The sequence below is a fragment of the Streptomyces sp. NPDC051636 genome, assembly GCF_044453765.1.
In the GTDB taxonomy this organism is placed as follows: Bacteria; Actinomycetota; Actinomycetes; order Streptomycetales; family Streptomycetaceae; genus Streptomyces.
Genome location: NZ_JBITDA010000004.1, coordinates 132,118 through 187,843, shown reverse-complemented (window position 1 = coordinate 187,843; position 55,726 = coordinate 132,118). Strand labels below are relative to the sequence as shown.

Here is a 55,726-nt window from a genome sequence, read left to right as displayed (position 1 = left end):
GCGAGAGCGCCTGGTTGAGGGTGGCCGCCGTGACGCCGGGCCTGGCCACGTAGAACCGCGACAGGGGCAGGGACGTGCCGCGGGGTGTGCCGTTACCCCAGGTGACGCCGCGGGCGTTCGTCCGCTTCGCCGGCAGGAACACGTGGAACTCGCCGCCGTTGAGGTGGAGGAAGGGTTTCTCGCGGGAGACGGGGGTGGTGTCGAGTGTGGTGTACGGCGGGTTCGGGAAGCTCTGCGCGGGGGCGCCCTCCACGCCGGAGAACACCATGTTCCACACGCCGTTGAGCCAGCTGCCGATCACGCTGTCCCGCGTGTACCACTGCTGCTGCGAGTACGGGCCGACCTGGCCGTCGATGCGGCTGTCGGCGATGTAGCCGCCGCTGGCCCAACCGTAGCCCGAGGGAGCGAGGTTGAGGCCGCCGCGTACGTGCATCCGGCGGAACGGGGCCGCCTGGGCGACGGCCCAGCGGTTGGTGCCGTTCGCGGGAACGAGGGCGAGGTTCTCCGCCGAACGCCAGAAATTCTGCGTGGCGTTGCCGTTGAACCAGCCGGCGTCGACCGTGACGTCGCCGTTGATCGTGGTGTGGTCGGGGGAGAGGCCGAGGCCGGCGATGGAGGTGTAGAAGCCGAGCTGGGCGTTGAGGCCGTGGTACGTACCCGGCTTGAACAGCAGCGCGTAGCGGCCGGTGCCGAACTGGGCCGACTCCTGCTGCCGGAACACGTCGTCCAGCCTGGCCTGGATGTCCGGCGTCGACGGATCGAACACGAGGACGTTCGGGCCGAGGTCGCCGCCGCCGGGCAGGGCGCGGGGGCGCCTTCCCGACGGGGCGGCGGAGGCGGGCGATGACGACAGCCCGGCCAGGGCGGGGGCCGCCGCGGCGACGCCGAGCACCGTCCTGCGGCTCGGGGCGGGCCTTCTCGGCGCGGGGGAATCCGGGGAGACAGCGGGCATGGGGCGGCTCTCCTTGTTCAGGAAGTGAACGGTGGGGAGGATGGGAGCGCTCTCCTGCCGGGGAATGCTTCAGGTGCCCGAACGCATGCGTCAAGAGGCGTGCCGGAGTTCGACGAGTGGTGTCCAAAGTCTTGACGTGTTCATCGCGCGAGGTTAACTCACGACCTAAATTAAGTCGTGAGTGCATTAGCTTGAAGGGATATCAGCCAGCCATGCGCAGCATCCGAGCCGCGGCCGTAGGCGCCGTCACCCTGTCTCTCGCCCTCGCCGTCTCAGCCTGCGGAGGCGGTTCGTCGACCGGCGGCGGGTCCGGCGACTCACCGAAGACGCTCACGTACTGGGCCTCCAACCAGGGCGCGAGCATCGCCGTCGACAAGAAGGTCCTCCAGCCCGAGCTCGACAAGTTCGAGAAGCAGACGGGCATCAAGGTGAAGCTGGAGGTCGTGCCCTGGTCGGACCTGCTGAACCGGATCCTCACGGTGGTCACCTCCGGCCAGGGCCCCGACGTCCTCAACATCGGCAACACCTGGAGCGCCTCCCTACAGGCCACCGGTGCGCTGCTGCCCTGGGACGCAAAGAACTTCGCCAAGATCGGCGGCAGGGACGGCTTCGTCGGCTCGGCGCTCGGCTCGACGGGTGCCGAGGGCAAGGACCCGGCCGCCGTACCGCTGTACTCGATGGCCTACGCGCTCTACTACAACAAGGAGATCTTCGCCGACGCCGGCATCACCGAGCCCCCGGCCACCTGGGACGAACTGGCCGCCGGCAGGAAGATATCCGGGAAGGGCAAGTCGCCCCTCGGCGCCGAGGGTTCGAACGTGTCGGAGAACATCCACCACGTCTTCGTCTTCGCCAAGCAGCACGGCGCCGACTTCTTCACCGCCGACGGCAAGCCCGACTTCACCAGTGACGGCGTGGTCGCCGCGGTGAAGCAGTACGTGGACCTGATGGCCAAGGACAAGGTCATCCCGACCGGCGACGCCGAATACGCGCAGAACCAGTCCGTGAGCGACTTCGCCAAGGGCAGGCAGGCGATGCTGCTGTGGCAGTCCGCGGCCGCCAACCTCAAGTCGCAGGGCATGAGCGAGGACGAGTACGGCATCGCCCCCGTGCCCGTGCAGTCCGGCACCCCCGGCACCGGCACCCGGACCAACTCGATGGTCGCGGGCATCAACCTGGCCGTCTTCAAGAACAGCCACAACCTCGACGGCGCCACGGAGTTCGTGAAGTTCCTGACCAGCGACGCGGAACAGAAGATCCTCAACACGGCGTACAGCACTGTCCCGCCCGTGAAGTCCGCCCAGGCCGCCCCCGCGTTCAACTCCCCGTCGAACGCCGTCCTGAAGGACACCCTCGCCGAGAGCGCCGCCGCGCTGCCGCAGGTCGTACTGCTGAGGGCCGTCCACCGGGCCAGGGTTGTCGGCTGCCCCGCGACGACCTGGTCCGGCTGATCGACGCGACGGGCATCGAGTAGAGGATTACTGAACAGGGCATCGCCGGCACACGTATCCCCGCTGCGTGGCAGGATCCCTCACCATGACCCCGTCCCCGGCCGTACGCACCCTGCGTGCCGCGGTGTTCGCCGCGGTGTGCGTGCTGCTGGCTGCCGCCGGGCACGGGCTGGCCATGGGCGACATGCCGCCGGTGCGGGCCGACGCCGCCGCGTTCCTCGGCGTGTTCACGCTCGGCTGGCTGCTCGGCGGGCGGGAGCGGGCCCTGCCCGGGATCGGCGCGGCCATGCTCGCCACCCAGGCGGGCCTGCACGTCGCCTTCGACGCGGCCCACCGCGCGATGCCTGAGTCCGGGACAGCCCTGGCCGCCATGCACGGCCACGCCATGGCCGACACGACCCGCCCGCACGCGGTGACCGCGCACGCCACGGCCGCCCATGTCCTCGCCGCCCTGGTCGCCTCCTGGTGGCTCAGGCGCGGCGAGGCCGCCCTGTTCTCCCTGCTGCGCCGGGCGGTCGCGCTGGTGCCCGGCCTCGCGGCCTGGTGGCGGGACGGCCCTCTGCCCGCACCCCTTGACGGCCCCCTGCGCGCCCCGGCCGACCCGGAAACGCCCCGCCTGCTCCCGCTGCGGCACGCGGTGAGCCGGCGCGGACCCCCGGCCCGGATCCCGTACCCGATCTGACCCCCATACACCTTCAGTACGTACGGAGATCCACTCACCCATGCCCACAAGCCTGTCCAGGAGCGCGCGCCGCTCCGGTCTCGTCACCGCCCTCGCCGCAGCCGGTGTCCTCACCGCCGCGGGCGCCGCCTCCGCACACGTCACCGTTCACCCCGAGAGCTACGCCACGGGGGCCACCGACGGCGTGCTCACCTTCCGCGTGCCCAACGAGGAGGACAGCGCCGCCACCACCAAGGTGCAGGTGTTCCTGCCCACCGACCACCCCGTCCTCGGTGTCCTCGTCTCCCCGCGGGACGGCTGGAGCGCCAAGGTGACCACCACCAAGCTCAAGACGCCGGTCAAGACCGACGACGGCACCATCACCGAGGCCGTCTCCGAGGTCACCTTCACCGGCGGCAAGATCACCGCCGGTCACTACGAGGACTTCGACATCGCCTTCGGTCAACTGCCCGACGACACGGACCAGCTGACCTTCAAGACCCTCCAGACGTACTCCGACGGCAGGACGGCCCGCTGGATCGAGCAGCCCCAGAAGGGCGCGGACGAGCCGGAGAACCCGGCGCCCGTGCTCAAGCTCACCGCCAAGGGTGCCGAGGAAGGCGACAGCACCGCCGAGACGACCGCGGCCACGAGCACGGAGAGCTCCGGCAGCACCAAGCCGGCCGCGTCCGGCAGCGACTCCACGGCGCGCGGCCTGGGCATCGCGGGTCTGGTCGTCGGTGTGCTGGGCCTCGCGGCGGCGGCCTTCGCCCTCGTACGCGGCCGGTCCGCACGCTCGTAGCACCGCAAGGAGACACCGCACAGGCGAAGGGCCCCCGACCAGTCGATGGTCCGGGGCCCTTCCGCCCGCATGCCGGGCAGGTTCACCGCAGCGCGGGCTCCAGCAGTTCCTCGACGGGCAGCACCGGGCTGGTCCTGGACGTCCGGTACAGCCACCGCACGTCCCGCCCGAACGACCACAGCAGTGAGCCCAACGCCAGCAGTGCGACAGCCAGGTTGGCCGTGTGCGGCAGCAGTTCGGCGCCGGCCAGCAGCAGGCAGATGCCCTGCAGCGCGGCGACCGTCTTGCGGGCGAAGGACGGCGGCAGGGGCGCGTTCAGCCAGGGCAGGACGCGGGCGGCGGCGACGAACGCATACCGCATACTGCCGATCAGCAGCACCCACGGGCCGAGTTGCGTGGCCACGTACACGCTCAGCACCAGGATCAGGAACGCGTCGACCTCCATGTCGAAGCGGGCACCCAGCGCCGTCGACGTGCCCGTGCGGCGGGCGACCTTGCCGTCGACGCCGTCCAGGATCAGGGCGACGGCGGTCAGGCCGACCAGCAGGGTGACCGGCGGGGAGCTCTCGAAGGAGTCGGCGACCAGTGCGGTCACCCCGCCGACCAGGGTGGCCCGGCCGAGGGTGACGCGGTTGGCGGGGCCGAAGGAGCTCAGCCGGGAGCGGTGCAGTGCCCGGGAGAGCACCGCCCAGGTGGCGATCGCGAACACCAGGCCCGTCAGCCAGCCGGCCGGCCCCATGCCGATCGCCGAGCCCAGCAGGGCCAGCAGCAGGATCTGAACGCCCGCTCCCACAGCGGTCTCCTGCTGGACCAGCCTCGCGTCGTACGTGTTGTTCAGGGCCACCGCACATCCTCCGGCCGAGTGACAGAGTCGATCAACGCCGCGTACTGTGCGCGGCCTGTGCACATCTCCCTGTGCACACCTCGGTACGTGAACAACTTCCCGATCGTTCAGGAGGACGCGGATGAACCACTCGGCCCGCGCGTTTTGGCTTCGCTCACCGGGGTACGGCGAGATCCGCGACGTGACCCTCGCGGAGCCGTCCGAGGGAGAGGTGCTGGTACGGGCGCTGTACTCCGCAGTGAGCCGGGGCACCGAGACGCTCGTCTTCCGCGGCGGTGTCCCCGAGAGCCAGTACGGCGCGATGCGGGCGCCGTTCCAGGAGGGCGACTTCCCCGGGCCGGTGAAGTACGGCTACCTCAGCGTCGGCGTCGTCGAGGAGGGACCCCGGGCGCTGGTCGGCCGTACGGTCTTCTGCCTGTATCCGCACCAGACCCGGTACGTCGTCCCGGCGAGCGCCGTGACCGTGGTGCCCGAGCACGTGCCCGCCGAACGGGCCGTGCTCGCCGGGACCGTGGAGACGGCCGTGAACGCCCTGTGGGACGCGGCCCCCCTGGTCGGTGACCGGATCGCCGTGGTCGGCGGCGGCATGGTCGGCTGCTCGGTCGCCGCCCTGCTGGCCCGCTTCCCCGGCGTCCGGCTGCAACTCGTCGACGCCGACCCCACGCGCGCGAAGACCGCAGAGGCCCTGGGCGTGGGCTTCGCCTCGCCCGAGGACGCCCACGGCGACTGCGACCTGGTCGTCCATGCCAGCGCCACCGAAGCGGGCCTGACCCGGTCGCTGGAACTCCTCGCCGCCGAAGGCACCGTCGTCGAACTGAGCTGGTACGGCGACCGGCGCATCGCCCTCCCGCTCGGCGAGGCCTTCCACTCCCGGCGGCTGACCGTGCGCAGCAGCCAGGTCGGCACCGTCTCCCCGGCCCGCCCCGGCCGCACTTACGCCGACCGGCTCGCCCTCGCCCTCGACCTGCTCGCCGACCCCGCCCTGGACGCGCTCATCACCGGCGAGTCCGCCTTCGACGAACTCCCCGACGTACTGCCCGAACTCGCCTCCGGACGGATCCCGGCGCTGTGCCACCGGGTGCGGTACGCCGGCAACGCCTGACGGACCCGTTCAATCCCGGACGACCGGGCGGCAGGCAAGAGCGCCTGACCTGAGAAAAGAGTGAGGAACGACTGAACACGGGGAAGCGAAGAGCCGTACTACACGGCATCCCCCGGCAGGGAACCGTGGGGGAGCCAGACGCGCCGCACCTGGAGGGTCGTCCGTTGTTCAGCATCACCGTCCGCGATCACATCATGATCGCCCACAGCTTCCGCGGCGAGGTGTTCGGGCCCGCCCAGCGGCTGCACGGCGCCACCTTCCTGGTGGACGCCACGTTCCGGCGCGAGCAGCTGGACGACGACAACATCGTCGTCGACATCGGACTGGCCACCCAGGAACTCGGGGCCGTGGTGAGCGAGCTGAACTACCGCAACCTCGACAACGAGCCCGACTTCGCCGGCATCAACACCTCCACCGAGTTCCTCGCCAGGGTCATCGCCGACCGGCTCGCCGAACGCGTCCACAAGGGCGCCCTCGGCGAGGGCGCCAGGGGACTCGCGGGCATCACGGTCACCCTGCACGAGTCGCACGTCGCCTGGGCGAGTTACGAGCGTGCCCTGTGACCGACACGACCATCGAGCGGGCGCCCGTCGACGGCCCGTCGTCTCTCGCCTACGTGCCCGTCCAGCGCGAGGCCCTGAACCAGGTCGGGATCATCCCCATGTCCCTGCGCACCGTGCACTTCGTCCTGCCGGGCGGCGTCGACGACCCGGCCACCCCCAGCGGCGGCAACGCCTACGACCGGCGCGTCTGCCTGGACCTGCCCGGCTTCGGCTGGCAGGTCACCAAGCACCCCGTGGACGGCGGCTGGCCCCGCCCGGGCGCCGCCGCCCGCGAGGCGCTCGCCCGCACCCTGCGGGAACTGCCCGACGGCGCGGTGGTCCTGCTGGACGGGCTGGTCGCCTGCGGCGTCCCCGAGATCGTCGTCCCCGAGGCCGAGCGGCTGCGCCTGGCCGTCCTCGTCCACCTGCCGCTCGGTGACGAGACCGGCCTCGAGCCGTCCGTCGCCGCCGACCTGGACGCCCGCGAACGGGCGGTGCTGCGCGCGGTGCCCGCGGTGATCGCCACCAGCGACTGGGCGGTGCGCCGCCTCGTCTCCCACCACGGCCTCGCCCCCGACCGGGTGCACGTCGCCGCCCCCGGCGCGGACATCGCCCCCCTCGCCCCCGGCACCGACGGCGTCTCCCGCCTGCTGTGCGTGGCCGCGGTGACCCCCCGCAAGGGCCAGCACCGGCTGGTGGAAGCCCTGGCGGCGGTACGGGACCTGCCGTGGACCTGCGAGTGCGTGGGCGGCCTGAACCAGGACCCCGAGTACGTCGCCCATCTGCGGGACCTGATCCAGCAGCACGGTCTGACCGGCCGGCTGCACCTGGCGGGCCCGCGCTCCGGCGCCGACCTCGACGCCAGCTACGCCGCCGCCGACCTGATGGTCCTCACCTCCTACGCCGAGACCTACGGCATGGCGGTCACCGAGGCCCTCGCGCGCGGCATCCCGGTGCTGGCCACCGATGTCGGCGGGCTGCCCGAGGCGGTCGGCCGCGCCCCCGACGGCGGCGTGCCCGGCATCCTCGTCCCGCCGGAGGACCCCGCCGCCCTCGCCGCCGAACTGCGCGGCTGGTTCGGCGAGGCCGACGTCCGCCGCCGCCTGAAGGCCGCCGCGCGCAGCCGCCGCGCCGCCCTCGACGGATGGGCGGCCACCGCCCGCAGCCTGGCCGGAGTCCTGCTGCGGCTCCCCGACGAACCCCGGAGGGCGGCATGAGCCGTACGACCACGACGACCAACGGGTTTCCCGCGCAGCCCGGCCCCAGTGCCGTGCCGGACGCGGCAGCGAAGGCGGCGACGACCATGACACACCCCGCACCGCAAGGCGCCTCCGCGGCCGGCGAGCCCGGTCCCTCCGGCGCGATCGCCGGGGCCGGCCCCGTCGTCCGGCCGGGCGAGCGGGCCACCGTACGGCTGAGGGACGCCGGGACGGACGAAGCGCCCCGCTACGCGCCCGAGTGGCTGCAGTTGCGGGAAGGGGCCGACGGGGCCGCCCGGGCGCTCGACCTGCTCGACCCGCTGCGGATCCGGCTGGCCGACCTGCCGGGCCGGGCCGGCGGTCTGGTCGTGCACGACCTGGGCTGCGGCACCGGCTCGATGGGCCGCTGGCTCGCGCCGCGCCTGGACGGCGCCCAGCACTGGATCCTGCACGACCGCGACCCCTACCTGCTGCACTTCGCCGCCGCCGCCTCGCCGCATGCCGCCGCCGACGGCAGCCGGGTCACCGTGGAGACCCGGCGCGCCGACGTCGCCCGGCTCACCCCGGACGCCCTGGCCGGCGCCTCCCTGGTGACCGCCTCCGCGCTGCTCGACGTCCTCACCCGCGAGGAGGTCGAGGCGCTCGCCGACGCCTGCGCGGGCGCCGGGTGCCCGGCGCTGCTCACCCTGTCCGTCGTCGGACGCGTCGAACTCGCCCCCGCCGACCCGCTGGACGCCGAGATCGCGGAGGCGTTCAACGCCCACCAGCGGCGCACCGGCATGCTCGGCCCCGACGCGGTCACCGTCGCCTGCGAGGTCTTCGGCGAACGCGGCGCGACCGTACGGGTCACCCCGAGCCCCTGGCGGCTCGGCCCGGACGACGCCGAGCTGACTGCCCAGTGGCTGCGCGGCTGGGTCGGCGCCGCCGTCGAACAGCGCCCCGGCCTGCGCGAGCGCGCCGACCGCTACCTCGAAGGCCGCCTGGCCGCCTGCGCCTCCGGCGACCTGCGGGTCACCGTCCACCACAGCGACCTGCTGGCGCTGCCCCGGCCGACGGGCGGCTCCTCGTGAGCGCCGGGACCCGGCACACGGGGGGCGCCGGGACCGTGCGCCCGGCGAGCGCCAGGACGACCCGCGTGGCCGGCGCCCGCAGCACGCGGCCGGGCGCCGTCATGACCGTGCGCCCCGGCGCTGCCAGGACCGCGCAGGCGCCCGGTGCCACGAAGCCGCGTAACGCCCGTGCGGCCACGCACGCGCGCGTGAAGCCCACGACGACCGCACGCGCACGCGTGCGCAGGACCACGGGCACGCCCGCGGGTACACCGGAGGCGGTGGCGATGCGCGTGCAGGTGCCGGCCTCCGCGGCCACCCCCCTCACCACCCCCCGCTCCCTCCTCGCCAGCCTCAACACCCCCGCCGTGCGCACGCACTTCGGCACGGTCGCCGGAGTGGTCATCCTCGCCCTGCTGCTGTGGCGGCTGGGTACGGGCGTGTTCCTGGACGGGCTGCGGCGCATCGACGCGGCGACGCTGCTCGCGGCGCTGGGGATCGGCGTCGTCACCACCGTGTTCAGCGCCTGGCGGTGGCAACTGGTGGCCCGCGGCCTCGGGATCCGGCTGCCGCTGGGGGCAGCCGTGGCCGACTACTACCGGGCGCTGTTCCTGAACGCGGCCCTGCCCGGCGGCGTCCTCGGCGACGTGCACCGGGCGGTGCGGCACGGGCGGAGCGCCGGTGACATGGGGCGCGGCGTACGGGCGGTCGTACTGGAGCGGGTCGCGGGGCAGGTCGCGCTGGCCGTGGCCGGCGGAGCGGTGCTGCTGACGCTGCCCTCGCCGGTCCGGGACGAGGCCCGCAGCTTCGCGCCGCCGGCGGCGCTCGCCGCGGCGGGCGCGCTTGCCGTCGCCCTCGCCGTCCGCATGAACCGCTCCCGCCGAGGCGCCCTGCGCACCGGCCTCGGTCAGGCCCGCCAGGCGCTGCTGTCGCGCCGCGACGGGCCCGGCATCGCCCTGTCCTCCGCCGTCGTCCTGGCCGGACACCTGGCCATGTTCGTCGTCGCGGCCCGCGTCGCCGGCTCCGGCGCCTCCGTACCGGTGCTGCTCCCGCTCGCGGTGCTCGCCCTGCTCGCCATGGGCCTGCCGCTGAACGTCGGCGGCTTCGGCCCCCGGGAAGGCGCCACCGCCTGGGCCTTCGGCGCCGCCGGGCTGGGCGCGAGCAGCGGACTGGCCGTCGCCGTGGTGTACGGCGTGCTCAGCTTCGTGGCCGCCCTGCCCGGCGCGCTCGTCCTCGTCGCCCGCTGGTACACCGGACTCCGCGGAAGCTACCCGCGCGCGCTCGCGGAATCCCCGTCCCGCGAGGTGAGCAACTCCACGTACGCGCCGAAGGATTCGACGAGGCTCGCCAGCAGTTCCTTCCCCTTTTCCGCCGATCCCAGGGAAGGACGGCCGATGACGCCCGATTCGGTATAGGTGGACATTCCCACGGTGAGCAGATGACGGCGGTCGTCAGCGGTGAAATCGGCGGACTCGTAACCAGGACGGACGTATTCGGGATGAGCGTGCAGCAGAATGGAGGTCTCGATTTCTCCGGCGTGCATGTCGGTGAGCAGCGAGGTGAGCACCCCGGCCCGCTCCCGCGCCGTCTCCCAGTCCTCCGCGGCCGGGAACAGCGCCATCCGCTCCCCGCGCGCGGAAGCCTCCTGAACGACGTTGCCCAGCACGTAGTTTCCCCCGTGCCCGTTAACCACGACGAGCGCCTCGACGCCCGAGCGGCGCAGCGACGCCGCGATGTCCCGCACCACCGCATGGAGGGTCACCGAGGAGATACTGACGGTCCCCGGCCAGGCCGCGTGCTCGTGCGAGCAGGAGATGGTCACCGGGGGCAGGAGGTGCACCGGGTACGCCGCGGCGATCTCCCGGGCGATGGCACAGGCGACCAGTGTGTCCGTCGCCAGCGGAAGAAAGGGGCCGTGCTGCTCGAAACTGCCGACGGGAAGGACGGCGACCTGTGCTGAGACGTCCGCCGCCCGCGCCCGTACTTCTTCCGTGGTGTCCGCCGGCACCAGGCCCCATGTACCGAACGTCGCCCCACCCGCGCCCGAACCACTCATTTCTTCACGGCCTTTCGTCTCTGTTTTAGGAATCAGATCATGACAGAAAAAATCGGCGTACTCGGCAAGAAGTCCCCGCAGCGCACGGGTGTGGAACGCGTCGTGAATGCGCCACTGCCCACGGTGTACGGGAATTTCCAGGCGGTCGGCTACCTGGACCACGACCGCGGCGACGAGCAAGTGGCCCTGGTCTACGGCGACATCGGCTCCGACGACGTGCTCACCCGGCTGCACTCGGAGTGCCTGACCGGCGACGCGTTCGGCTCCCAGCACTGCGAGTGCGGCGACCAGCTGGCCTCGGCGCTGCGCGCGGTCGTCGCCGAAGGCAGCGGCATCGTCGTCTACTTGAGAGGGCACGAGGGCCGCGGCATCGGCCTGCTCGCCAAGCTGCGCGCGATGGCCCTGCAGGCGGAGGGCCTGGACACCGTGGAGGCGAACCTCGCCCTCGGGCTGCCCGTCGACGCCCGCGACTACGGCGTCGCCGCCGGGATACTGCAGGACCTCGGTGTGAACTCGGTACGCCTGATGTCCAACAACCCGCGCAAGCGGGAGGCGTTGCTCCGCCACGGCATCCAGGTCGCCGAGCAGGTGCCGCTGCTGATTCCGCCGTGCGAGAACAACATCACCTATCTGCGGACCAAGCGGGAGCGGCTGGACCACCACCTGCCCCATCTGGACGCCGTCGCGCACCTGTCCTGAACACGGGCCCGAAAGACCCGGACAGGAAGAGGCAACGACCGAGGCCGTCCTCTTCCTCTCCGGGACCGGGCGCCGCACCGCCGGTACTCTCGGGTTCGCTCGAGCGGGGGCCCCGACGGCGAGGTCGTCCGCGACCCGTACCCGGGCCGCGTACCCTTCCTGGACGTCCGTCCCCTGCGCGCCGGCCGTTTCGCGGCCGACGCCCCGCGCCCGGAGGCCAACCCGGTATGACCGAGCTCCACCTGTGGCTGCGCCACGAGGACCGTACGACGGAACGCCGCACCCCGGTCGTCCCCTCCGATGCCCGGCGCCTGGTCGAGGCCGGGGTGACACTGACCGTCGAGAGCTCCGAGCAGCGGATCTTCCCGGCCGAGGAGTACGAGGCGGTGGGCGCCCGCGTCGTCCCGGCCGGCTCGTGGGTGTCGGCGCCCCCGGATGCCGTGATCCTGGGACTGAAGGAACTTCCCGACCGGCCCGGGGAGTTGGTCCACCGTCACATCTTCTTCGGGCACGCCTACAAACGGCAGCCCGGGGCGGCCGCCCTGCTGCGCCGCTTCGCGGCCGGGGGAGGGGCGCTCCTCGACCTGGAGTACCTGGTGGACGAGGGCGGGCGTCGCCTGGCCGCCTTCGGCTACTGGGCGGGATACCTCGGCGCGGCCCTGGCCGTGCTCCAGCAGCGGGGCAGACTGGCGGCACCGCTGACGCCCACCTCCAAGGAGGAACTGGACGAGGTCCTGCGGCCGGCCGCCGGGGACGCGGAGTTCACGGCGCTGGTGATCGGCGCCCTGGGCCGCAGCGGCCGTGGGGCGCGGGCCGCCTTCGCCGCCGCCGGGACCGAGCCGACCGGCTGGGACCTGGCCGAGACCCGCGACCTGGACCGCCGCGCGTTGCTGGCCCACGACGTGATGGTCAACGCGGTGCTCGCCACCAGCCCCGTCCCACCGTTCCTGCGGGAGGCGGACCTCGACGCCCCGGACCGCCGCCTGCGCACTCTGTGCGACGTCACGTGCGACGTCGGCTCGCCCCTGAACGTCCTGCCGGTGTACGACCGTACGACGGACTGGGCGGAGCCCGCGCGCCGCCTGCGCAAGGAACCGCCGCTGGACCTGATCGCCATCGACAACCTGCCGTCCCTGCTGCCCCGGGAGTCCAGCACCGACTTCTCCGCCGCACTGCTGCCCCACCTGCTGGACTTCACCACCGCATCCGGCCCGTGGCGGCGCTGTCTCGACACGTTCGACCGGGCCTGCCGCGAACTCGGTACCGGATGACGTACGGCTGTGGCACCGCGCCGAGGAGCGGCGACCGGGGCCCTCGCCGCGTGCCGTAGACCGTGGCCGTACAGACCGTGGACCAGAACCGGATTCAGTGCCCAGGAAGCGGAATTCAGCAGACAGACATCGGATTCAGCCGACGACCGCCTCATGGACCAACCGCTTCAGCTCCGGGAAGATCTTCAGCGTCTTCGGCCGCACCTGGGTCATGAACTGCACGGTCACATCGCGGCCCGGATCGATCCAGAAGGTGGTGGTCGCCACACCGCTCCAGCCGTACGTGCCCGGGCCCGCGGGGGCCACCGTGCGGGTGGGGTCGATGACCACGGAGACGTTGAAGCCGAAGCCGACGCCCGCGTTGCCGGGCTCCTGGTGGGCGGGGGCGCCGAAGGCGCGCAGGTCGGCGCCGCCGGGGAGATGGTTGCTGGTCATCAGGGCCACCGACTCGGGGGAGAGCAGACGGGTGCCGTCCAGTTCGCCGCCCCGGCGGAGCATCTCCATGAAGCGGTGATAGTCGTGGGCCGATGCGACCATGCCACCGCTGCCGGACAGGAAGCGGGGGCGGCCGTGCACCGGCAGTCCGGGGATCGGCTCGATGCCGCCGGTGTCGGTCTCGCCGTACAACTCGGCGAGCCTGCCGGACTGTTCGGGCGTGACCTCGAAGCCCGCGTCCGTCATGCCGAGCGGCCGGAAGATCCGGTCGGCGAAGAACCGGTCGAGCGGCTGCCCGGAGACCACCTCGATCACCCGGCCGAGCACGTTGGAGGCGACCGAGTAGTTCCACTGCGTGCCCGGCTCGAACTGCAGGGGCAGCCGCGCGTACACGTCCGTCGTCTCGGCCAGGTCCGCGCCGGGAGGCACGGACGACTCCAGGCCGGCCTCGCGGTAGAGGGCGTCGACGGGGTGGGAGTAGTAGAAGCCGAAGGTGAGGCCCGCTGTGTGGGTCAGCAGGTGGCGCAGGAGGATGGGGCCCTCGGCCGGGCGGGTCTCCACGTCGGCGCCCGAGCCGCCGACGTACACCCGGGGATCGGCGAAGGCGGGGAGGTGGGTTTCGAGCCGGTCGTCCAGCGACAGCCTGCCCTCCTCCGCCAGCAGCAGCACGGCGACCGCGGTGACCGGCTTGGTCATGGAGTAGATCCGCCACAGCGTGTCCGGCTCGACCGGCAGTCCCACCGCCCGGTCGCGGTGGCCGTGCACGGTGAGGTGGGCGACGCGGCCGCCGCGCGAGACGGCCACCAGGAAGCCGGGCAGACGTCCCTCGTCGACATAGTGGGCGACGTACTGGTCGAGGCGGTCCAGCGCCTTCGCGTCCAGCCCGGCCTCGGCCGGGTCGACTTCCTGTCGCAACTGTGCCATCGCTCTCCTCCGGTCGTGTCCGACCCGGTGCGGTTTGTCATACCCCGCCGGGACGCCCTCAGACCTCATCGGACGTCGTCGGACCTCATCGTCGCAGGAACGCGGGCACGCTCCCGGGCATCCGCGCGGCGTGTGATCGACACGACGCGGCGCCCGGGCAGCGCCCGGGAGGCCACCGCGCCGAGCGCGGCCACGGCCGCCAGGACCGTCAGCGCGGGCGCCGTCCCCGCACCCGTCAGCGAGGTCGCCGCGGCCACGCCGAGCGCCGGCCCGACGTTCAGCGCGGTCTGCTGCAACCCGCCCGCCACCCCTGCGGAGCCCGCGTCCGCCCGCCGTACGACCACGTGCGTGGCCGCCACCATCACCGTGCCGAACCCGGCGCCCAGCAGCGCGAACCCGGCACCCAGCGCGAACGAGCCCGAGGCCCGGGACAGCACCAGGACACCGGCCGCGAGCACGGCCGTCGCCGCCCCGGTCGTACGGCGGGCGCCCACCCGGCGCAGCAGCACCGCGCATCCCGGCGCGGACAGCACCATCAGCACGGCCAGCGGCAGGCTGCGCAGGGCACTGTCGAAGGGATCGAGGCCCAGCGCGCCCTGAAGGACATAGGTGACGGTGAACAGCGTGCCGAACAACGACGCCGACGCGGCCACCAGGATGCCCAGCGCCGCCCCGGCCGCCGGCGAGCCGATCACCTCCGGCGGCAGCAGCGGGCTCGCGGCCCGCCGCTCGTGCCGGACGAAGGCGGCGCCGGTCAGCACGGCCACGGCCAGTCCGGCCACCGTCTGCGCGGACACCGGCCGCGCGACCAGGGCGTGCACCAGACAGCCGAGCGTCACCGCGAGGAGCAGGGCGCCGGACACGTCCAGCCGGGCCCCGGTGGGCCGAGGCCGCCCCGTGTCGCGCGCGACGAGCGCGAGCACGCCGAAGCCGCAGGCGGGCAGCACGTTGAGGAAGAACACGGCCCGCCAGCCCAGCTCCGTCACCAGCGCCCCGCCCACCACCGGCCCGGCCGCCGCCGCCAGCCCGATCGCGGCGGTGCGCACCGCCAGCGGCATCGCGAGCCGCTCCGGCGGGAAAGCGGTGCGCAGCATGCCGAGCGTGGCCGGCTGCAGCAGCGCGCCGCACACGCCCTGTGCGACCCGCAGCGCGATCACCCAGCCCACGCCGGGCGCCAGGCCGATGCCCGCCGACGCCGCCCCGAACCCGAGCATCCCGCAGGCGAACACCTGCCGCTGCCCGTACCGGTCACCCAGCCGTCCGGCGAACACCAGCAGGCTCGCCACCGCGATCAGGTAGGCAGTACTGGTCCACTGCACCTCGGCGAAGGAGGCGTGCAACTCCCTTTGCAAGGTGGGCTGGGCGACGGTGAGGACCGTACCGTCCAGGGCGACGACCACGGCGCCGACCACGCTGCTCGCCAGCGTCAGGACACGGTTCACCGCCCGCCCTCCGGCCCGAGGTGGGCGTCCAGCGTCGCATGCAGCAGCGGTACGAAGTCGCCGCCGCCAGCGGTGAGTTGGAGGCTGCCCCAGCCCCAGAGCTGGGCGATGCCGTGCAAGTTCGCCCACAACGCGCCCGCGACCAGGCGGGCGTCGGCCTCCGGACGCACCCGGCCCACCAGATCCACCAGCAGCCCGAACAGCGGCAGGCTGGTCTCGCGCAGACCCAAGTGCCCGCTTGCCAGCAGGTCATGGCGGAACATCAGCTCGTACATGCCGCGGTTGCCCAGCGCGAACTCCAGGTAGACCCGGCCCAGGACCGTCAGCCGCGTGCGCGGGTCCGGCGCGGCGTCCGCCAGCGCCGTCTCCGCCCGGCCGGCCAGGTCGGTGAAGCCGCGGCGCGCGATGGCGGACAGCAGTTCCAGGTGGGTGGGGAAGTAGCGGCGCGGCGCACCGTGCGAGACGCCGGCCCGGCGGGCGATCTCCCGCAGGGTCAGCGCCCCTGCGCCCTCGGCGGCCACCAGTTCCGCACCGACGTCGACCAGCCGGGTGCGCAGGCCCGGCTCCGATTCACTCAGGGACATAGACACTGTCTACCAGTGCCCGGTAGACAGTGTCTACCAAAGGTGAGCGCCCGGGAATGTGCGGGCCGCCCGGCGGAGTTGATCCAGACATGACCCAGGACGCCACGCAGGACGCATTGCTCAAGCTGCTCTCCGACGGCGACAGCGGGGTGCTGGTCACTCTGAAGCGCGACGGCCGGCCCCAGTTGTCGAACGTGAACCACGCCTACTACCCCGACGAGCGGATCATCCGCGTCTCCCTCACGGACGACCGCGCGAAGACGCGCAACCTGCGCCGGGACCCGAGAGCCTCGTACCACGTGACCACCGCCGACCGGTGGGCGTACACGGTCGCCGAGGGGACGGCCGACCTCTCACCCGTCGCCCGGGACCCGCACGACGAGACGGTCGAGGAACTGATCCGCCTCTACCGGGACGTCCAGGGCGAGCACCCGGACTGGGACGACTACCGGGCCGCCATGGTCCGCGACCGCCGGCTGGTGTTGCGGCTGCGCGTGGAGCGGGCATACGGCATTCCGAAGCGGTAGCCGTCTGCGGGCGATTGTCTACAGTCTCTGCCTACGATCTTGTCTATGGTCGCCCGCCTGCGTCTGCAGTCGTCTGCCTGCAGTCACGTGCCTACAGCCGCCTGCCTACAGCCACTCGTCGCTCCGCGCCTCGATCGCCCGCAGCACCGTCACCATGTCCTGACCGCCGTACCCCCGCTCCACCGTCTCCTCGAAGAGGGCATGGCAGACGTCGAGCAACGGCGAGGCCAGGCGGGACCTGCGGGCGGCCTCGGCGATCAGCCGGTTGTTCTTCAGCACATCCAGGGCCGCCGCCTGTACCGCGAAGTCACGGGCGTCCAGCTTGGGCGCCTTCATGCGGGAGACGCCGCTGGCCATGGGTCCCGCGTCGAGGACGTCCAGGAACTGCCGCCGGTCCAGGCCCTGCCGCTCGGCGAAGTGGAACGCCTCCGTCAGCCCGGTCACCAGTGTGATCAGGAACAGGTTCACCGCCAGCTTCATCAGCAGGGCGGCGGGCGCGGGACCGCACACGAAAGTCTCCCGGCACAGGGGGGAGAGCAGCGGCCGTACGGTCTCCACGGCCGCATCCTCCCCGGCCAGCATGGCCACCAGCTCACCCCGCTCCGCCGGAACCCGTGACCCGGACACGGGTGCCTCGACGTAGCGCCCGCCCGCCGCGCGGACATCGGCCTCCAGCACGCGCGAGTACTCCGGCGAGGTGGTCCCCATGTGGACGACGATCCGGCCGGCGACCCGTGTCGCGAAGTCCGGGGTGCCGCGGTCCAGGGCGGCGTCGATCGCGAGGTCGTCGGCCAGCATCAGGAGTACCACGCCGGCGCGCGCGAACACGCCCGCGGCGTCCGCCGCCACCTCGGCGCCGGCCGCGCGCAGCGGCTCGGCGCGGGCGGCGGTGCGGTTGAAGACCACCAGCGGGGTGCCCGAGGCGGCCAGCCGTAGGGCCATGGGCTGCCCCATCACTCCCAGACCGATGAAACCGACCCGCATGGGACCACCCTCCGCTCGAGCGGGCGAGTATGACAGTGGTCATAGTAGCGGCCGTTATGACGTCGGTCATAGGCTGGTGTCCGAAAGTGAGGGTCGGCGCGGGGAGCGGGGAGGTCGACGATGGCTGAGTCCCGGCGGGGACCGCGCGAGCGGATGGTGTTCAGCGCGGCCCAGCTGATCCGGCGCGAGGGGGTCACGGCGACCGGCATGCGGGACGTCGCCGCACACGCCGAGGCGCCCCGCGGCTCGCTTCAGCACTACTTCCCCGGCGGCAAGGAACAGCTCGTCAACGAGGCCGTCAACTGGGCGGGCCGTTACGCGGGCAAGCGGATTGCGCGCTTCCTGGCCGGGCTGGACCGGCCGACGCCGAGCGGCCTGTTCGCGGCGATGGTGCGGCAGTGGACCGACGAGTACGAGACGGCCGGCTTCGCCGCCGGCTGCCCGGTCGCGGCGGCCACCGTGGACTGCGCCTCGGCCGGGACGTCCACCTGGGATGCGGCCGCCGCCGCGTTCGCGACCTGGCGGCGCCCGCTCGCCGACGCCCTCACGGAGACGGGTGTGCCCCGCGACCGGGCCGACGCGCTCGCCACCCTCATGATCAGTGCCCTCGAGGGCGCCATCCTGATGGCCCGCGCCGAACAGGACGTACGGCCCCTGAAGACCGTGGCCCGGGAACTCGGGCCGCTGCTCGATTCCGCCGTACGCCCGTCATGAGCCCGGTCGTCGTCGCGGGCGAGGCGCCGAAGCCGGCTTCACGTCCCGGCCGGTCCGCCGGGCGCTGTCAGGCCGACACGTCTCCGCCCGCGGGGCCTCCCAGCCCCGCCATCGGTCGCGCAGCAGCGCCAGCAGGGGAGCCGCTCGCTGGTGCGGGTGCGGGCGACGATCTCGCCGCGTCCTTCTCGCGCGGTCTGCCGGACGGCCGCGGGAGCCGGTGGCGCAGCCGGCGTGGGCGGCGCGGGCGCGGCCGTCGCGCACGCCGCGCTCTTCCTCTACGCGGGTCCGGTCACCGTCGTCGACGTGCTGCCCGAGAGGACGCCGCCCTCGCCGCGTCCCTGAACCGGCACTTCGGCGCGGGCCGGGCCGCCCACACCGTCCCCGGCGACCTGGCCGGGCTGCTGGCGCGGGCCGAGGGCATCGTGCACGCCACCACTACCGGCATGGCCGCCCACCCCGGCCTGCCCCTCCCGGCGCACCTGCCACACCCCGCCGACTGCAGCGTCCGTATCGCCCTCACCGTCGGCGCCACGCCCACCGAGGACGGCGCGCACGCCCAGCGCATCGCGCCGGCCACCGGCGACTGGGTGACGGCCGCCCGCCGCTTCCGCGCGGCCGGCGGCCGGCTGCTGCCCATCCCCGCCGACTACTACGACGACCTGGCCGCCCGGTCCGAGTTCGCCGACGGGGAGGTGGAGACGTAACCACGACCTCGGCAGCCTCTACGACCGGCCTCTACGAGCGGGACGCGAGCGGCGCCTTCCGGCACTGCTGCACGTCCACCGGCGGCCGGGTCTGCTTCGAACTGGTCCGGCGCGATCCCGGCTACCGGGGATACGGCGCCCGGAACGCGCCCGTACACCTGGCGGCGCAGCACGCCCAGCACTGGGTCCTGTCCGGCGGATCACGCCGCCGACGCGGGGTTTGGCACGCCCACCAGCACTGATCAGGCACCGTCGGTTCCCTGCGCCGTGATCCGCCGGACAGGCCCTGGGGCGTGCCGCGCCGGTTCACGGTCTGGTGTTCCACTCCGCGATCACCGGGCGCCCGTGCTCCGTCGACAGGCGGCTCAGCGTGCCGGTGGCCAGTTGGAAGAGGCGGCCGTCGGAGGGCGGAAGGCCCAGCCGCCGGGCGGTGAGGACCCGCAGGAAGTGAGCGTGGGCGACGAGGATCACGTCGCCCTCGCCCTGGGCGAGGGCCGTCTCCACGCGGGTCAGCACCCGGTCGGCGCGCAGGCCCACTTCGGCCGGTGACTCACCGGGGTGTCCCGCCGGGCCGGGTGGCACGCCGTCCGTCCACAGATCCCAGTCGGGGCGGGTGCGGTGGATGTCGGCGGTGGTGACGCCCTCGTAGCCGCCGTAGTCCCACTCGTGCAGGCCGGGTTCCGGGACGGCCCCCGTCAGGCCCGCGAGTTCGGCGGTGCGTATCGCGCGGCCGAGCGGGCTGGTGAGCGCGAGTGCGTAGGTCCGGCCGGAGAGGAACGCGGCGAGGGACTTGGCCTGTTCCTCGCCGCGCTGGGTGAGGGGCAGGTCGGTGAAGCTGGTGTGCTGGCCCGACACGCTCCACTCCGTCTCTCCGTGGCGGACCAGCAGGAGGTCGCCCACGGCCGGTTACTCCTTCGCCGTCTCGACGGCGTGGCCGCCGAACTGGTTGCGCAGCGCCGCGATCATCTTCATCTGCGGGGAGTCGTCCTGACGGGAGGCGAACCGGGCGAAGAGGGCCGCGGTGATCGCCGGGAGCGGCACGGCGCTGTCGATGGCCGCCTCGACGGTCCAGCGGCCCTCGCCGGAGTCCTCCGCGTAGCCGCGCAGTTTGTCCAGGTGCTCGTCGTCGTCGAGGGCGTTGACGGCGAGGTCGAGCAGCCAGGAGCGGATGACGGTGCCCTCCTGCCAGGAGCGGAACACCTCGCGGACGTTGTCCACCGAGCGGATCTTCTCCAGGAGCTCCCAGCCCTCGGCGTAGGCCTGCATCATGGCGTACTCGATGCCGTTGTGGACCATCTTCGAGAAGTGCCCGGCACCGACCCGGCCCGCATGGACGTAGCCGTACGGGCCCTCGGGCTTGAGTGCCTCGAAGACCGGCTCCAGCCGCTGTACGTGCTGCTTGTCGCCGCCGACCATCAGGGCGTAGCCGTTCTGCAGGCCCCACACGCCGCCGGAGACGCCCGCGTCGACGAAGCCGATGCCCTTGACGCCGAGTTCCGCGGCGTGCTTCTCGTCGTCCGTCCAGCGGGAGTTGCCGCCGTCGACGACCGTGTCGCCCTCCGACAGCAGGTCCTTGAGCTCGTCGATGACGGACTGGGTGGCGCGGCCGGCCGGGACCATCACCCAGACGGTGCGCGGGGCGTCGAGCTTCTCGACGAGTTCGGCGAGGTCCTTGACGTCGGAGAGTTCGGGGTTGCGGTCGTAACCGATGACGGTATGGCCCGCGCGGCGGATCCGCTCGCGCATGTTGCCGCCCATCTTGCCGAGACCGATGAGGCCCAACTGCATGGCTGTCATGATCAGCTTCACTTCTCTCTAAGCGTTCTTGAGCGTGCGGTACGCGGCCACGAGGGCGGTGGTGGACGGGTCGAGACCGGGCACGTCCGCGCCCTCGGTCAGGGCGGGTTCGACGCGCCGCGCGAGGACCTTGCCGAGCTCCACGCCCCACTGGTCGAAGGAGTCGATGTTCCACACGGCGCCCTGCACGAACACCTTGTGTTCGTAGAGGGCGACGAGCTGGCCGAGGACCGAGGGGGTCGGTTCGGTGGCGAGGATCGTCGTGGTGGGGTGGTTGCCCCTGAAGGTGCGGTGCGGCACCTGCTCCTCGGGCACGCCCTCGGCGCGCACCTCGTCGGCGGTCCTGCCGAAGGCGAGGGCCTGGGTCTGGGCGAAGAAGTTCGCCATCAACAGGTCGTGCTGGGCCGCCAGTTCCTCGCTGAGCTCGGCCAGGGGCCGGGCGAAACCGATGAAGTCGGCCGGGACGAGCTTCGTGCCCTGGTGGATCAACTGGTAGTAGGCGTGCTGCCCGTTGGTGCCGGGAGTGCCCCACACCACCGGACCGGTCTGCCACCCGACGCGGTGGCCGTCGCGGTCCACCGACTTGCCGTTGGACTCCATGTCCAGCTGCTGCAGGTAGGCCGTGAACTTCGACAGGTAGTGGCTGTAGGGCAGCACCGCGTGCGACTGGGCGTCGAAGAAGTTGTTGTACCAGATGCCCAACAGACCCAGGATCAGCGGTGCGTTGGCCTCGGCGGGCGCGTTCCGGAAGTGCTCGTCGACGATCCGGAAACCGTCGAGCATCTCCCGGAACCGCTCCGGTCCGATGGCGATCATCAGCGACAGCCCGATCGCCGAGTCGTACGAGTACCGGCCGCCGACCCAGTCCCAGAACGCGAACATGTTGTCCGGGTCGATGCCGAACTCGGCGACCTTCCCGGCGTTCGTCGACAGGGCGACGAAGTGCTTCGCGACCGCCTTTTCGTCCCCGTCCAGCCCCTTCAGCAGCCAGGAGCGGGCCGAGGTCGCGTTCGTGATCGTCTCGATGGTGGTGAAGGTCTTCGACGCGACGATGAACAGGGTCTCCGCCGGGTCCAGGTCGCGGGTGGCCTCGTGCAGGTCGGCGCCGTCCACGTTCGACACGAAACGGAACGTCAACTCCCGTGCCGTGCAGGGGCGCAGTGCCTCGTAGGCCATCGCCGGACCCAGGTCGGAGCCGCCGATGCCGATGTTGACGACGTTGCGGATCCGCCTGCCGGTGTGGCCGGTCCACGCTCCGGAGCGGACCCGCTCGGCGAAGCCGGCCATCTTGTCCAGGACCGCGTGGACCTCGGGGACGACGTTCTCCCCGTCGACCTCGATCACCGCGTCCCGCGGCGCGCGCAGCGCGGTGTGCAGGACGGCCCGGTTCTCGGTGACGTTGATCCGCTCGCCGCGGAACATGGCGTCGCGCAGCCCGGACACGTCGGTGGCGGTGGCCAGTTCCTGCAGCAGGGCGAGGGTCTCGTCCGTGATGAGGTGCTTGGAGTAGTCGATGCGCAGGTCGCCCACGGTGACGACGTACCGCTCGGCGCGAGCGGGGTCGGCCGCGAACAGCTCCCGCAGGCTCGTGTGCGGCAGCGCGTCCGCGCGGTGGTCCTCCAGGGCGGTCCACTCGGGCCGCCGGGTGAGCTTCGGGGCGTCAGGCATGGGCGGGGGCCTCCTTGGCGCCGTCGCCGCGCAGGGCCACGGCGTACATCTCGTCCGCGTCGAGCCGACGGAGCTCCTCGGCGATGAGCTCGGACATGGACCGCACCTTCAGCGCGAGGGTGCGCGGCGGCTGGCCCGGGAGGGTCAGCGTGGCCAGCGGGCCCTCGGGGCGGTCGATGACGATCTCGCCGTTGTCGGTGCCCAGCCGGACCGCCGTGACGACCGGACCGGCGGTGACGACACGGTCGACGCCGACCTTCAGCCGCGCCTCCAGCCAGCGGGCCAGCAGCTCGGCGGCCGGGTTGTCGGCCTCGCTCTCCACGGCCGCCGAGATCACCTTGGTCCGGGCCTGGTCCAGGGCCGCGGCCAGCATCGAGCGCCACGGGGTGAGCCGGGTCCAGGCGAGGTCGGTGTCGCCGGGCGCGTAGGACCGGACCCGGGACTGAAGGACCTCCAGCGGGTTCTCGACGGCGTACAGGTCGGTGATCCGGCGCTGCGCGAGCGCGCCCAGCGGATCCTTCGCGGGGTTCTCCGGCGCGTCCACCGGCCACCACACGACCACCGGCGCGTCCGGCAGCAGCAGCGGCAGGACGACGGAGTCGGCGTGGTCGGACACCTCGCCGTAGGTGCGCAGCACGACCGTCTCGCCGGTGCCGGCCTCGGAGCCGACCCGGACCTCCGCGTCCAGGCGGGACTTGGTGCGCTCGCGCGGGGTGCGGGCGTGCCGCTTGATGACGACCAGGGTGCGCGAGGGGTGCTCGTGCGAGGCCTCCTCGGCCGCCTTGATCGCGTCGTAGGCGTTCTCCTCGTCCGTGACGATGACCATCGTCAGGACCATGCCCACGGCCGGTGTCCCGATGGCGCGGCGGCCCTGCACCAACGCCTTGTTGATCTTGCTTGCCGTGGTGTCGGTCAGGTCGATCTTCATGGCCTGCGCCAGCTCCGTCCGTCTCGTGCGAGCATCTCGTCGGCTTCCTCGGGTCCCCAGGTGCCCGAGGGGTACTGCGCCGGCTTGCCGTGCGCTGCCCAGTACTCCTCGATCGGGTCGAGGATCTTCCAGGACTCTTCCACTTCCTGGTGACGGGGGAACAGGTTGGCGTCGCCCAGCAGCACGTCCAGGATGAGCCGCTCGTACGCCTCCGGGCTGGACTCGGTGAACGACTCGCCGTAGGCGAAGTCCATCGACACGTCCCGGATCTCCATCGAGGTGCCCGGCACCTTCGAGCCGAACCGGACGGTCATGCCCTCGTCCGGCTGGACCCGGATGACGATGGCGTTCTGCCCGAGCTCCTCGGTGGCCGTGGAGTCGAACGGGGAGTGCGGGGCCCGCTTGAAGACCACCGCGATCTCGGTCACGCGGCGGCCGAGCCGCTTGCCGGTGCGCAGGTAGAAGGGGACGCCCGCCCAGCGGCGGTTGTCCACCTCCAGCTTGACCGCCGCGTAGGTGTCGGTCTTCGACCTGGGGTCGATGCCCTCCTCCTGCAGGTATCCGGGCACCTTCGCGCCGCCCTGCCAGCCCTCCGCGTACTGGCCGCGCACGGTGTGCTCGCCCAGCTTCTCCGGCAGCCGCACCGACTTCAGCACCTTCAGCTTCTCGGTGAGCAGCGACTCGGCGTCGAAGGCGATGGGCTCCTCCATCGCGGTGAGCGCCATCAGCTGCAGCAGGTGGTTCTGGATGACGTCCCGGGCGGCGCCGATGCCGTCGTAGTAGCCGGCCCGGCCGCCGATGCCGATGTCCTCGGCCATGGTGATCTGTACGTGGTCGACGTACGACCGGTTCCAGATCGGCTCGTACATCTCGTTGGCGAAGCGGAGCGCCAGGATGTTCTGGACGGTCTCCTTGCCGAGGTAGTGGTCGATGCGGAAGACCTGGTCCGGCTCGAACACGTCGTGCACGATCGCGTTCAGCTCGCGGGCACTCGCCAGATCGCGCCCGAACGGCTTTTCGATGACCGCGCGCCGCCAGGCGCCCCGCGGGGGGCTCGCCAGGCCGTGCTTCTTCAGCTGTCGCACGACCTTGGGGAAGAACTTCGGCGGTACGGAGAGGTAGAAGGCGAAGTTGCCGCCGGTGCCCCGGGAGGCGTCCAGCTCCTCGACGGCCTCGCGCAGCTGCTTGAACGCGGTGTCGTCGTCGAAGTCGCCGGGGATGAACCGCATGCCCTCGGCGAGCTGCTGCCAGACCTCCTCGCGGAACGGGGTGCGCGCGTGCTCGCGGACGGCGTCGTGCACCACCTGCGCGAAGTCCTGGTCCTCCCAGTCGCGGCGGGCGAAGCCCACCAGGGAGAAGCCCGGCGGCAGCAGACCGCGGTTGGCCAGGTCGTAGACGGCCGGCATCAGCTTCTTGCGGGACAGGTCGCCGGTCACGCCGAAGATGACCAGTCCCGACGGACCCGCGATGCGGGGCAGGCGGCGGTCGCGCGGATCGCGCAGCGGGTTCACCCAGCCGGCGGCCGGGACGACGGGCACCCGCACCGCGGCCGGTGCCGTCTCCTGGTCTTCGGTGGTGGTCATCAGGCGTCAACTCCCTTGCTGTCCAGGGACTTCGCGACCGCGTCCAGCAGGTCCTGCCAGGCCGCCCCGAACTTGGCGACGCCCTCGTCCTCTAGCTGCTGGACGACCTCCGCGTAGGAGATACCGAGCCGCTCGACGGCCGCGAGGTCGGCGCAGGCCTGCGCGTAACCGCCGGTGACCGTGTCGCCGGTGACGGCGCCGTGGTCGGCGACCGCGTCCAGGGTGGCCTCCGGCATGGTGTTGACCGTGCCGGGCGCGACCAGATCGTCTACATACAGCGTGTCCTTGTATGCGGGATCCTTCACACCGGTGGACGCCCACAGCGGACGCTGCTTGTTCGCCCGGTCCCCGGCCAGGGCCGGCCAGCGCGGTCCGGCGAAGACCGCCTCGTACGCCTCGTAGGCCAGCCGCGCGTTCGCCAGCGCGGCCCTGCCCTTGAGCGCCAGGGCCTCGTCGGTGCCCAGGACCGTCAGCCGCTTGTCGATCTCGGTGTCGACGCGGGAGACGAAGAAGGACGCCACGGAGTGGATGGCGGACAGGTCCAGGCCCTTCGCCCGGGCCTTCTCCAGGCCGGCGAGGTAGGCGTCCATCACCTCGCGGTAGCGCTCGAGGGAGAAGATCAGCGTGACGTTGACGCTGATGCCCAGGCCGATGACCTCGGTGATGGCGGGCAGGCCCGCCCGGGTCGCCGGGATCTTGATCATGACGTTGGGGCGGTCGACCAGCCAGGCGAGCTGCCGGGCCTCGGCGATGGTGGCCGCCGTGTCGTGGGCGAGGCGCGGGTCGACCTCAATGGACACGCGGCCGTCGCGACCACCGGTCTTTTCGTATACAGGATGCAGAATATCGGCGGCGGCTCGTACGTCGGCGGTCGTCAGCATACGTACCGCCTCGTCGACCGTGACGCCTCGCACGGCCAGGTCGGTGAGCTGCTCCTCGTAGCCCGCGCCCGAGCCGATGGCGGCCTGGAAGATCGACGGGTTGGTGGTGACGCCGACGACGTTCCCGGTCTCGACGAGCTCGGCGAGGCTGCCGGAGGTGATCCGCTGCCGGGACAGGTCGTCCAGCCAGATCGACACGCCCTCGTCGGCGAGGCGCTTGAGTGCTCCCGCGGTCGCGGTCGCTTCGGTCACTGTGATCATCTTCCTTCGTGCGGTCGGATCAACCGCGGGCGGCGGCAATGGATTCCCGGGCCGCCGCGGCGACGTTCTCGGGGGTGAAGCCGAACTCGGCGAACAGCGTCTTGGCGTCGGCGGAGGCGCCGAAGTGCTCGAGGGAGACGATGCGTCCGGCATGGCCCACGAAGCGGTACCAGGTCAGACCGATCCCGGCCTCGACCGCGACGCGCGCCCGCACGTCCGGCGGAAGCACCCGGTCGCGGTACTCGCGCGGCTGCTCCTCGAACCACTCCACGGACGGCATCGACACCACCCGCGTGCCGACCCCCTCGGCCTCCAGCTGCTCCCGGGCGGCGACGGCGAGCTGCACCTCGGAGCCGGTGGCGATGAGGACGACGTCCGGGGTTTCGGTGGCGGACTCGACGAGGACGTAGCCGCCGCGCGCCGCGTCCGGGTTCGGCGCGTGCGTCGGCACGCCCTGCCGGGTGAGCGCCAGGCCGTGCGGGGCCGGGTGGGTGGAGTGCCGGCGCAGGATCTCCGCCCAGGCGATCGCGGTCTCGTTGGCGTCGGCCGGGCGGACCACGTTCAGGCCCGGGATGGCGCGCAGCGAGGCCAGGTGCTCGACGGGCTGGTGGGTCGGGCCGTCCTCGCCGAGGCCGATGGAGTCGTGCGTCCACACGTACGTCACCGGCAGCTGCATCAGCGCGGACATCCGGACGGCGTTGCGCATGTAGTCGGAGAACACCAGGAAAGTGCCGCCGTAGACGCGGGTGTTGCCGTGCAGGGCGATGCCGTTCATCTCCGCGGCCATGGAGAACTCGCGGATGCCGAAGTGGACCGTCCGGCCGTACGGGTCTGCCTCCGGCAGCGGGTTGCCCTCCGGCAGGAACGAGCTGCCCTTGTCGATGGTCGTGTTGTTCGACCCGGCCAGGTCGGCGGAGCCGCCCCACAGTTCGGGGACGACCGGGCCGAGCGCCTGGAGCACCTTGCCGGACGCGGCACGGGTGGCGACGGACTTGCCCGGTTCGAACACCGGCAGGGCGTCCTCCCAGCCCTCGGGCAGCCGGCCGGCGACGACCCGGTCGAACACCTCGGCGCGCTCGGGCTGGGCAGCGCGCCACTCGGCGATCCGCTTGTCCCAGGCGGCGTGCTCCTCGGCGCCCCGGTCCAGGGCCCGGCGGGTGTGGGCGAGAACCTCGTCCGCGACCTCGAAGCTCTCCTCCGGGTCGAAGCCGAGGACCCGCTTGGTCGCGGCGACCTCGTCGGCGCCCAGTGCGGAACCGTGGGCGGACTCGGTGTTCCGCGCGTTCGGGGCGGGCCAGGCGATGATCGTGCGCATCGCGATGAGGGAGGGGCGCTCGGTCTCGGCCCGCGCGGCCTTGAGCGCCGCGTACAGCGCGTGCACGTCGATGTCGCCGTCGTCGGTCGGCTCGATCCGCTGGGTGTGCCAGCCGTACGCCTCGTACCGCTTCAGTACGTCCTCGGAGAAGGCGGTCGCGGTGTCGCCCTCGATGGAGATGTGGTTGTCGTCGTAGAGGAAGACGAGGTTGCCGAGCTTCTGGTGCCCGGCCAGGGAGGAGGCCTCGGCGGAGACGCCCTCCTGCAGGTCGCCGTCGGAGACGACCGCCCAGACGGTGTGGTCGAAGGGAGAGGTGCCCTCGGGAGCGTCCGGGTCGAACAGGCCGCGCTCGTAGCGGGCGGCCATCGCCATGCCGACGGCGTTCGCGACGCCCTGTCCGAGCGGGCCGGTGGTGGTCTCCACGCCCGCGGTGTGCCCGTACTCGGGGTGGCCGGGCGTCTTCGAGCCGTGCGTGCGGAACGCCTTCAGGTCCTCCAGTTCCAGCTCGTACCCGGCGAGATGGAGCTGGGTGTACAGGGTCAGCGAGGTGTGGCCGGGGGACAGCACGAAGCGGTCGCGGCCGGTCCACTCCGGGTCGGCCGGGTCATGGCGCATCACCTTCTGGAAGATGGTGTACGCCGCCGGGGCCAGGCTCATCGCGGTGCCGGGGTGGCCGTTGCCGGCCTTCTGCACGGCATCGGTCGCCAGCAGGCGGGCGGTGTCGACGGCACGCCGGTCGAGTTCGGTCCATTCGAAGCTGCCCGGTGTCTGCGTGCTCATCTTCAAGAAGTCCTCGTTCCGAGCCGTTGGCTGGTCTGACGCGTTCAAACTTAAAAGTCTGACTTTTACGGGGGAAGGTCGCCGTGTGTCAGCCTGTGGTGAAAGTGGGACACCCCCGGGCGGCACGGCGCCGCAGGGCGCGCGGCTGAGGCGGCACGAGAAGGACATGGCGAACATGACCCCCCAAAGCGCAGACGGTGACGACGACGGTGACGGCGGCGTGGACGGGATCAGAACCTTCCCCTTCCCGGTCGAACTCAGCGTCTGCGGTGTCGGCATGCAGATCGGCCCGATGGGAAGCGACCGCACCTGGCACGCCGAGGCGCCGCTGGAGCGCGTGCACCGCATCGACTTCCACGTCGTGATGCTCTTCGCCGACGGCCCCGTACGCCACATGATCGACTTCGCCGAGTACCAGGTGGCGGCCGGTGACCTGCTGTGGATCCGCCCGGGGCAGGTCCACCGCTTCTCGCGCACCAGCGAGTACCGCGGAACCGTCCTGACCATGCAGCCCGGCTTCCTGCCCCGCGCAACGGTGGAGGCCACCGGGCTGTACCGGTACGACCTGCCGCCCCTGCTCCACCCCGACCCGGCCCAGCTCGCCGGTCTTGAGGCGTCCCTGGCCCAGCTGCGCCGGGAGTACGAGGACACCGCGACGCTTCCCCTCGGCCTGCACACCTCGGTGCTGCGCCACTTGCTCACGGCGTTCCTGCTGCGCCTGGCGCATCTCGCGGCCAGCTCGGCGGAAGTGGCCCGGCAGCAGGCCGACACGACGTTCACCCTCTTCCGCGACGCCGTCGAGAAGGGCTTCGCCGCCAACCACAGCGTCAGTGCCTACGCCGACGCCCTCGGCTACTCCCGCCGCACCCTGGTCCGCGCGGTCCGCGCCGCCACCGGCGAGACACCGAAGGGCTTCATCGACAAGCGCGTCGTCCTGGAGGCCAAGCGCCTCCTCGCCCACACGGACATGCCGATAGGCCGCGTCGGCGCGGCCGTCGGCTTCCCGGACGCGGCGAACTTCTCCAAGTTCTTCCACCTGCACACCGGCCGGACGCCGGTGGCGTTCCGGGCGGAGCTGCGCTGAGGGCGCTCAGGGAAAGGGGCTCCACGCGCGCGCGTGGAGCCCCTTTCCAGGGAGGGCGGCGGTCAGTGACCGAAGTCGAACCAGTTCACGTTCACGAAGTCCGACGCCTGGCCGCTGGTGAACGTCAGATAGACGTCATGCGTGCCGGTGACCGAGGTGATGTTCGCCGGGACCGTCTTCCAGCTCTGCCAGCCGCCGGTGCCGGCCACCGCGAAGCTGCCGACGGGGGAGTTGCTGCGGCTGTCGAGGCGCACCTCCACCAGTCCGCTCACACCGGAGGCCGCACCGCTCGCCACCCGGCCGTAGACCTGCCTGGCCGCCGTGGAGCCGAAGTCGACGCCCTTGTAGAGGGCCCAGTCGCCGTTGGCCAGCGAGCCGATGTCCTGGCCGCCGCCGGTGTCCGTGGTGGTCTCGGTGGCCGTGCCGGACTGGCTGTCGTAGGACTCGGCCTGGATGGCACTGTAGGCGTCACGGTTGCCGGACGGCGGAGGCGTGGTGCCGCCCCCGCTGCCCGTCGACTGCAGCACCTGCACGTAGTCCACGACCATCGGGTGGCCCGGCTGCGTGCCGCTGTCCGGGCCGCCGCCGAACGCCGCCGGGAAGCCGCCGCCCATCGCCACGTTCAGGATGATGAAGAAGCCGTGGTTGGTGGCGTTCGCCCAGGTGGTGGCGTCGACCTGGTTGGCCTTCACCGTGTGGAAGTTGACGCCGTCGAGGTAGAAGCGGATCTCCTCGGGGCTGGTCGAACGGTCCCACTCCATCGCGTAGGTGTGGAAGCCGGCCTGGCAGGTCGTGCCGGAACAGGAGGTGTTGCCGCCGATGCCGGACGTCTCGTTGCAGGGGCCGCCGGGGTTGGTGCCGCAGTGCACCGTGGCCCAGTCGGTGTTCAGTCCCTGGACGTTCTCCATGATGTCCAGCTCGCCGACGCTCGGCCAGTTCTGGTAGTTGCCGCGGTAGGGCGCGCCCAGCATCCAGAACGCCGGCCAGTAGCCCTTGGCGGCGGCGCCGGTGACGTTGGGCAACTGTATGCGGGATGCGACGCGCAGTTTGCCGCCGTCCGGGGGCTGGAAGTCGGTGCGGGTGGTCTCGATGCGGCCCGAGGTCCAGTTGCCGGAGGAGTCGCGGCGCGGGGTGATGAGCAGGTTGCCGTTGCCGTCGAGGGCGACGTTGCTGGTGCTGTTGGTCATCGTCTCGACCTCGCCCGTGCCCCAGTTGGCGGCACCGCCCGGGTACGACGTCCCGGTGTCGTACTGCCAGGCGGAGGTGTTGACGCCGGTCCCCGCCGCGCCGTTGAAGTCGTCGAGGAACACCTGCGTCCAGCCGGAGGGGGGCGTGGGCGCGGAGGCGCTGGCGGGCAGGGTGGCGGCCGTGGCGGCGGCCGCCGCGAGACCGAGGGTGCCGAGAACGGCCAGCAGCGCGCGGCGCAGCGAACGCCGTCTGGGTATGCCGCTGGGTGTGCCGGAGGTTTCGCTCATGGGGGCCTCTCGGGTACGGAGTCGGATGCGCGGGTGCCTTCTGAGAGCGCTCTCAAGGTGCGGCCAATGTGCTCTCCGTCCCGATCGGTCGTCAAGAGTTAAAACAAGGAATCTCCGTTTTCGGCAGGCGAGTTCACTCGGTGAAGCCGCGCCGCTCCAGTGAGATCGATCAATATCTGAGCAGAATTGAGCATAGGAGTGCTCGAAGGTGACGAGTAGTGTTCACGGTGTGCTGGCGGAACGACGACACCAACTCATCCTGCGGGCCCTGCGCTCCGGCGGCCCCGCGGCCGTGACCGACCTCTCCGAGCAGCTGGGGGTGAGCCCCGCCACGATCAGGCGCGACCTGGTCGAGCTCGAGGAGGACGGCCTGCTCACGCGCGTGCACGGGGGCGCCGTCGTCGAGGAGGGCGACCAGCCCTTCGCCGAGGTCGCGGAAGTGCGCGTGCCGGAGAAGGACGCCATAGCGGCGCGCGCGGCGGCGATGGTCGGGGACGGTCAGTCGGTGCTGCTGGACATCGGCACCACCGCCTTCCGGCTGGCCCGCCGGCTGCACGGACGCCGGCTCACCGTGATCACCAGCAACCTGGTGGTCTACGAGGAGCTCGCCGACGACGAGGGCATCGAGCTGGTGCTGCTCGGCGGCATGGTCCGCCGCGAGTACCGCTCCCTGGCCGGCTTCCTCACCGAGGACAACCTGCGCCAGCTGCACGCCGACTGGCTCTTCCTCGGCACCAGCGGTGTACGGCCCGGCGGGCAGGTGATGGACACGACGGTCGTCGAGGTGCCGGTCAAGCGGGCCATGATCAAGTCCAGTGACAAGGTGGTCCTGCTCGCCGACTCCGCCAAGCTCCCGGGTACGGGAACGGCGAAGGTCTGCGGTCCGGAGGACCTGGACGTGCTGGTGACGAACGCGCCGGTCGACCCGGCGACCCACTCCTCGCTTCAGGAGGCGGACGTCGAGGTGGTCGTGGCAGGAGAGGTGCAAGCGTGAGGCTGACGATTCTGGGCGGCGGCGGGTTCCGGGTGCCGCTCGTGTACGGGGCGCTCCTGACGGACCGTGCCGAGGGACGGGTCACCCGGGTCGTGCTGCACGACCTGGACGCCGGACGGCTGTCGGCCGTGACCCGGGTGCTGGCCGAACAGGCGGCGGGCGTGCCCGGCGCGCCCGAGGTGACGGCGACGACCGACCTGGACGAGGCCCTGCGCGGCGCCGACTTCGTGTTCTCCGCGATCCGGGTCGGCGGCCTGGAGGGACGGGCGAACGACGAGCGGGTGGCGCTCGCGGAGGGGGTCCTCGGGCAGGAGACGGTGGGTGCGGGAGGGATCGCATACGGTCTGCGCACAGTGCCTGCAGTCGTCGACATCGCGCGACGTGTCGCCCGCCTCGCTCCCGACGCCTGGGTCATCAACTTCACCAACCCGGCCGGCCTCGTCACCGAGGCCATGTCCCGCCACCTCGGCGACCGCGTCATCGGCATCTGCGACTCGCCGGTCGGTCTCGGTCGCCGTATCGCCCGCGTGCTCGGCGCGAACGCGAAGGAGGCGTGGATCGACTACGTCGGCCTCAACCACCTCGGCTGGGTCCGCGGTCTGCGCGTCGCCGGCCACGACGAACTCCCGCGCCTGCTCGCCGACCCCGGCCTGCTCGGCTCCTTCGAGGAGGGCAGGCTGTTCGGCGTCGACTGGCTGCGGTCGCTGGGCGCGATCCCGAACGAGTACCTGCACTACTACTACTTCAACCGCGAGGCGGTCCGGGCCTACCAGGAGGCCGAGAAGACCCGCGGCGCCTTCCTGCGCGACCAGCAGGAGCGGTTCTACGAGGAGATGAAGAACCCCGGGGCGTCCGCGCTGAAGGCCTGGGACCGCACCCGCGCCGAACGCGAGGCCACCTACATGGCCGAGAACCGGGAGACGGCGGGGGCCGGCGAGCGCGAGGCCGACGACCTCTCCGGCGGCTACGAGAAGGTGGCCCTCGCCCTGATGCGGGCGATCGCCCGCGACGAGCGCACGACCCTGATCCTCAACGTCCGCAACCGCGGCACCCTTTCGGTGCTGGACTCGGAGGCCGTCATCGAGGTCCCGTGCCTGGTCGACGCCAACGGCGCGCACCCGGTCGCCGTCGACCCGCTGCCCGGCCACGCCACCGGACTGGTCTGCGCGGTCAAGGCCGTCGAGCGCGAGGTGCTCGCCGCCGCCGAGTCCGGCTCCCGTACGACGGCCGTGAAGGCCTTCGCGCTGCACCCGCTCGTCGACTCCGTGAACGTGGCCCGCAGGCTCGTCGAGGGCTACACCGAGGTCCATCCCGGCCTGGCGTACCTTGGGTAAACCCTCGCCTGAAAGCGCATTCTCCCTCGCGCGCTCCCTCTGGACGCCCATATGTACGAACAACGCCGCCGGATCGAGGAGCGTGTGGAACGCCTCCACACGCTCATCCGGCCCCGGCCCCGGCTGAGGCGATGTCGGCCCGAGGCGCGCTACATCCTGCTGCTGTGCCACCCCGGCGCGGTCATCACGTCCTGACCAACCGTCGCAAGGACCCCGACCACGAGGCCGTCCGCGCGGAAGTACTGCGCTGCAGCGAGAAGCTGGAGGAGGCGCGGCGGAGCCTCGACACCCGCGTGGTCACGTACGAGGAGCTCACCGCCGAACCGGAGCGGACGGCCCGCGGCGTGTGCGGCTTCCTCGGCGTCGAGTGGGAGAGCAGCGTGCTCGACTACGGCAGCAAGGACCACGGCACCTTCCGCCCGCAGCTCGGTGACTGGTCCAGCACCCTCAGGCCGGGCCGCATCCGGACCGCCCGGACCGCCGGCCGGACTGCCGCCGCGGCTCGCGGAGATCGCGCAGGCGTGGGGGTACCCGGTCGGGCACCCCCACGCTGATGACGTCTCGGTTCAGCCGGTGAAGCCGGCCGTGACCGAGGTGAACTGCCAGGTGCTCTGGCTGATGCCGGAGCAGTTGCTCACCACGCCTCCGCCCGCGCACGGCCGGTCCCGGTTGACCGCCCAGAAGGCGAGCCGGGCGATGTGGTGGGAGTTCGCCCAGTCCCGGATCTGGGTCCAGATCGCCGGGGTGGTGTTCTCCTGCTGGTCGGACAGGCCGTTCATGCCGGAGATGCCGATGTGGGAGTAGGCGGTGGCGTCGTCCCAGCCGAAGGCCGACTTCAGCTTGGCCTTCAGGCCCTCGGCGGCGTTGACGGTGTTGCCGTACATGTCGGAGCCGCCGCCGAAGTCGAACGGCATGATCGTGAACACGTCGATGTTGGCGCCGAGCGACTGGGCCTGCTCGATGAGCCGGTTGCCGTAGTAGGTCGGGCCGGTGGTCGAGGTGCCGAAGGTGACGATCGTCTTCAGGCCGGGGTTGTTGGCCTTGACGGTCTTGAGTGCGGTGAGGATCTTCGCCTGCACGGCCTCGTTCTCGAACTCGTCCGTGTTCTCGATGTCCATGTCGATCGCCTTGAGGCCGTAGGCGTCGATCACCTTCTGCAGGGCCCCGGCGAGCGCGCTCGCGGAGGAGCAGTTGGCGCCGAGCTTGCTGCCCTGCCAGCCGCCGAAGGACGGGACGATGTCACCGCCGGCGGAGCGGATGGCGTTGATGGCGGTCTGGTCGGCGCCGCCGGTCAGCGGCCGGCTGCCGTCCCAGGCGGGGGTGCAGCCACCGGAGTCCAGCACGAACGCCATCGTGAACCACTTGATCCCGGTCGCGCTCATCACCGTGGTCGGGCTCGGCGGATCGCCCCAGCCCTCGTACAGATAGGGCGCCGCCTGCTTGAAACCGGTGCCGCCGCCGCTGCCCGCGTCCGTGGTGACGCTCACGGCGTTGGAGGCCGCCGAGACGTTCCCGGCCGCGTCCCGCGCCTTCACGGTGAAGGTGTAACCGGTGCTCGGCGACAGCCCGCTGACCGTGGCGGTCGTACCGGAGACGCTCAGCACCTGGCCGGCGCCGCTGTAGATGTCGTACGCCGTGACGCCCACGTTGTCCGTCGAGGCGTTCCACTTCAGCGACACGCTCGACGACGTCTTGCCGGTGGAGGTCAGGCCGCTGGGAGAGGTCGGCGCCTGGGTGTCCGAGTCGCCGCCCCCGCCGCCGGGCCCGTCGAGGCTGATGTCGTCTGCGTAGTAGGTGCCCTGGGCGTACCAGCCGTGGACGTAGATCGTGGCGGCGGTCTGGGACGCGCCGGTGGTGAAGGACACCGACAGCCGGCTGTACGCCGAGGGAGACGTCGTCCAGGTGGAGGCGCCGCCGTTCACGCCGAGGTAGACGTAGGAGCCGCGGACCCAGCCGCTGAGGGAGTACGTGGTGTTCGGCTGGACGGAGACGGTCTGGGTGCACTGGGCGTTGTCGCTCGAACTCACCGCCCCGGCGAGGGCCTTCGAGCCGCTGTGCACGGGGGAGGAGACGACCGAGCCGAGGTTGCCGGCGCAGGTCCAGGGGGAGAGGCCGCCCGACTCGAAGCCGGGGTTGGTGAGGATGTTGGCCGCGTGGGCCGTGCCGGGGAGGGCGATGGCCCCGGCGAGTGCCAGGGCCGCGGAGCCGAGCAGGGCGAGGATGCGACGTCTGGAACGTCTCAGTGTGTTGCGCACGCGATCTCCCTGAAGTGATGGGGTGTTCGGGAGTGCACGGGTGTGTGCGGGGGCAGTGCGGAAAGCGATGCGCAACCAAGTTGGTATGGACCAATCGCGGTGTCAAGGCTCTACGCCATGATTGGTCCAGACCGGTGGGGCGGGGGGCTAGGCCGGAGCGGTGGCGGCGGCTCCCGCCTCCGTGGTGACCTCGCAGGCGGGTTCGGCGGCGGGCGCGGGCATCGCCGGCAGCAGCGGCTCCGCCTCCTGCGAGCGCTGCCGCGGCAGCGACACCGGCCGCACCGGACGCGGCCCGGACACCACCGCGTAGTCCTGCCCCAGGAACGGCGGCTCGATCTCGCCCGGATCCTCGCCGAGCGCCAACTGCACGGCCGCCCAAGGGGCGTTGACGCCGCACAGCGACAGCTGGTGCAGGCCGCCGGCCGGGCGCGTGTTGACGTCGAGCAGCACCGGCCGCTCGCCGAGCATCCGGAACTGGATGTTGGACAGGTAGTGCAGCCCGAAGCCCTCCGCGATCAGCCGCGCCGGCGCCAGCCACCGCTCGTCCAGCGAGAACCCGCGGCGGCGGCCGTTCTTGGTGCGGCCCACCGCCAGCCGGACGCGGTTGTCGGGGCCGGTCAGGCAGTCCACCGACACCTCCGGCTCCGCCAGGCGCGGCATGACCAGCCAGTCGACCTTCTCGTCGGCCTCCCGCAGCGCCGTCACCACCAGGTCCAGCGGCACGTCGGGGCCGGGGAAACCACTCAGATGCGTGAGGGAGAAGGGCGCACGGGTGACGACGCGGAAGCCCACCCCGCCCGCACCGGCGGCCGGCTTGAAGCACGCCTTGTGCCCGGCAGCCTCCAACTCGTCGACGGCCGCGGCGAGTTCGTCCGCCGTGCGCACCCGCCACCACGGCGGTACCGGGACGCCGACCGAGCGGACCGCCTCGTACGCCGTCGCCTTGTCCTCGAACACGGCGACCGCTTCGGGGGTCGGCGCCAGCAGCGCCGTACCCGCCGCCTCGAACTCGGCGCGGTGCGCCACGATCGCCGCCTGGTGCAGCCGCGGCACGAACACGTCGATACCGCGCCGCGCGCACTGGTCCAGGGCGTACTCGACGTACGCGGCCGGGGACAGGCCCTCCGGCTCCAGGTCGGCGGTGTCGGCGGCGGCCAGCACGGGGGAGTCGGGGTCGCCGTGCGTGGCATGGATCTCGACCGCCCGGTCGCTGGGATTTCTCCGCAGCTGATCCATGAAGAACACGTTCTCCGCGTACGTGCGGTTGAGCCAGACGCGTACGCGAGAGAGCATGCAGGCCGCCTTTCGGGGTTTTCGGGCACGGCTCAGCGCGGCCCGTGCCCGGGCAGGATGGCTGGAGGGACACCAAACCGCCCTGGCGAAGGGAGTTCGTGGCGGTGGTGTTGGGGCGATCATACGGCTTTCAAGGGGCCCGGCGTGCAACGCGCGTGTTACGGATTCACCGCTCCTGCCAAGCCGCTCGGCCGGTACCGTGAACCAAGAGCTCCGGGGCGCGTCCTCGTACTGTCGCGGATTGTCCTTGTCCGGTGACCGCGAATGTGTTCTCGTGGTGTCACTGACATGATCGGAAGGGGCCAGGGTGGAGTCGACGGCCGGCCGGGCCGGGCGGTTGCTGGCCATCAGCGACCTGCACATCGGGTACCCCGAGAACCGCGCGCTCGTCGAAGAGATGCACCCCGAGTCGGACGACGACTGGCTGATCGTGGCCGGCGACGTGGCGGAGACCGCCGCCGACATCCGCTGGGCCCTTCAGACGCTCGCCGGCCGCTTCCGCAAGGTCCTGTGGGCCCCCGGCAACCACGAGCTGTGGACCCACCAGCGCGACACCGTCACCCTGCGCGGCGTCCCCCGCTACGAGCACCTCGTCGACATGTGCCGCGAGCTGGGCGTGACCACGCCCGAGGACCCCTACCCCGTCTGGCACGGCCCCGGCGGCCCGGTGGCCGTCGCCCCGCTGTTCCTGCTGTACGACTACTCCTTCCTGCCCGCAGGGTGCGCCACCAAGGAGGAGGGCCTCGCCTACGCGCACGGCACCGGCATCGTGTGCAACGACGAGTACCTGCTGCACCCCGACCCCTACCCCAGCCGCGAGGCCTGGTGCCGCGCCCGGGTCGCCGAGACGGAACGCCGGCTCGCCGAACTCCCCGAGGACCTGCCCACCGTCCTGGTCAACCACTACCCGCTGGACCGGCATCCGACGGACGTCCTGTGGTACCCCGAGTTCGCCATGTGGTGCGGCACCGGCCTGACCGCCGACTGGCACCGCAGATTCCGCGTCACCACCATGGTCTACGGTCATCTCCACATCCCGCGGACCACCTGGCTCGACGGCGTCCGCTTCGAAGAGGTCTCCGTGGGATACCCCCGCGAGTGGCGCAAGCGCCCGGAACCCCCGGGAAGGCTGCGCCGCATACTGCCGATGGAGGTCGGATCCGGTGATCGAGGAGCTGCTTCCGGACTCGGTCGTGGCCGTGGAACTGCACGGTGACGACCAGCTCCGGGACGCCCCGCTCTACCCCGAGGAAGCGGCACTCATGGCCCGGGCGGTGACCAAGCGCCGCCGCGAGTTCTCCTCCGTGCGCGCCTGCGCCCGGCTCGCCATGGAGAAGCTCGGCGTGCCCGCGCAGCCCGTGCTGACCGGCGAGAGCGGGGCGCCGCGCTGGCCGGCCGGCCTGGTCGGCAGCATGACCCACAGCGACGACTACTGCGCCGCCGCCCTCGCCCGCGCCACCGACCTGGCCTCACTCGGCATCGACGCCGAACCGCACGACGTGCTCCCGGAGGAGATCGTCTCCTACGTCTTTTTGCCGCCCGAGGCCGACCGCCTGCGCCGGCTCGCCGAGGAGCGGCCCGACGTGCACTGGGACCGGATCCTGTTCAGCGCCAAGGAGTCCGTCTACAAGGCGTGGTTCCCCCTGACCGGCCAGTGGCTGGACTTCGCCGAGGCCGACATCGAGATCGTCCCCGAGCCCGGCTCCGGCCCGCAGGGCCGCCTGCACGCCGAACTCCTCGTCCCCGGACCCCTGGTGGGCGGCCGTCGCGTCGGCCGTTTCGAGGGCCGCTGGAGCGTGCGGCGCGGCGTCGTCACCACGGCCGTCGTCGTGCCGCATTCCTGAGGCAGCCCGCCGGGGTCCGCCGCCCGGGCGGCCTCCGGCCGCGCCGCGGCCCGGCTCGGGCCCGCGGCCCGCGGCCCGCATCAGGGCCGCGGACACCAGCCGTGCAGCAGCCGGAAGAACTGCTCCTCGTTGCCCGCGAGTCCGGCGTCCGCCAGCGCCCGCTCCGCCTCGGCGAGCACGGCGGGCGGGACCACCACGGGACGGGTACCGTCCGGCGGGCCGTCCAGTGCGGCGCGCACGGTGTGCAGCAGCCGCAGACAGGCCTGCACGGCGGTGCGCTCGCGGTCGGTCAGTGCAGCGGTGGGCATCACTCGGCTCTCCCCGTTCGGCGTCACGGTCCACGCACCCCAGGGCGCGTACGCCGCACACGGTGGCGGCGCACATCCAGCTTGCCGTCCGCCACTGACAACGCCGCCCCGCCGCGTCCCTCTTCGCCCGCTCAGCCGAGGCGCAACCTCACCGAAACACCCTGGCGGAACGCCCTTTCTACGCTTGACGTCCCGCGACGGCGCCCGGCGCGCGCCGCACGGCTGCGACCGGTGCGCGACGGCGAACTCGAGCCGCGGTACCGCGTGGCGCACGGCTACCGGCGGACCTTCCGGATGGCCGGCCAGGCCCCGCACTGGTCCTCGTGCACGGCGTCGGCGACTCCTCGGCGACCTGCGCGGACCTGATCCCCGGCCTCGCCCGCTCCCACACGGTGATCGCCCCGGGCCTGCTCGGCCACGGCGCCCCGGACAAAGCCCCGCGCCGACTGCTCCGTGGCCGCCTACGCCAACGGCGTGCGGGACCTGCTCACCACGCTCGGCATCGAGTCCGCCACTCTGGTCGGGCACTCGCAGGGCGGGGGCGTCGCCATGCAGTTCGCCTACCAGTTCCCCGAGCGCACCGAGCGGCTCATCCTGGTCGGCGCGGGCGGCGTGGGCCGCGAGGTCAACCCGGTGCTGCGCCTGGTGTCGCTGCCCGGCGCCCGCCTGATGCTCGCCACGCTCCGGCTGCCCGGCATGCGACTGCAGCCCGGCCTCGAGGGTGCCGGCCACTTCGGGAGCTGCTCCTGCGCGGCCGGCCCGGCACCGCCGGCACCGCCGCAGCGGAGCACGACCTGCGCGGGGCGAGCGAACGCAGCGCGACCTGACCACCGGTGGCCCCGGCCTCACCCCTGCGGACCGAGATACCCCAGTGACGCCTCGATACGGCCCGCCACGTCGTCGCGCTGCACGGGACCGCGCAGGGACGAACCGGCCAGCCACGTACGGCACTTGCTGGCCAGCAGCAGGCCGAAGGTCTCGGCCTGCCGCTCCTCGGCCAGGTCGAAGCGGGTCCGGGCGGCCACCCTGTGCACGGTGGCCTCCAGGGCCGCCTGGTCCGGTGCGTCCCCCAGCAGCCGCGAGGCGGCGAAGCCCACGCCGTCGACGTGATGGCCGCTGTGGTCGGCCTGCATGTGCCACAGCTCGTGCCCGAGAATGACCAACTGGTGGTCGGGCGCGGTGCGCTCCTCGACGACGACCAGGTCCCGGTCGGTCATGTCCAGCCACAGCCCGCTGGCGGTGCCGGGCGGGAAGGTGGCCGTACGGAAGAGGACCGGCCGGCCGCGGCGGCGGCTCATCGCCTCGCACAGGGCCGTGTACAGGTCGTGCGGCCGCGCCGGTGCGGGAAGGGTCAGCTCGGCGACCAACCCGCCGCACAGACGGCGCATTTCCCTGGCGATGCCCACTGTTCTCCCTCGGTTCACGACTCGGGTCGCTTGACGCTCTCCAGGAGCATGTCCAGCCACTCCGCGACCTTGTCGCGGTGCTGGTCGGTGGGCAGCTGCGCGGCCCGCCAGGCGATCCCGCGGACGCCGTGGTCCTGCAGCAGCCGCTCCAGCGGATCCTGTGCGGCCTCGGCCGCCGCCCGCTCGCGGCCGGCCAGCTTCTGCAGCAGCTCCTGTTCGGTGCGCTGCAACGCGCCCGCGAGGGCCTCGGGGTCCTCCGCAGTGAGGAAGCCGGCGTGGACGCGGAAGAAGCGCTGCAGCGCGTCGCAGTGCTCCATCGTGGGACGCCGGTCGCCGTTGATGAGGGCGCCCGCCTGCTGCCGGGACATGCCCGCGCCGTCGGCGATCTCCTGCTGGGTGTACCTGCGTCCGTTGGGCTTCAGCCGGGTGCGGCGCAGCAGGTCCAGGCGCTGCAGGAACCGCGCCTGCACATCGGGTTCGCCCGCGGGCCGGCCGCCGAGGAGGGCCCCGACCACGGGCTCGGGGACGCCGCAGGCGACGGACAGCCGCCGCACGTCGAAGACCTCGGAGTGCGGCACACCGAGCCGGTCGGCGAGCGCGGTGACGCGGGCGACGACGGCCGGCAGCTGGTCGGTCGCCGTGGCGCCCGGATCCTCGTAGCCATCCGTCACCGACAGATCTCCTACGTCTCTCAGAGGCTCATCACGAACGAGGCTCATCACAAACGGTTGCCGTGAACTTCCCGGAGAGTAGCGGGTGCTTCGAACTCACATCCAGGTCTCGCCACAACTGTGGCCAATTTCAGCCGTCAACAGGCATGAAATGCCACGATAGTTGACATCACTCTTGTCGGGGCAGCAGGATCAGGGCGCCGCGTGAAGGCCGCAGAGGCAAGAGGGGTGACCTCCCGATGGCACATCAGGCAGGAGGGCAGCGGCCGGCGCCGCGGCCCGTCCCCGAGGGTCTCGAGGCGCAGGCGTATCTCCAGGACTACGCCACGCTCCTGCAGGCCGTCCACTTCCCGTCCTTCGTCGTGGACCACCGCTGGGACGTCGTCCTGGCCAACAGCGCGTTCGAGTCACTTTTCCGGGGCGTCGGCCCGCATCCGACGGCCATGCCGGGCGACAACTTCCTGCGGTTCGTGTTGTTCCACCCGGACGCGGCCACCGTCCTCGGCGAGCACGAGCCGAGCTGGTGCCTGCCGATGCTGGCGCACTTCAAGGCCGCCCTGGAGCGCAGCGCCCACGACCCCGGGCTGCAGGCGATCCGCCGGGACATCACCCAGGACCCGCTCATGGAGGCCGCCTTCCGGCAGGGCCTGCCGCACTGGATCCGCGCGGTAGGCGAGGACGCCGCCGAGCACGACGGCGCCGTCCGCCCGCTGCTGCACCCCGATCCGCGCTGGGGCGCCACCGAGTGCCGGATCGTCGGCGAGACCCCCCGCACCCTGGAGGCCCTCGGCTACACCCGCCTCACCCTGGTCCTGCGCGACGCCCGCCGCCCCGCCGCGGTCCCGCGTCGCCCGCGCCGCGTCCGTGGCGGCGCCGGCCACCTGACCGTCGTTCCGGCACCGGAGGCCTGACCCGGCACCGTCGGCGTTCAGGTCGCCGACGGCGCCGGGCCGGACCGCCGCGGAGCTCTCACCCCGGTGCCACGACCAGCACCAGCGGCACGCCCCGGCACGGCACCAGTCGCGTACCACCGGACGTCTCCGCCCTGGCCCGCTCCAGCACGGCCGCGAAGTCCGGCCCCCTCGTGAGGGATCCGGCCAGGTGCGCCGGGTCCGCCGGGGCCGCCACCCGGCCCCGGGCGTTGACCAGGTGGGCTGCCCCGGGAAGCCCCCGCAGGAGGGGCAGTACGGCCGCCTCGAGGTGCCGCAGGTACACGTCGGCCGCGGCCACACCCGCGAACCGGCCCGCCACCCGGACCGGCGCGGACAGCGTGAGGCTGTACTCGTCGGAGCAGAGGTATGTCGGTCGTCCCGATCTACGTCGCGCAGCGGCTGTCGGCGGACACGGCGACCGGGAGCAGGGTCTGACCGTCCGACCCCGCGACCGGATCCACGCACGTCGTTTCGGCCGGGACGGCGGTGCCTTTCGATTCCCCGACTCCCTGATGCGCGGCATCCGATGCCTCGAGTGCGGCCGCGCGCACAGTCAGAGGCCGAGTACGAGCCTGCCGGCCCGCGCAGCGCGACACCCAGATCACCATGGCCTCGCCGGGACGTCGTCTCGCAGGTGCCACAGGTGCCCTCGGTGCAGGAGTGAAGCACCTCGACACCCGCGGCGCGTACGGTGCCGAGGACGGAGACGTCCCGCGGGACCGTGAGGGGGCGGCCGCTCCTGCCCGTGATGCCGGTCGGCGTCCACGCAGCCCTGTTGGCCGCCGCGCCCTCATTCCGTCAGCACTCCACGCCGTTCAGTGCGGGCGTCAACCGCCCCCAGGGATTGGGAGGTTCACCCGTCACCGGACCGCACACCGCCGCCCCGCGCTCGTGGGCGGTGCGCACGGCGAGGGGGACGAGGGCCTCGGGGACGCCGTAGACGAGGTGGCACAGCCGCTCGGAGGGGTGGCGGGCCGTCCAGGCCGGCCGGGTGAAGGCGGAGACGTACGTCGACCAGTGGCCCTCGAAGGTGACGGTCAGGTCGGCGAGGCGGGCGTATCCCGGCGCCGGGTGGACACCCGGGTTCAGTACGACCGTGCCGGCACCGAGGCGGCGCACCGTCCGGACCAGCCTGCGGCAGGCGGGCAGTCCGGCCGGGGCCGCGGTCACCCGGTCGAGGAAGCAGCCGTCGGCCGCGTACCACACCTGGTGCCGGCGCAGCTCGTCGGCGATCTCGGCCCGGTCGCGGGCCCCGTAGTCGGTGTCGACATAGCCGAGCAGCCGCGCCCCCGCGGCCCGCAGCGCCTCGGCCGCCGCGGCGAACGCCCGGTCGGGGGCCCTGCCCGGTCCGCTCGCGGGGTTGAGGACGACCGCGTACGTCCGGGCGGCGGACCTGATCAGGCGGTGCCAGGCACCCGGGTCCTGGGCCGGGTGCACGTACAGCGGGATCAGCAGGCTCACGGGACCCGGCCGCCTTCCCGGGCCGCCGCCGCCCACAGCGCGGCCAGCGCGTCGTCGAGGGTGTACGACGGCCGCCAGCCCAGGGCCTCGCCGGCGGCGGTGACGTCCGAGCACTGCCACGACACCTCGGCCGAACGCGCCGACCCGCCCTCCGTGTCCTCCTCGATCCGCCCCGCGAAGTCGGCCCGGCCTGCCAGGACCCGCACCAGCTCCCGCACCGGGACCGCACGGCCCCCGCTGACATTGAGCACGGGCGGCAGCGGGCCGGGTGCCGTGACCGCCCGCGCCGCCGCCCGGGCGACGTCGCGTGCGTCGACGAAGTCGCGGTGGGCGGACAGGTCCCCGAGCCGCAGCACCGCCTCCGGGTCCGGGCCCGCCGCGCGCAGCAGTGCGGCGATCCGGCCGGGCAGGGAGGAGGCCGGCGCCCCCGGCCCTACCGGGTTGCCCACCCGCAGCACCACCGCGTCCAGGCCGGAGGCGGTAACCGTGACAGTGCCCGCGAGCTTGGTCGCGCCGTACGGGCCGACCGGCCGGGTGGCCGCCGACTCCGTCACCGCGGTGCCCGGGCGGCCCGGGCCGTACTCGGCGGCCGAGCCCAGGTGGACCAGACGCGCCGCAGGGGCCGCCGCGCGCAGCGCCGCGCACAGCACCGCCGGGCCGCGGGCGTTGACCTCGGCGAGGGTCACGGCGTCGCCGCCGGTCGCGCCCGCGCAGTTGACCACGGCGTCGGGTGCCGCCGAAGCGAGGGTCTTCGCCAGCCGCTCCGGCCGGTCGGTGGCCAGATCGACGGCGAACGCGGCGGCGGGCGAGCGGCCGCCGCCCAGGACCAGCGCGCCCGGCAGGGCCCGCAGCCGCTCGACGACGTGAGAGCCCAGGTATCCGCTGCCGCCCAGGACGAGAATGCGCATGCGGTGCTCAGTCTCCCTTGAGCAGAAGCGACTTGCGGGTGGTGAACTCGGCGTTGGCCCGGTCGTAGTCGTCCGGGCGGCCGATGTCCAGCCAGTACCCTTCGAAATCGTAGGCGTACGGCGGCTGTTGTTTTGCCAGCAGGTCGAGGACCAGCTCGTCGAAGCCCAGCGGCAGCCCGGGCGTGTAGCCCTCCAGGGTGGAGCGCGACAGGCCGTAGACCCCCATCGAGACGCGGCAGTCGACGCTGGGCTTCTCGGTGAACGCGACCACCTTGCAGTCGTCCGTCGTCAGCACCCCGAAGTCGATCTGCACGCTCCGGGCGTACGTCGCGATGGTCAGCGGCGCGCCCGCCTCGCGGTGGGTGCGCAGTACGTCGGCGTAGTCGAGGTCGGTGAGGACGTCGCCGTTCATCACCAGGAACGTCTCGGGCAGCCTGTCGCGCAGGGTGAGCAGCGGGCCCATGGTGCCGAGCGGGCTGTCCTCGGTGGCGTAGTCGACGGCCATGCCCCACTGCGAGCCGTCGCCGACGTACGCGCGGATGATCTCGCCCAGGTGGCCGATGGCGAGGGTGCAGTGCGTGAAGCCGGCCGTGGACAGCTGGCGCAGCACGATCTCCAGGATGGCGTACTGGTCACCGATGGGAACGAGCGGCTTGGGCAGCGACGTGGTGTAGGGCCGCAGCCGGACGCCCTTGCCTCCCGCCAGGATCACCGCGTACATGGAACTCCTCCTTCGTGAACGTGCGCAGACGTGCTGGGACGGTTCCGGACGCGATCAGATGTTGTAGATGCCGGTCTTGTACCGGGCCAGGTTCGCCGGGTCGCGGAAGAACTCCACGGTGTGCGCGAGGCCTTCCTCCAGCGTGTGCGCGGGCCGCCAGCCGGTCGCCGCTGCGAGCCTGCTCGCGTCCGCGACCAGCCGCATCACCTCCGAGGCGGCGGGCCGGATGCGACCGGCGTCCTCGCGCACGTCGAGGGCGGTGTCCATCACCTTGCCGATCAACGCGACCAGGTCGCCGACCGAGATCTCCCCGCCGGTACCGGCGTTGAAGGTGCGGCCCACGACGCGCTCGGCGGGTGCGGTGCCGACCGCGAGGAACGCCCGCGCGGTGTCCCCGACGTACGTGAAGTCCCGGGTGGGACGCAGGTCGCCGAGGGTGATGGTGCGCTCCCCGGCCGCCACCTGCCCGATCACCGTGGGGATCACCGCGCGCATCGACTGCCTGGGCCCGAAGGTGTTGAACGGCCTGAGCGTCACCACCGGAGTGCCGAAGCTCGCGTGGTAGCTGTCGGCCAGCCGGTCCCCGCCCGCCTTCGAAGCGGCGTACGGCGATTGGGTGTTGACGGGGTGGTCCTCGGTGATCGGCACGGTCTGCGCGGTGCCGTACGTCTCGCTGGTGGAGGTGTGCACCAGTCGGGGCGTGCCGAGCGCGCGCACCGCCTCCAGCACGTTGAGCGTGCCGGTGACGTTGGTGTCGACGTAGCTGTGCGGCGCCCGGTAGGAGTACGGGATCGCGATCAGTGCGGCCAGGTGGTAGGCCACGTCGGCTCCTTCGAGCAGCCCGCGCACCGAACCCGGGTCGCGGACGTCGCCGAGGACGATCTCCACCTGGTCCAGGACGTCCGGGCGCAGGGTCTCCAGCCAGCCGTACGAGGAGAAGGAGTTGTACTGGGCCATCGCCCTGACCCGGAACCCGGAGGTGACCAGGGTCTCGGTCAGGTGCGAGCCGATGAAGCCCTCGGCTCCGGTGACGGCGGCGAGCGGTGGTGAGCTCAACGGGGGTGTCCTTCCGGTGGGTCGGGGTTCGCATGCGCGTGCAGGGAGGTACAGGGAGGCGGTCCACAGGGGCCGGGGCGTCACATGTGCCGGGCCGGCCGGCCGAGCAGCCGCAGCGCGCACGCCGCCAGACACAGCGCGGCGGCGCCGCAACACAGGGACAGGACCCGCGGGCCCGGTGGGAGGCGCAGCAGCGTGACCGCCCCGGCGCCGCCCGCCGCCGCCAGGCAGATCGCGGCCGACGGCCAGGCCACCCCGAACGCCTGGAGCAGCAGCGCCGTCCACAGGGTGGCCGCCAGCAGCAGCAGCGCGACCGGTTCGGCGCCGGTGAGCAGGGCCGCGGGCAGCAGGGGAAGCACGTAGGCGAGCAGACAGCCGGCGAGGATGCCGGCCGACCGCAGCAGGAAGGCGGCCGGGGACGCGGTCGCGCGCAGCGCCGAGACCGACAGCCCCCGGAACCGGTACAGCAGCCACTCGGCCGGTCCCATGCTGGCCGTCAGCGCGATCACCGCGTACGGCTCCCGCCGGCCCTCCAGCAGCACCAGCACCCCGGCGGCCAGCCCGAACAGCCCGTACGGCAGGGAGGCGAGCAGCCGCGGCGGGGCGGCGCCGGGTGCGGCGGGGGCGGCGAGTGCGGCCCGCAGGACACGGCCGGTGACGGCGAGGGCCGCCGCCAGCGCCAGCAGGGGCAGCCCGGCCCGCGCCCAGGTGCCCGGCTCCCACCAGGGCAGTACCGCCGCCCCGGCGACGAGCGGGGACAGCGCGGCCAGCAGCAGCCGCTCCCGGGCCAGCACCAGCAACACGCCCGCCGCCGCCAGGTACAGCGACTGTGCCGCGGCCACCAGGGTCACCGGGCCGCCCCCGGCGGGCAGTGCGGCGACACCCGTGGCCACCGCCGCTCCCACAGGCGCCCCGGTCAGCAGCGTACGGGCGGCCTCCCGGCGCCCCGTCGCCATCCTGAGGTGGGCGCGGTGACCGAGCGCCTGCCCCCAGGCCCACGACACGAGCCCCGCCACGATCAGCACGGCGGTGTGCCGACCGGCGTTCCACAGCGGTGCGGTGAGCGGGTAGGCCAGTCCCGGCAACGCGAACAGCACGCCCCGCAGCAGGCAGCGCACATGGTCCGGGCGCCAGGGGCCGGCCGCCGGGGCGGGCTCGGGGAACGTGCGCGGCACCCGCTCGTACAGCGCGGCGGCCAGCGAGAACAGGTTCGGATGCCGGTACCGCTCCCGGATCACGTCGGCCGACAGGCCCTCCGCCTCCAGCAGCGCCGCGACCTCGTAGGGGTGGACGGCCGGGCCGACGCGGTCGGCGAGTTCGGCGGCCAGCCGGCTGACCGCCTCCTCGTCGGGACCGGGTCCCGGCAGCCGGACGGCGAGGGCGGTGTCGTCGAGGGCCCAGCTCGGGCGGCGGCGCGGCCGGCGGGGCCGGCGGGGTTCGGCCAGCCGGAGCGCCAGGGTGTCCCGTTCCGCGCCGCCGGGTTCGAGGGACATCGGCCCGCTCATCCGGCCAGGCTCCCCGTGCCCGTGCCCGCCGGCGTCAGCGTGCGGAGCGAGGCCTCACGGGCCGCCGGGTGCCGCTCCGGCGTGGGCAGTTCGAGATAGATGGACCGGAAGGTGTCGATGGTCTGCCGCAGGGTGAACTGCTCGATCACCCTCAGCCGAGCCGCCTCGCCCATCGCCCGCCGCCGCGCCGGGTTGCCCAGCAGCTCCAGCGCTGCGGCGGCCATGGCGGCCGGATCGCGCGGCGGCACCACCAGGCCGGTGTCGCCGACCGCCTCCCGCACCCCGCCCACGTCGGTGGAGACGGTCGCCCGCCCGCACGACATCGCCTCGATCAACGTGAACGGGAAGCCTTCGCTGATGCTGGAGAGCATCACGACGTTCCCGGCCGCGTAGGCGTCCTTGATGTCCTCCACCCGGCCCTCGAACGTCACGGCGTCCCCGTGCCCGAGCTCGGCGGCCAGCGCCGCGCACCGCTCCCGATAGGCCTCCCCGCCTCGCGGCGTGCCGCCGAACAAGCGCAGACGCGCCTGGGGTATTCGCTCCCTGACGAGGCAGAAGGCGCGGATGAGGGTCTCCAGGTCCTTGATCGGGTCCACCCGGCCCGCCCAGCTGAGGGCGGGCACGTCCGGCTCCGGTCCGGCGGGCGGGAACGCGGCCGGGTCCACGCCGTTGTAGACCGTGCGGATCGACCGCGGATCGGCACCGCCCTGCTCCTCCCACAACCGGTTGTAGCGGTTGCCCGGCGTGATCAGCGCGGCCCGGCGGTAGCTCTCCTCCGCCAGCAGCCGGAAGAAGCCCAGGACCACGGCCTTCACGGGCCAGCGGTAGGGGGCGGTGCGGTAGCCGAGGTAGCGCTCGCGCAGATAGACGCCGTGCTCGGTCAGCAGCAGGGGAACACCGTGCCGTTCGAGACCGGCGAGCCCCGGTAGGACCGCGACACCGCCGCTGACCGCGTGCGCGACCCCCTCCTCGGGGGGCGGCGCGGCCAGCGGGCGCAGGGCGTGCTCCAGCAGGGCGGTCGCGGTGAGCGCGTCGTGCAGGGTCGGCCGGGCCTCCCGTACCGCCAGGCCCGGACGGTTCCACACGGCGGCCAGGACAGCCACCGCCCGGTCACCGCGCAGGAACGCGCTCAGCGTCCCGTCCGCCGCCGCCCGCGCCATGCCGTACAGGGCGGGCGCGAACCCGTCCTCGGCGCACGGATCGAGCAGCGCGGTCAGGAAGTGCTCGTAGGCGGCGGCGAGCCGGTGGCGGGCCCGGCCCCGGGGCGGGCGGCCGTCGGGCGGGGCACCCCACATCGGGACGGACCGGAGGGACGAGACGTGCGCGGGCAGGTCCCACACGACGGGCTCGCGTCCGCTGCCGGTGACGGCGACGACATCGAAGTCGATGCCGGGCATGCCCTGGACGAGCTGGTCGCACCAGACGCTGACACCGCCGTGACTGTGCGGATAGGTACCTTCGGTGAGCAGGGTGACGCGCGTTGCGCCGGGGCGTCGCGCGCCGTGGTGAACGTGCATCGATGTGCTCCACGGCCGGGGTGTGGGGTCGTCGTGCCGGTCCCGGCCACGGGTGGGCGGCAGGGACCTTCGGGTCGGTGCGCCCGTTCAGTTCTCCGCGGTGACGGTGTACGGAACCTGGTCCTTCACGCCCGCCGGGACGCGGGTGTCCGGGGCGGGCCTCGTGGCCGTGACGGCCTCGCCCGCGTCGGCGGTCGCGGCCGGGGCGGCGGCGGTCGACGGCAGGGTGAGGGTCAGCGGGGAGCCGGCCGAGGGCGTCCAGCCGGACAGCGCGCCCGCGTACGCCTCGCCGTAGCCGGAACCGTTCAGCGTCGTGCCGGTGGGCAGGGTCGCGGTGACCGCGACACCGCTGGGCGCGTCGACGGTCACGGTGCCGCCGATGCGGTAGGCGGTGACCTGCCCTGCCCGCAGAGCGGTCTGCCAGGCGGCGCGCCGCTTCAGCTCGGTGCCGATGTCCTTCATCCGCAGGTTCACCACGGGGGTGTTGTCCGCGAACAGGGCGTCGTAGCCGTCGAGGACGCCGTCCAGCACCGGGTAGGCGACGCGTTCCTCGGCCAGGTTCGACTGGTGGATGAAGTGCGGCCTGGGGTCGTTGGACAGAACGTGCCCGAGGTCGGTCCGTGTTTCCTGCGGCACGATCCGGTCCGCGTAGCCGGTGGTGGTGTCCAGGGGTGCCGTGAGGCAGGTGGTGGTCGCCGGACTGTCCTCGCAGACGCCGCTGCCGCCCTGGGCGCGGGAGGTGTAGATCCAGTTGTACTCGTCGACCTCCTCGGCCGCCTTGCCCGCGTTGTAGAAGACGTTCACCGGATAGCGGGGGACGGTCAGGGCCGGGCCGACCCGGCGCTGGCCGGGCTCACGGGAGTTGTCCGAGCCGGTGTAGGCGATGCCGTTGTCGGCGAGGGCGAGCGCCAGGCCGGGGTTGTCGGCGGGCTGCTGGGGCAGCACCATCAGGCCCGAGTGCTCGCCGGTCACCAACTCGTCGTCCCGCAGAGGAAGTCCGGCCGTCCTTCCCCAGACGCGGTTGTTCGCGATCTCGTCGTCGACGGTCGTCCGGCTGACCCACTCGGTGCTGCCGTCGGCGTTGGTGGCGCACTTCCAGGGCACCACCGTGGTGTCCTGCTCGCAGCCCAGGAAGGCGTGCGTGTAGGTGTGGTTGATCCAGCGGAACCGGTTCCGGTCGGCGATCAGCTTGTCGGCGAGCTCGTCCACGCCGTCGTTGTCCGCGCGCTGGTCGACGCTGCCGGCGCCGTTGAAGGCCAGGTCGAGGGTGAAGTGGTGCGCGCTCTGCCAGGCGGTGGCGTGGTCGACGTCCGCGGACGTCATGCGGATCGGGCTGGGCTTGCCCTGGTCGTTGGCGCAGTCGACGTCGCCGGGCGTGCAGTTGAGCCGGGTGTCCCAGCGGTCGTCGGCGGCGAACACGTCGTCGACGTGCACGGCGAAGTAGTTCCGGGAAGCGCCCAGGTGCACGCCGCCGGTCATCCACTCCACGATGCCCCGGGCCAGCAACCGGAACTGCTGCTGGTACTGGTTGCAGACGAAGGTGACGACCAGCTCGCGCCGCCCGTCGTGCCGGTACTCGCCCACCAGCGAACCCTGCTTCGGTGTCCCCGGGATGGGCGCCTCGATGTACGGGGTGAAGTCCGCGCCGGCGGCGGGCGACGCCAGGTAGGCGTAACTCTCGCCCACGGACGGCGAGTTGTCCTCGAAGAGCACCGCACCGTCGAGGTAGCCGAAGGGGCCCGCCTTGCCGGCGGTGGTCACCTCGGCCCGTACGCCGTCGACGCTGCCGGAGTAGCCGCCGGAGACCGGGTACTGGAGTCCGGCCTCCGGACGCGCGTAGGTGTAGGCGTCGACCTGCGGGATCGCGTACGTCTGCTCGTAGGCCGCCAGGGCCGCCATCTCGGCGGAGCCGGCCGCGAAGGGGTTGTCGTTGGGCAGGACGACGGCCTGGTACTTGGCGCGGGGCCCGCCGTCCAGGGTGTCCGCGAGGAAACCCGCACCGATCACCGGACGGTTCGGCCGAGTCAGGTCGACCTCGGTGTACGGCGTGCCCGCCGTGTCCAGTTCGGCCGCGATGGCGTCGGTGGCCGGGCCGCCGTCGCTCACCAGCAGGACCCTGAGATCGATGCGGGGCTCGGTGGTGTCCGCGTGTGCCGTGCCGGCCGGCAGGCCCAGTGCGGCGATGAGCGCGCCCACCGTCGGCGCGGTGGTGCGTAAGGTGCGCTTCATGCGGTGAAGTCCCCTCCCCGGGCAGGGGCGAGCACGGCTCCCATGGAGCGGACGCACCCCCTTGCGCGACCCCGGCGTCCCCCTCAGAAGCCGGTCGTCGACGCATCCGTCGGGTCACATGGTGAGGTCTGTGTGCAGCTTCCGTGGTCGTGTTGCGAAACATGACGTGAAAGCGCAGGTGGCCAAATGGGCCGGCTGCGTCGTCGATTTCGGCGTTCGACGGTGGCCGGGGCACGCGGCCGGTGAGGGGGACTGAGAACCCCCGCCCGCTGGTCCGGGGCCTGAAACGCGCACCCGGCGGACCCGTGGGGTCCGCCGGGCGGTGTACCGGTGGTCCGGACCGCGCCGAATGCCGGGGTGCGGGGGTCGTTTCAAGTCATGCGCGCTGCGGTTCCGGTGGCCCGTCAGGCGCAGAGCACGCGCGTCTCGGGCGTGTGGACCGGGCCGCCGCTGGTGTTCGTGCTGTCGCTGAACTCGGCGTAGTAGTACGAGTAGAAGCCGATGTTGCCGTTGCAGCCGGAGTCGGCGGCGACCTGCAGCGTCAGCGTCACCGTGCGGCTCTGCCCCGGCGGGATGGTGGAGCCGTAGTCGGTCCCGAGGTTGGCCGGGCCGGTTCCGGAGCACGGGGTGCTGCCGGCGGCCGTGGCCAGGGAGCAGCCGGTGAAGCCGTACTTCAGGTCGGGACGCTGGGTGGTCAGCCAGGTCGGGTCGATCGTCTGGTACACGAACCAGATGTCGTAGGTCCTGTGGTTGGTGATCGTCATCGACAGGTTCACCGTGCCGCCGGGCGTGGTGGTGGCGCTGTCGGAGGTGAACGTCAGGTCGGCCGGCGCGGGGTCGGCCGCGCTCGCGTTCGGGGTCAGGCCGAACACGGCGAGCAGGAAGGCGAGGACGGTGGTGGGGCCGAGGCGTCTCATCAGTGGTGATCGCATGGCCCGGGAGGCTAGGCAGCCGGCGAACGCACCGTCTGCCCCTGCGGGGATGCCCGGAGGGCTGGTCGGCCGGAAGCGCCCCTGACGTGAGGGCCGTGTGGCACTGATGTGATGACTGCTCACATTCGGTAAGCGTGCACGGTGTTCAATGTACGGCCGACCGGTGCGGCAGGGTGGGCACGTGCCGGACGGCCCGGTGAGGGCGACGGGCGGCATTGGCGTGGACCGAACGGTTCGGGCCGTGCGGAGGAACGGTCGCCCGGGGCGGCAGTGGCGATGTTCTCGGCCAACCGCCGCTTTCCGGCCCCCTTTCCGGCGCGGCGTCTTCTTGGTGAGGTCTTGGCCTCACGTACCGACGCCTGTCACATGGATGCCACCGGGCCCTTCCCTGACGTTCGGTGCTCTTGGAACACTCGCACCGCGCATCATCCGTCACGTTCCGGCCACCCCGTACGCCAGGATGAGAGGTCCCTCACCCATGCCCGAAGTCAACCGGCGCCGATTCCTCCAGCTCGCGGGTGCCACCACGGCGTTCACCGCACTGTCCAACAGCATCGAGCGCGCCGCCGCGCTGCCCGCCGACCATCGCACCGGGTCGATCGAGGACGTCGAGCACATCGTCGTCCTCATGCAGGAGAACCGTTCCTTCGACCACTACTTCGGCTCACTCGGAGGCGTCCGCGGCTTCGGTGACCCGCGCCCGGTGACCCGCCCCGACGGAAAGCCGGTGTGGTACCAGTCGGACGGCACCAGGGACCTGCTGCCGTTCCACCCCGACGCCGACGACCTGGGGCTCGCGTTCATCCAGGACCTGCCGCACGGCTGGAACGACGGACACGCCGCCTTCAACCAGGGCAAGTACGACACATGGGTGCCCGCCAAGTCGTCGACAACGATGGCATACCTGACCCGCGACGACATCCCGTTCCACTATGCGCTCGCCGACGCCTTCACCGTCTGCGACGCCTACCACTGCTCGTTCATCGGTTCCACGGACCCCAACCGCTACTACCTGTGGACGGGATACACCGGCAACGACGGGCAGGGCGGCGGACCGGTCCTCGGCAACGACGAGGCGGGCTACGCCTGGACGACGTACCCCGAGCGCCTGGAGAGGGCCGGGATCTCGTGGAAGGTGTACCAGGACGTCGGCGACGGCCTGGACGCGAACGGATCCTGGGGCTGGATCCAGGACGCCTACCGCGGCAACTACGGTGACAACTCCCTCCTCTACTTCAAGCAGTACCGGACCGCCCGGCCCGGCGACCCGCTGTACGACAAGGCCCGTACCGGCACCGACGCCGGCGCGGGAGAGGGCTTCTTCGACCGGCTCAAGGCCGACGTCAAGGGCGGCAGGCTGCCGCAGGTGTCGTGGGTCGTGGCTCCGGAGGCCTTCACCGAGCACCCCAACTGGCCGGCCAACTACGGCGCCTGGTACATCGCCCAGGTCCTCGACGCCCTCACCTGCGACCCGGCGGTGTGGGCGAAGACGGCCCTGCTCATCACCTACGACGAGAACGACGGATTCTTCGACCACCTGATCCCGCCCTTCCCGCCGGCCTCCGCCGCGCAGGGCAGGTCGACGGTCGACGTCGGGCCGGACCTGTTCCAGGGCGACGGCAGCCACGTGGCCGGGCCCTACGGGCTCGGCCAGCGCGTGCCGATGCTGGTCGTCTCCCCGTGGAGCAAGGGCGGTTACGTCTGCTCGGAGACGATGGACCACACCTCCGTCATCCGGTTCATGGAGCGCCGCTTCGGCGTGCACGAGCCGAACATCTCGCCCTGGCGGCGGGCCGTCTGCGGCGACCTGACCTCGGCCTTCGACTTCTCCCGTACGGACACCCGGCCGGTCTCCCTGCCGAGCACCGCCGGCTACCGGCCGCCGGATCACGACCGCCACCCCGACTACGTGCCGGCACCGCCCGCCGGCCCGGCCCTCCCCAGGCAGGAGCGCGGCCACCGGCCCACCCGCCCGCTCAGGTACGCGCCGGTGGTGGACGGTTCGGCGGACACGGCGGCCGGGACGTTCACGCTCACCTTCGCCTCCGGGGCGAAGGCCGGCGCCGCCTTCCTCGTCACCTCCGGCAACCGCGCCGACGGCCCCTGGAGTTACACCACCGAGGCCGGCAAGTCCGTCTCCGACACCTGGAACTCGGCGTACTCCGGCGGCTCCCACGACCTCACCGTGCACGGCCCGAACGGCTTCCTGCGCGTCTTCAAGGGGCCGGGGAAGACCTCCGGCCCCGAGGTCACCGCCCGGCACTCCGGCGACGACATCGAACTCACCTTCACCAACAAGGGCTCCGGCACGGAGCGGCTGAAGCTGACCGACGGCTACGGCGGCCGGCCGCGGACGGTCACCGTGCGGCCCGGGGCGAGGGTCCGGCTCACCGTGGACCTCGCGGCGAGCCACCGCTGGTACGACCTCACCGTCACGTCCGGCGCCGACCCGGCCTTTCTGCGCCGGTTCGCCGGACATGTCGAGAACGGGCGCCCCGGAGTCAGCGACCCGGCGATCGTCACGGATTAAACGGACGATGAATACCGCAACGTGGGACTGGTCAGGTACCGGTCAGCTCAGGGTAGTGTGCCCCGGTGACCACGCAATCGAACACTCCTGCAGGCTGGTACCCCGATCCGCACGGGGCGCCCCAGACACTCCGTTACTGGGACGGCGTGCAGTGGACCGACCACACCAGCCCGGACCAGCAGGGCGCCCAGCAGGCTGCTCCGCAGGCGGCCGTCCCGCAGCAGCCCGCCGGTGACGACCGCGTGCAGCGGCAGGTGCAGCAGCAGGCAGGAGTCGCCGCCGGCGGCCCCGGCGGCGGCACCCTGTTCACCGAGCCGGTCCTGGTGGTGAACCAGAAGGCCAAGCTGATCGAGGTGACCAACGAGTACAAGGTCATGGATCAGAACGGCAACCAGATCGGCTCGGTCGTCCAGGTCGGGCAGGGGATCATCAAGAAGATCCTGCGCTTCGTCTCCAGCCTCGACCAGTTCATGACGCACAAGCTGGAGATCCGCGACGCCTACGGCCAGCCGCAGCTGCTGCTGACCCGGCCGCGGAAGATCTTCAAGTCGAAGGTGCTCGTGCAACGCCCGGACGGCTCGCCGGTGGGCGAGATCGTCCAGCAGAACATGATCGGCAAGATCAACTTCGCGATGAACGCGAACGGCCAGAAGGTCGGTGCCATCAAGGCGGAGAACTGGCGGGCCTGGAACTTCGCCATCGTCGACCACGCGGACAACGAGGTCGCCCGGATCACCAAGACCTGGGAAGGCCTCGCCAAGACGCTGTTCACGACCGCGGACAACTACGTCCTGCAGATCCACTATCAGCTGCCCGAGCCGCTGCTGAGCCTCGTGGTGGCGACGGCGCTGACCGTCGACACGGCGCTGAAGCAGGATGCGCGGGGGCTGGGCTGACCTTGGCCTGCGGCATGCGGGTCGGCTGCGGTACAACGAACTTCGCATACGGCTTCCGTGTCCGATCACGGCATACAGTAGGCAACGGCGGCCGGGGGGGGGGGGGGGGGCCCCCCCCCCCCCCCGCGCCCTGCGGGGGGGACACAGCGGGCGGTGGGGGCCACCCGGCCGGCGCCCGGGGGGCAAGCGCGGGTGGGGGCCGGCCCCGCCCCCCGCCCCC

The 55,726-nt window shown here is 72.4% G+C and carries 50 protein-coding genes and 6 pseudogenes (1 of these 56 cut by a window edge); 25 read left to right on the top strand and 31 right to left on the bottom strand.

Annotated features, from left to right (window positions below; all coding sequences use genetic code 11):
* On the bottom strand, nt 1–952 hold the 5' portion of the coding sequence (locus ACIBBH_RS10465) for a coagulation factor 5/8 type domain-containing protein (protein ID WP_399403838.1). The gene continues 845 nt to the left of window position 1, outside the view; 952 of the gene's 1,797 nt are visible here — the first part of the coding sequence; its start codon is at nt 950–952; the stop codon falls past the left edge of the window.
* A gap of 212 nt (nt 953–1,164) precedes the next feature.
* Here ACIBBH_RS10465 and ACIBBH_RS10460 point away from each other — a divergent pair.
* The 3 genes and pseudogenes from ACIBBH_RS10460 to ACIBBH_RS10450 all read left to right on the top strand — a co-directional run.
* Nucleotides 1,165–2,337, top strand: a pseudogene (locus ACIBBH_RS10460) (ABC transporter substrate-binding protein); the annotation flags it as partial.
* Nucleotides 2,338–2,488: 151 nt separating this feature from the next.
* Nucleotides 2,489–3,085 (top strand): hypothetical protein, encoded by a 597-nt coding sequence (locus ACIBBH_RS10455; protein WP_399404033.1) that lies wholly within the window; start codon nt 2,489–2,491, stop codon nt 3,083–3,085.
* A 40-nt stretch (nt 3,086–3,125) separates the two neighbouring features.
* A complete protein-coding gene (locus ACIBBH_RS10450; RefSeq protein ID WP_399403837.1) occupies nt 3,126–3,866 on the top strand; it encodes a YcnI family protein in 741 nt (246 codons plus the stop codon).
* A gap of 82 nt (nt 3,867–3,948) precedes the next feature.
* Here the strand turns inward: ACIBBH_RS10450 and ACIBBH_RS10445 are convergent, their stop codons facing one another.
* Nucleotides 3,949–4,710, bottom strand: coding sequence for a CDP-alcohol phosphatidyltransferase family protein (locus tag ACIBBH_RS10445; protein ID WP_399403836.1), 762 nt, complete (start codon nt 4,708–4,710; stop codon nt 3,949–3,951).
* A gap of 121 nt (nt 4,711–4,831) precedes the next feature.
* Between ACIBBH_RS10445 and ACIBBH_RS10440 the strand changes: the two genes are divergently transcribed.
* The 5 genes and pseudogenes from ACIBBH_RS10440 to ACIBBH_RS10420 form a co-directional block, all read left to right on the top strand.
* Nucleotides 4,832–5,812 (top strand): zinc-binding alcohol dehydrogenase, encoded by a 981-nt coding sequence (locus tag ACIBBH_RS10440; protein WP_399403835.1) that lies wholly within the window; start codon nt 4,832–4,834, stop codon nt 5,810–5,812.
* A gap of 164 nt (nt 5,813–5,976) precedes the next feature.
* Nucleotides 5,977–6,375 (top strand): 6-pyruvoyl trahydropterin synthase family protein, encoded by a 399-nt coding sequence (locus tag ACIBBH_RS10435; protein WP_399403834.1) that lies wholly within the window; start codon nt 5,977–5,979, stop codon nt 6,373–6,375.
* On the top strand, nt 6,372–7,571 hold the full coding sequence (locus ACIBBH_RS10430; RefSeq protein ID WP_399403833.1) for a glycosyltransferase family 4 protein: 1,200 nt from the start codon (nt 6,372–6,374) through the stop codon (nt 7,569–7,571). The genes ACIBBH_RS10435 and ACIBBH_RS10430 overlap by 4 nt, the downstream gene beginning before the upstream one ends.
* Nucleotides 7,568–8,623: a class I SAM-dependent methyltransferase gene (locus ACIBBH_RS10425; RefSeq protein ID WP_399403832.1), complete on the top strand. Its 1,056-nt coding sequence runs from the start codon at nt 7,568–7,570 to the stop codon at nt 8,621–8,623. The genes ACIBBH_RS10430 and ACIBBH_RS10425 overlap by 4 nt, the downstream gene beginning before the upstream one ends.
* Nucleotides 8,624–8,724: 101 nt before the next feature.
* Nucleotides 8,725–9,813, top strand: a pseudogene (locus tag ACIBBH_RS10420) (lysylphosphatidylglycerol synthase transmembrane domain-containing protein); the annotation flags it as partial.
* 56 nt (nt 9,814–9,869) lie between these two features.
* Here ACIBBH_RS10420 and ACIBBH_RS10415 read toward each other — a convergent pair.
* Nucleotides 9,870–10,658: a creatininase family protein gene (locus ACIBBH_RS10415; protein ID WP_399403831.1), complete on the bottom strand. Its 789-nt coding sequence runs from the start codon at nt 10,656–10,658 to the stop codon at nt 9,870–9,872.
* A gap of 39 nt (nt 10,659–10,697) precedes the next feature.
* Between ACIBBH_RS10415 and ribA the strand changes: the two genes are divergently transcribed.
* The 3 genes and pseudogenes from ribA to ACIBBH_RS10400 all read left to right on the top strand — a co-directional run bounded on the left by ribA (nt 10,698) and on the right by ACIBBH_RS10400 (nt 12,628).
* Nucleotides 10,698–11,357: a GTP cyclohydrolase II gene (gene ribA, locus ACIBBH_RS10410; RefSeq protein ID WP_399403830.1), complete on the top strand. Its 660-nt coding sequence runs from the start codon at nt 10,698–10,700 to the stop codon at nt 11,355–11,357.
* Between the two features lie 117 nt (nt 11,358–11,474).
* Nucleotides 11,475–11,588, top strand: a pseudogene (locus ACIBBH_RS10405) (FAD-binding oxidoreductase); the annotation flags it as partial.
* Nucleotides 11,585–12,628, top strand: coding sequence for a saccharopine dehydrogenase (locus ACIBBH_RS10400; protein WP_399403829.1), 1,044 nt, complete (start codon nt 11,585–11,587; stop codon nt 12,626–12,628). The pseudogene ACIBBH_RS10405 and the gene ACIBBH_RS10400, both read left to right, overlap by 4 nt.
* 135 nt (nt 12,629–12,763) lie before the next feature.
* Here the strand turns inward: ACIBBH_RS10400 and ACIBBH_RS10395 are convergent, their stop codons facing one another.
* The 3 genes from ACIBBH_RS10395 to ACIBBH_RS10385 form a co-directional block, all read right to left on the bottom strand.
* A complete protein-coding gene (locus ACIBBH_RS10395) occupies nt 12,764–13,987 on the bottom strand; it encodes a serine hydrolase domain-containing protein (RefSeq protein ID WP_399403828.1) in 1,224 nt (407 codons plus the stop codon).
* Nucleotides 13,988–14,052: 65 nt separating this feature from the next.
* The gene (locus tag ACIBBH_RS10390; protein ID WP_399403827.1) at nt 14,053–15,429 is read right to left on the bottom strand and encodes an MFS transporter; all 1,377 of its coding nucleotides are present in this window, start codon (nt 15,427–15,429) and stop codon (nt 14,053–14,055) included.
* Entirely contained in the window at nt 15,426–16,013 is a 588-nt protein-coding gene (locus ACIBBH_RS10385) for a TetR/AcrR family transcriptional regulator (protein WP_399403826.1), read from the bottom strand. Before ACIBBH_RS10385 ends, ACIBBH_RS10390 begins: the two co-directional genes overlap by 4 nt.
* Before the next feature lie 89 nt (nt 16,014–16,102).
* On the opposite strand from ACIBBH_RS10385, the gene ACIBBH_RS10380 reads away from it, so the two are divergent.
* Nucleotides 16,103–16,540 (top strand): TIGR03618 family F420-dependent PPOX class oxidoreductase, encoded by a 438-nt coding sequence (locus ACIBBH_RS10380; protein WP_399403825.1) that lies wholly within the window; start codon nt 16,103–16,105, stop codon nt 16,538–16,540.
* Between the two features lie 105 nt (nt 16,541–16,645).
* Here the strand turns inward: ACIBBH_RS10380 and ACIBBH_RS10375 are convergent, their stop codons facing one another.
* Nucleotides 16,646–17,524 (bottom strand): NAD(P)-dependent oxidoreductase, encoded by an 879-nt coding sequence (locus ACIBBH_RS10375; protein WP_399403824.1) that lies wholly within the window; start codon nt 17,522–17,524, stop codon nt 16,646–16,648.
* A 120-nt stretch (nt 17,525–17,644) separates the two neighbouring features.
* Here ACIBBH_RS10375 and ACIBBH_RS10370 point away from each other — a divergent pair, with 120 nt between their 5' ends.
* Nucleotides 17,645–18,238, top strand: coding sequence for a TetR/AcrR family transcriptional regulator (locus ACIBBH_RS10370; protein WP_399403823.1), 594 nt, complete (start codon nt 17,645–17,647; stop codon nt 18,236–18,238).
* Between the two features lie 275 nt (nt 18,239–18,513).
* On the opposite strand, the gene ACIBBH_RS10365 is transcribed toward ACIBBH_RS10370, so the two are convergent.
* Complete coding sequence (locus ACIBBH_RS10365) at nt 18,514–18,666, bottom strand: hypothetical protein (RefSeq protein WP_399403822.1); 153 nt, start codon at nt 18,664–18,666, stop codon at nt 18,514–18,516.
* On the opposite strand from ACIBBH_RS10365, the gene ACIBBH_RS10360 reads away from it, so the two are divergent.
* Nucleotides 18,661–18,942, top strand: a complete 282-nt coding sequence (locus ACIBBH_RS10360; RefSeq protein WP_399403821.1) for a hypothetical protein — start codon at nt 18,661–18,663, stop codon at nt 18,940–18,942. The two genes, ACIBBH_RS10365 and ACIBBH_RS10360, sit on opposite strands and share 6 nt — an antisense overlap.
* A 306-nt stretch (nt 18,943–19,248) precedes the next feature.
* On the opposite strand, the gene ACIBBH_RS10355 is transcribed toward ACIBBH_RS10360, so the two are convergent.
* From ACIBBH_RS10355 to tkt, 7 genes are read right to left on the bottom strand one after another with little or no spacing between them, the layout of a single operon-like run.
* Nucleotides 19,249–19,842: a histidine phosphatase family protein gene (locus tag ACIBBH_RS10355; RefSeq protein WP_399403820.1), complete on the bottom strand. Its 594-nt coding sequence runs from the start codon at nt 19,840–19,842 to the stop codon at nt 19,249–19,251.
* Between the two features lie 6 nt (nt 19,843–19,848).
* Nucleotides 19,849–20,730, bottom strand: coding sequence for a phosphogluconate dehydrogenase (NAD(+)-dependent, decarboxylating) (gene gnd, locus ACIBBH_RS10350; RefSeq protein ID WP_399404032.1), 882 nt, complete (start codon nt 20,728–20,730; stop codon nt 19,849–19,851).
* A gap of 27 nt (nt 20,731–20,757) precedes the next feature.
* The gene (gene pgi, locus ACIBBH_RS10345) at nt 20,758–22,407 is read right to left on the bottom strand and encodes a glucose-6-phosphate isomerase (protein ID WP_399403819.1); all 1,650 of its coding nucleotides are present in this window, start codon (nt 22,405–22,407) and stop codon (nt 20,758–20,760) included.
* Nucleotides 22,400–23,335 (bottom strand): glucose-6-phosphate dehydrogenase assembly protein OpcA, encoded by a 936-nt coding sequence (gene opcA, locus ACIBBH_RS10340; protein ID WP_399403818.1) that lies wholly within the window; start codon nt 23,333–23,335, stop codon nt 22,400–22,402. The genes pgi and opcA overlap by 8 nt, the downstream gene beginning before the upstream one ends.
* The gene (zwf, locus tag ACIBBH_RS10335) at nt 23,332–24,918 is read right to left on the bottom strand and encodes a glucose-6-phosphate dehydrogenase (protein ID WP_399403817.1); all 1,587 of its coding nucleotides are present in this window, start codon (nt 24,916–24,918) and stop codon (nt 23,332–23,334) included. The genes opcA and zwf overlap by 4 nt, the downstream gene beginning before the upstream one ends.
* On the bottom strand, nt 24,918–26,060 hold the full coding sequence (gene tal, locus ACIBBH_RS10330; RefSeq protein ID WP_399403816.1) for a transaldolase: 1,143 nt from the start codon (nt 26,058–26,060) through the stop codon (nt 24,918–24,920). Before tal ends, zwf begins: the two co-directional genes overlap by 1 nt.
* A 19-nt stretch (nt 26,061–26,079) precedes the next feature.
* Complete coding sequence (tkt, locus tag ACIBBH_RS10325; protein WP_399403815.1) at nt 26,080–28,155, bottom strand: transketolase; 2,076 nt, start codon at nt 28,153–28,155, stop codon at nt 26,080–26,082.
* 166 nt (nt 28,156–28,321) lie between these two features.
* Between tkt and ACIBBH_RS10320 the strand changes: the two genes are divergently transcribed.
* A complete protein-coding gene (locus ACIBBH_RS10320) occupies nt 28,322–29,239 on the top strand; it encodes a helix-turn-helix domain-containing protein (protein WP_399403814.1) in 918 nt (305 codons plus the stop codon).
* 62 nt (nt 29,240–29,301) lie between these two features.
* Here the strand turns inward: ACIBBH_RS10320 and ACIBBH_RS10315 are convergent, their stop codons facing one another.
* Entirely contained in the window at nt 29,302–30,714 is a 1,413-nt protein-coding gene (locus tag ACIBBH_RS10315; RefSeq protein WP_399403813.1) for a glycoside hydrolase family 16 protein, read from the bottom strand.
* Between the two features lie 229 nt (nt 30,715–30,943).
* Between ACIBBH_RS10315 and ACIBBH_RS10310 the strand changes: the two genes are divergently transcribed.
* From ACIBBH_RS10310 to ACIBBH_RS10295, 4 genes are read left to right on the top strand one after another with little or no spacing between them, the layout of a single operon-like run.
* Complete coding sequence (locus tag ACIBBH_RS10310) at nt 30,944–31,708, top strand: DeoR/GlpR family DNA-binding transcription regulator (protein WP_399404031.1); 765 nt, start codon at nt 30,944–30,946, stop codon at nt 31,706–31,708.
* On the top strand, nt 31,705–33,042 hold the full coding sequence (locus tag ACIBBH_RS10305) for a 6-phospho-beta-glucosidase (RefSeq protein WP_399403812.1): 1,338 nt from the start codon (nt 31,705–31,707) through the stop codon (nt 33,040–33,042). Before ACIBBH_RS10310 ends, ACIBBH_RS10305 begins: the two co-directional genes overlap by 4 nt.
* A 51-nt stretch (nt 33,043–33,093) precedes the next feature.
* Nucleotides 33,094–33,237 carry a hypothetical protein gene (locus tag ACIBBH_RS10300; protein ID WP_399403811.1) on the top strand — a complete coding sequence of 48 codons (144 nt, stop codon included), beginning with the start codon at nt 33,094–33,096 and terminating at the stop codon, nt 33,235–33,237.
* The gene (locus ACIBBH_RS10295; RefSeq protein ID WP_399403810.1) at nt 33,207–33,596 is read left to right on the top strand and encodes a hypothetical protein; all 390 of its coding nucleotides are present in this window, start codon (nt 33,207–33,209) and stop codon (nt 33,594–33,596) included. Before ACIBBH_RS10300 ends, ACIBBH_RS10295 begins: the two co-directional genes overlap by 31 nt.
* Nucleotides 33,597–33,608: 12 nt before the next feature.
* On the opposite strand, the gene ACIBBH_RS10290 is transcribed toward ACIBBH_RS10295, so the two are convergent.
* Complete coding sequence (locus tag ACIBBH_RS10290; protein ID WP_399403809.1) at nt 33,609–35,297, bottom strand: carbohydrate binding domain-containing protein; 1,689 nt, start codon at nt 35,295–35,297, stop codon at nt 33,609–33,611.
* A 147-nt stretch (nt 35,298–35,444) separates the two neighbouring features.
* The gene (locus tag ACIBBH_RS10285) at nt 35,445–36,590 is read right to left on the bottom strand and encodes an ATP-grasp domain-containing protein (protein ID WP_399403808.1); all 1,146 of its coding nucleotides are present in this window, start codon (nt 36,588–36,590) and stop codon (nt 35,445–35,447) included.
* Between the two features lie 307 nt (nt 36,591–36,897).
* On the opposite strand from ACIBBH_RS10285, the gene ACIBBH_RS10280 reads away from it, so the two are divergent.
* Both ACIBBH_RS10280 and ACIBBH_RS10275 read left to right on the top strand, forming a co-directional pair.
* A complete protein-coding gene (locus tag ACIBBH_RS10280; protein WP_399403807.1) occupies nt 36,898–37,806 on the top strand; it encodes a metallophosphoesterase family protein in 909 nt (302 codons plus the stop codon).
* Nucleotides 37,754–38,434, top strand: coding sequence for a 4'-phosphopantetheinyl transferase (locus ACIBBH_RS10275; RefSeq protein ID WP_399403806.1), 681 nt, complete (start codon nt 37,754–37,756; stop codon nt 38,432–38,434). The genes ACIBBH_RS10280 and ACIBBH_RS10275 overlap by 53 nt, the downstream gene beginning before the upstream one ends.
* Nucleotides 38,435–38,514: 80 nt before the next feature.
* Here the strand turns inward: ACIBBH_RS10275 and ACIBBH_RS10270 are convergent, their stop codons facing one another.
* Nucleotides 38,515–38,742, bottom strand: coding sequence for a hypothetical protein (locus tag ACIBBH_RS10270; protein WP_399403805.1), 228 nt, complete (start codon nt 38,740–38,742; stop codon nt 38,515–38,517).
* A gap of 222 nt (nt 38,743–38,964) precedes the next feature.
* On the opposite strand from ACIBBH_RS10270, the pseudogene ACIBBH_RS10265 reads away from it, so the two are divergent.
* A pseudogene (locus ACIBBH_RS10265) lies at nt 38,965–39,459 on the top strand (alpha/beta fold hydrolase); the annotation flags it as partial.
* Nucleotides 39,460–39,587: 128 nt separating this feature from the next.
* Here ACIBBH_RS10265 and ACIBBH_RS10260 read toward each other — a convergent pair.
* Entirely contained in the window at nt 39,588–40,130 is a 543-nt protein-coding gene (locus tag ACIBBH_RS10260) for a toxin-antitoxin system, toxin component (protein ID WP_399404030.1), read from the bottom strand.
* A gap of 32 nt (nt 40,131–40,162) precedes the next feature.
* Nucleotides 40,163–40,819 carry a helix-turn-helix domain-containing protein gene (locus ACIBBH_RS10255; RefSeq protein WP_399403804.1) on the bottom strand — a complete coding sequence of 219 codons (657 nt, stop codon included), beginning with the start codon at nt 40,817–40,819 and terminating at the stop codon, nt 40,163–40,165.
* A 239-nt stretch (nt 40,820–41,058) separates the two neighbouring features.
* Here ACIBBH_RS10255 and ACIBBH_RS10250 point away from each other — a divergent pair, with 239 nt between their 5' ends.
* On the top strand, nt 41,059–41,730 hold the full coding sequence (locus tag ACIBBH_RS10250; RefSeq protein WP_399403803.1) for a hypothetical protein: 672 nt from the start codon (nt 41,059–41,061) through the stop codon (nt 41,728–41,730).
* 58 nt (nt 41,731–41,788) lie between these two features.
* On the opposite strand, the pseudogene ACIBBH_RS10245 reads toward ACIBBH_RS10250, so the two are convergent.
* The 10 genes and pseudogenes from ACIBBH_RS10245 to ACIBBH_RS10200 all read right to left on the bottom strand — a co-directional run.
* Nucleotides 41,789–42,118: pseudogene (locus ACIBBH_RS10245) on the bottom strand (cache domain-containing protein); the annotation flags it as partial.
* Nucleotides 42,119–42,351: 233 nt separating this feature from the next.
* Nucleotides 42,352–42,492, bottom strand: a pseudogene (locus ACIBBH_RS10240) (2Fe-2S iron-sulfur cluster-binding protein); the annotation flags it as partial.
* A gap of 57 nt (nt 42,493–42,549) precedes the next feature.
* Entirely contained in the window at nt 42,550–43,212 is a 663-nt protein-coding gene (locus tag ACIBBH_RS10235; protein ID WP_399403802.1) for a spherulation-specific family 4 protein, read from the bottom strand.
* Nucleotides 43,209–44,120, bottom strand: a complete 912-nt coding sequence (locus tag ACIBBH_RS10230; RefSeq protein ID WP_399403801.1) for an NAD-dependent epimerase/dehydratase family protein — start codon at nt 44,118–44,120, stop codon at nt 43,209–43,211. The genes ACIBBH_RS10235 and ACIBBH_RS10230 overlap by 4 nt, the downstream gene beginning before the upstream one ends.
* Before the next feature lie 7 nt (nt 44,121–44,127).
* The gene (locus tag ACIBBH_RS10225) at nt 44,128–44,841 is read right to left on the bottom strand and encodes an NDP-sugar synthase (RefSeq protein ID WP_399403800.1); all 714 of its coding nucleotides are present in this window, start codon (nt 44,839–44,841) and stop codon (nt 44,128–44,130) included.
* Nucleotides 44,842–44,895: 54 nt separating this feature from the next.
* Nucleotides 44,896–45,897: a GDP-mannose 4,6-dehydratase gene (locus ACIBBH_RS10220; RefSeq protein WP_399403799.1), complete on the bottom strand. Its 1,002-nt coding sequence runs from the start codon at nt 45,895–45,897 to the stop codon at nt 44,896–44,898.
* Between the two features lie 80 nt (nt 45,898–45,977).
* Complete coding sequence (locus ACIBBH_RS10215) at nt 45,978–47,402, bottom strand: hypothetical protein (RefSeq protein ID WP_399403798.1); 1,425 nt, start codon at nt 47,400–47,402, stop codon at nt 45,978–45,980.
* Nucleotides 47,399–48,919, bottom strand: a complete 1,521-nt coding sequence (pelF, locus tag ACIBBH_RS10210) for a GT4 family glycosyltransferase PelF (protein WP_399403797.1) — start codon at nt 48,917–48,919, stop codon at nt 47,399–47,401. Before pelF ends, ACIBBH_RS10215 begins: the two co-directional genes overlap by 4 nt.
* A gap of 87 nt (nt 48,920–49,006) precedes the next feature.
* Complete coding sequence (locus tag ACIBBH_RS10205; RefSeq protein WP_399403796.1) at nt 49,007–51,148, bottom strand: hypothetical protein; 2,142 nt, start codon at nt 51,146–51,148, stop codon at nt 49,007–49,009.
* 404 nt (nt 51,149–51,552) lie between these two features.
* Entirely contained in the window at nt 51,553–52,080 is a 528-nt protein-coding gene (locus tag ACIBBH_RS10200; protein WP_399403795.1) for a hypothetical protein, read from the bottom strand.
* Nucleotides 52,081–52,558: 478 nt separating this feature from the next.
* On the opposite strand from ACIBBH_RS10200, the gene ACIBBH_RS10195 reads away from it, so the two are divergent.
* Nucleotides 52,559–54,610 carry a phosphocholine-specific phospholipase C gene (locus ACIBBH_RS10195; RefSeq protein WP_399403794.1) on the top strand — a complete coding sequence of 684 codons (2,052 nt, stop codon included), beginning with the start codon at nt 52,559–52,561 and terminating at the stop codon, nt 54,608–54,610.
* 65 nt (nt 54,611–54,675) lie between these two features.
* Nucleotides 54,676–55,506: a phospholipid scramblase-related protein gene (locus tag ACIBBH_RS10190; RefSeq protein WP_399403793.1), complete on the top strand. Its 831-nt coding sequence runs from the start codon at nt 54,676–54,678 to the stop codon at nt 55,504–55,506.
* Nucleotides 55,507–55,726 lie beyond the last annotated feature (220 nt).

Coding starts and splice junctions, on each gene's coding strand:
- ACIBBH_RS10455 (WP_399404033.1), top strand. CDS start 2,489: ATGACCCCGTCCCCGGCCGTACGCACCCTGCGTGCCGCGGTGTTCGCC.
- ACIBBH_RS10450 (WP_399403837.1), top strand. CDS start 3,126: ATGCCCACAAGCCTGTCCAGGAGCGCGCGCCGCTCCGGTCTCGTCACC.
- ACIBBH_RS10440 (WP_399403835.1), top strand. CDS start 4,832: ATGAACCACTCGGCCCGCGCGTTTTGGCTTCGCTCACCGGGGTACGGC.
- ACIBBH_RS10425 (WP_399403832.1), top strand. CDS start 7,568: ATGAGCCGTACGACCACGACGACCAACGGGTTTCCCGCGCAGCCCGGC.
- ACIBBH_RS10415 (WP_399403831.1), bottom strand. CDS start 10,658: ATGAGTGGTTCGGGCGCGGGTGGGGCGACGTTCGGTACATGGGGCCTG.
- ribA (WP_399403830.1), top strand. CDS start 10,698: ATGACAGAAAAAATCGGCGTACTCGGCAAGAAGTCCCCGCAGCGCACG.
- ACIBBH_RS10400 (WP_399403829.1), top strand. CDS start 11,585: ATGACCGAGCTCCACCTGTGGCTGCGCCACGAGGACCGTACGACGGAA.
- ACIBBH_RS10395 (WP_399403828.1), bottom strand. CDS start 13,987: ATGGCACAGTTGCGACAGGAAGTCGACCCGGCCGAGGCCGGGCTGGAC.
- ACIBBH_RS10385 (WP_399403826.1), bottom strand. CDS start 16,013: ATGTCCCTGAGTGAATCGGAGCCGGGCCTGCGCACCCGGCTGGTCGAC.
- ACIBBH_RS10380 (WP_399403825.1), top strand. CDS start 16,103: ATGACCCAGGACGCCACGCAGGACGCATTGCTCAAGCTGCTCTCCGAC.
- ACIBBH_RS10375 (WP_399403824.1), bottom strand. CDS start 17,524: ATGCGGGTCGGTTTCATCGGTCTGGGAGTGATGGGGCAGCCCATGGCC.
- ACIBBH_RS10370 (WP_399403823.1), top strand. CDS start 17,645: ATGGCTGAGTCCCGGCGGGGACCGCGCGAGCGGATGGTGTTCAGCGCG.
- gnd (WP_399404032.1), bottom strand. CDS start 20,730: ATGCAGTTGGGCCTCATCGGTCTCGGCAAGATGGGCGGCAACATGCGC.
- pgi (WP_399403819.1), bottom strand. CDS start 22,407: ATGCCTGACGCCCCGAAGCTCACCCGGCGGCCCGAGTGGACCGCCCTG.
- opcA (WP_399403818.1), bottom strand. CDS start 23,335: ATGAAGATCGACCTGACCGACACCACGGCAAGCAAGATCAACAAGGCG.
- zwf (WP_399403817.1), bottom strand. CDS start 24,918: ATGACCACCACCGAAGACCAGGAGACGGCACCGGCCGCGGTGCGGGTG.
- tal (WP_399403816.1), bottom strand. CDS start 26,060: ATGATCACAGTGACCGAAGCGACCGCGACCGCGGGAGCACTCAAGCGC.
- tkt (WP_399403815.1), bottom strand. CDS start 28,155: ATGAGCACGCAGACACCGGGCAGCTTCGAATGGACCGAACTCGACCGG.
- ACIBBH_RS10320 (WP_399403814.1), top strand. CDS start 28,322: ATGGCGAACATGACCCCCCAAAGCGCAGACGGTGACGACGACGGTGAC.
- ACIBBH_RS10315 (WP_399403813.1), bottom strand. CDS start 30,714: ATGAGCGAAACCTCCGGCACACCCAGCGGCATACCCAGACGGCGTTCG.
- ACIBBH_RS10300 (WP_399403811.1), top strand. CDS start 33,094: ATGTACGAACAACGCCGCCGGATCGAGGAGCGTGTGGAACGCCTCCAC.
- ACIBBH_RS10285 (WP_399403808.1), bottom strand. CDS start 36,590: ATGCTCTCTCGCGTACGCGTCTGGCTCAACCGCACGTACGCGGAGAAC.
- ACIBBH_RS10270 (WP_399403805.1), bottom strand. CDS start 38,742: ATGCCCACCGCTGCACTGACCGACCGCGAGCGCACCGCCGTGCAGGCC.
- ACIBBH_RS10260 (WP_399404030.1), bottom strand. CDS start 40,130: ATGCGCCGTCTGTGCGGCGGGTTGGTCGCCGAGCTGACCCTTCCCGCA.
- ACIBBH_RS10250 (WP_399403803.1), top strand. CDS start 41,059: ATGGCACATCAGGCAGGAGGGCAGCGGCCGGCGCCGCGGCCCGTCCCC.
- ACIBBH_RS10230 (WP_399403801.1), bottom strand. CDS start 44,120: ATGCGCATTCTCGTCCTGGGCGGCAGCGGATACCTGGGCTCTCACGTC.
- ACIBBH_RS10225 (WP_399403800.1), bottom strand. CDS start 44,841: ATGTACGCGGTGATCCTGGCGGGAGGCAAGGGCGTCCGGCTGCGGCCC.
- ACIBBH_RS10215 (WP_399403798.1), bottom strand. CDS start 47,402: ATGAGCGGGCCGATGTCCCTCGAACCCGGCGGCGCGGAACGGGACACC.
- pelF (WP_399403797.1), bottom strand. CDS start 48,919: ATGCACGTTCACCACGGCGCGCGACGCCCCGGCGCAACGCGCGTCACC.
- ACIBBH_RS10205 (WP_399403796.1), bottom strand. CDS start 51,148: ATGAAGCGCACCTTACGCACCACCGCGCCGACGGTGGGCGCGCTCATC.
- ACIBBH_RS10200 (WP_399403795.1), bottom strand. CDS start 52,080: ATGCGATCACCACTGATGAGACGCCTCGGCCCCACCACCGTCCTCGCC.
- ACIBBH_RS10195 (WP_399403794.1), top strand. CDS start 52,559: ATGCCCGAAGTCAACCGGCGCCGATTCCTCCAGCTCGCGGGTGCCACC.